Origin of the sequence: Amycolatopsis xylanica (assembly GCF_900107045.1) — a bacterium.
GTDB lineage: Bacteria > Actinomycetota > Actinomycetes > Mycobacteriales > Pseudonocardiaceae > Amycolatopsis > Amycolatopsis xylanica.
In genome coordinates this window covers 1-55,899 of the sequence record NZ_FNON01000017.1, presented here as the reverse complement: position 1 = coordinate 55,899, position 55,899 = coordinate 1, and the positions used below count along the sequence as shown (strand labels likewise).

At 68.5% G+C, this 55,899-nt stretch carries 59 protein-coding genes and 1 pseudogene (1 of these 60 only partly in view); 23 read left to right on the top strand and 37 right to left on the bottom strand.

The genetic code is table 11. The features are described 5' to 3' along the window. The 10 genes from BLV57_RS41990 to BLV57_RS41955 all read right to left on the bottom strand — a co-directional run. A protein-coding gene (locus tag BLV57_RS41990; RefSeq protein WP_091300191.1) for a serine/threonine-protein kinase crosses the window boundary here: on the bottom strand, positions 1-1,179 show its beginning. It extends 1,332 nt beyond the left edge of the window; only the first 1,179 of its 2,511 coding nucleotides appear in the window; the start codon lies at positions 1,177-1,179; its stop codon lies off the left edge, out of view. 25 nt (positions 1,180-1,204) lie between these two features. Beyond that, positions 1,205-2,149 (bottom strand): glutamate ABC transporter substrate-binding protein, encoded by a 945-nt coding sequence (locus BLV57_RS41985; protein WP_091300188.1) that lies wholly within the window; start codon positions 2,147-2,149, stop codon positions 1,205-1,207. Then, positions 2,146-3,513, bottom strand: coding sequence for a hypothetical protein (locus tag BLV57_RS41980; protein WP_091300186.1), 1,368 nt, complete (start codon positions 3,511-3,513; stop codon positions 2,146-2,148). Before BLV57_RS41980 ends, BLV57_RS41985 begins: the two co-directional genes overlap by 4 nt. A gap of 77 nt (positions 3,514-3,590) precedes the next feature. Next, positions 3,591-4,232 (bottom strand): response regulator, encoded by a 642-nt coding sequence (locus tag BLV57_RS41975; protein ID WP_091300183.1) that lies wholly within the window; start codon positions 4,230-4,232, stop codon positions 3,591-3,593. Then, on the bottom strand, positions 4,229-5,320 hold the full coding sequence (locus tag BLV57_RS41970; protein ID WP_091300180.1) for a sensor histidine kinase: 1,092 nt from the start codon (positions 5,318-5,320) through the stop codon (positions 4,229-4,231). The genes BLV57_RS41975 and BLV57_RS41970 overlap by 4 nt, the downstream gene beginning before the upstream one ends. Positions 5,321-5,331: 11 nt before the next feature. Next, a complete protein-coding gene (locus BLV57_RS43580) occupies positions 5,332-5,508 on the bottom strand; it encodes a hypothetical protein (RefSeq protein WP_176969052.1) in 177 nt (58 codons plus the stop codon). Between the two features lie 86 nt (positions 5,509-5,594). Further along, positions 5,595-5,795: a heavy-metal-associated domain-containing protein gene (locus tag BLV57_RS41965; protein WP_091300260.1), complete on the bottom strand. Its 201-nt coding sequence runs from the start codon at positions 5,793-5,795 to the stop codon at positions 5,595-5,597. Between the two features lie 62 nt (positions 5,796-5,857). Then, entirely contained in the window at positions 5,858-6,061 is a 204-nt protein-coding gene (locus BLV57_RS41960) for a cold-shock protein (protein ID WP_091300178.1), read from the bottom strand. Between the two features lie 212 nt (positions 6,062-6,273). Further along, a complete protein-coding gene (locus tag BLV57_RS44315) occupies positions 6,274-6,396 on the bottom strand; it encodes a hypothetical protein (protein WP_281244484.1) in 123 nt (40 codons plus the stop codon). Between the two features lie 238 nt (positions 6,397-6,634). After that, entirely contained in the window at positions 6,635-8,296 is a 1,662-nt protein-coding gene (locus BLV57_RS41955) for a thiamine pyrophosphate-dependent enzyme (RefSeq protein ID WP_091300176.1), read from the bottom strand. Positions 8,297-8,401: 105 nt separating this feature from the next. Between BLV57_RS41955 and BLV57_RS41950 the strand changes: the two genes are divergently transcribed. After that, the gene (locus tag BLV57_RS41950; protein WP_176969054.1) at positions 8,402-9,685 is read left to right on the top strand and encodes a hydroxyacid-oxoacid transhydrogenase; all 1,284 of its coding nucleotides are present in this window, start codon (positions 8,402-8,404) and stop codon (positions 9,683-9,685) included. Next, positions 9,679-10,092, top strand: coding sequence for an acyl-CoA thioesterase (locus BLV57_RS41945; RefSeq protein ID WP_091300173.1), 414 nt, complete (start codon positions 9,679-9,681; stop codon positions 10,090-10,092). Before BLV57_RS41950 ends, BLV57_RS41945 begins: the two co-directional genes overlap by 7 nt. Positions 10,093-10,191: 99 nt before the next feature. Here BLV57_RS41945 and BLV57_RS41940 read toward each other — a convergent pair whose 3' ends face one another. From BLV57_RS41940 to BLV57_RS41925, 4 genes are read right to left on the bottom strand one after another with little or no spacing between them, the layout of a single operon-like run. Continuing rightward, positions 10,192-11,535: a pyridoxal phosphate-dependent decarboxylase family protein gene (locus BLV57_RS41940; protein WP_091300170.1), complete on the bottom strand. Its 1,344-nt coding sequence runs from the start codon at positions 11,533-11,535 to the stop codon at positions 10,192-10,194. Continuing rightward, positions 11,536-12,384 carry a fumarylacetoacetate hydrolase family protein gene (locus BLV57_RS41935; RefSeq protein WP_091300168.1) on the bottom strand — a complete coding sequence of 283 codons (849 nt, stop codon included), beginning with the start codon at positions 12,382-12,384 and terminating at the stop codon, positions 11,536-11,538. Then, on the bottom strand, positions 12,377-13,255 hold the full coding sequence (locus tag BLV57_RS41930) for a 3,4-dihydroxyphenylacetate 2,3-dioxygenase (protein WP_091300166.1): 879 nt from the start codon (positions 13,253-13,255) through the stop codon (positions 12,377-12,379). Before BLV57_RS41930 ends, BLV57_RS41935 begins: the two co-directional genes overlap by 8 nt. Continuing rightward, positions 13,248-14,717, bottom strand: coding sequence for an aldehyde dehydrogenase (locus tag BLV57_RS41925; protein ID WP_091300164.1), 1,470 nt, complete (start codon positions 14,715-14,717; stop codon positions 13,248-13,250). Before BLV57_RS41925 ends, BLV57_RS41930 begins: the two co-directional genes overlap by 8 nt. Positions 14,718-14,824: 107 nt before the next feature. Here BLV57_RS41925 and BLV57_RS41920 point away from each other — a divergent pair, with 107 nt between their 5' ends. Then, positions 14,825-16,315, top strand: coding sequence for an aldehyde dehydrogenase (locus BLV57_RS41920; RefSeq protein WP_091300162.1), 1,491 nt, complete (start codon positions 14,825-14,827; stop codon positions 16,313-16,315). Further along, complete coding sequence (locus BLV57_RS41915; RefSeq protein ID WP_091300159.1) at positions 16,312-17,037, top strand: gamma-glutamyl-gamma-aminobutyrate hydrolase family protein; 726 nt, start codon at positions 16,312-16,314, stop codon at positions 17,035-17,037. The genes BLV57_RS41920 and BLV57_RS41915 overlap by 4 nt, the downstream gene beginning before the upstream one ends. On the opposite strand, the gene BLV57_RS41910 is transcribed toward BLV57_RS41915, so the two are convergent. After that, a complete protein-coding gene (locus BLV57_RS41910) occupies positions 17,034-17,603 on the bottom strand; it encodes a MarR family winged helix-turn-helix transcriptional regulator (protein ID WP_218135000.1) in 570 nt (189 codons plus the stop codon). The two genes, BLV57_RS41915 and BLV57_RS41910, sit on opposite strands and share 4 nt — an antisense overlap. 9 nt (positions 17,604-17,612) lie before the next feature. Beyond that, a complete protein-coding gene (locus tag BLV57_RS41905) occupies positions 17,613-18,422 on the bottom strand; it encodes an acetoacetate decarboxylase family protein (RefSeq protein ID WP_218134999.1) in 810 nt (269 codons plus the stop codon). Between the two features lie 50 nt (positions 18,423-18,472). Here BLV57_RS41905 and BLV57_RS41900 point away from each other — a divergent pair, with 50 nt between their 5' ends. Then, positions 18,473-19,687, top strand: coding sequence for a glutamine synthetase family protein (locus BLV57_RS41900; RefSeq protein ID WP_091300158.1), 1,215 nt, complete (start codon positions 18,473-18,475; stop codon positions 19,685-19,687). A gap of 104 nt (positions 19,688-19,791) precedes the next feature. Here the strand turns inward: BLV57_RS41900 and BLV57_RS41895 are convergent, their stop codons facing one another. After that, positions 19,792-21,135 (bottom strand): nucleobase:cation symporter-2 family protein, encoded by a 1,344-nt coding sequence (locus BLV57_RS41895; RefSeq protein WP_091300155.1) that lies wholly within the window; start codon positions 21,133-21,135, stop codon positions 19,792-19,794. A gap of 127 nt (positions 21,136-21,262) precedes the next feature. Here BLV57_RS41895 and BLV57_RS41890 point away from each other — a divergent pair, with 127 nt between their 5' ends. The 5 genes from BLV57_RS41890 to BLV57_RS41870 all read left to right on the top strand — a co-directional run bounded on the left by BLV57_RS41890 (position 21,263) and on the right by BLV57_RS41870 (position 26,406). Further along, positions 21,263-22,078 carry an IclR family transcriptional regulator gene (locus BLV57_RS41890; RefSeq protein ID WP_091300154.1) on the top strand — a complete coding sequence of 272 codons (816 nt, stop codon included), beginning with the start codon at positions 21,263-21,265 and terminating at the stop codon, positions 22,076-22,078. 84 nt (positions 22,079-22,162) lie between these two features. Beyond that, complete coding sequence (locus BLV57_RS41885) at positions 22,163-23,374, top strand: NAD(P)/FAD-dependent oxidoreductase (RefSeq protein ID WP_091300152.1); 1,212 nt, start codon at positions 22,163-22,165, stop codon at positions 23,372-23,374. A gap of 1 nt (position 23,375) precedes the next feature. Then, positions 23,376-24,542 (top strand): 4-hydroxybenzoate 3-monooxygenase, encoded by a 1,167-nt coding sequence (locus BLV57_RS41880; protein WP_091300149.1) that lies wholly within the window; start codon positions 23,376-23,378, stop codon positions 24,540-24,542. A gap of 52 nt (positions 24,543-24,594) precedes the next feature. Beyond that, positions 24,595-25,329: a Clp protease N-terminal domain-containing protein gene (locus tag BLV57_RS41875; protein WP_091300147.1), complete on the top strand. Its 735-nt coding sequence runs from the start codon at positions 24,595-24,597 to the stop codon at positions 25,327-25,329. Between the two features lie 126 nt (positions 25,330-25,455). Then, positions 25,456-26,406: a hypothetical protein gene (locus BLV57_RS41870; RefSeq protein ID WP_245757751.1), complete on the top strand. Its 951-nt coding sequence runs from the start codon at positions 25,456-25,458 to the stop codon at positions 26,404-26,406. Positions 26,407-26,463: 57 nt separating this feature from the next. Here BLV57_RS41870 and gndA read toward each other — a convergent pair whose 3' ends face one another. After that, positions 26,464-27,897, bottom strand: coding sequence for an NADP-dependent phosphogluconate dehydrogenase (gndA, locus tag BLV57_RS41865; protein ID WP_091300145.1), 1,434 nt, complete (start codon positions 27,895-27,897; stop codon positions 26,464-26,466). A 43-nt stretch (positions 27,898-27,940) separates the two neighbouring features. Beyond that, positions 27,941-28,861 carry an MBL fold metallo-hydrolase gene (locus BLV57_RS41860; RefSeq protein WP_091300142.1) on the bottom strand — a complete coding sequence of 307 codons (921 nt, stop codon included), beginning with the start codon at positions 28,859-28,861 and terminating at the stop codon, positions 27,941-27,943. Between the two features lie 148 nt (positions 28,862-29,009). Between BLV57_RS41860 and BLV57_RS41855 the strand changes: the two genes are divergently transcribed. Then, positions 29,010-29,867 carry a helix-turn-helix domain-containing protein gene (locus tag BLV57_RS41855; RefSeq protein WP_091300139.1) on the top strand — a complete coding sequence of 286 codons (858 nt, stop codon included), beginning with the start codon at positions 29,010-29,012 and terminating at the stop codon, positions 29,865-29,867. Between the two features lie 272 nt (positions 29,868-30,139). On the opposite strand, the gene BLV57_RS41845 is transcribed toward BLV57_RS41855, so the two are convergent. After that, on the bottom strand, positions 30,140-30,406 hold the full coding sequence (locus BLV57_RS41845; RefSeq protein WP_245757750.1) for a hypothetical protein: 267 nt from the start codon (positions 30,404-30,406) through the stop codon (positions 30,140-30,142). A 220-nt stretch (positions 30,407-30,626) separates the two neighbouring features. On the opposite strand from BLV57_RS41845, the gene BLV57_RS41840 reads away from it, so the two are divergent. Next, a complete protein-coding gene (locus BLV57_RS41840; RefSeq protein WP_091300136.1) occupies positions 30,627-30,881 on the top strand; it encodes a DUF397 domain-containing protein in 255 nt (84 codons plus the stop codon). Here BLV57_RS41840 and BLV57_RS41835 read toward each other — a convergent pair. The 7 genes from BLV57_RS41835 to BLV57_RS41805 all read right to left on the bottom strand — a co-directional run bounded on the left by BLV57_RS41835 (position 30,874) and on the right by BLV57_RS41805 (position 37,803). Then, positions 30,874-31,659 carry a response regulator transcription factor gene (locus BLV57_RS41835; protein ID WP_091300133.1) on the bottom strand — a complete coding sequence of 262 codons (786 nt, stop codon included), beginning with the start codon at positions 31,657-31,659 and terminating at the stop codon, positions 30,874-30,876. The two genes, BLV57_RS41840 and BLV57_RS41835, sit on opposite strands and share 8 nt — an antisense overlap. An 84-nt stretch (positions 31,660-31,743) precedes the next feature. After that, complete coding sequence (locus tag BLV57_RS41830; protein ID WP_218134998.1) at positions 31,744-33,303, bottom strand: DUF7405 family protein; 1,560 nt, start codon at positions 33,301-33,303, stop codon at positions 31,744-31,746. Positions 33,304-33,475: 172 nt separating this feature from the next. Beyond that, positions 33,476-34,009: a hypothetical protein gene (locus BLV57_RS41825; RefSeq protein WP_091300131.1), complete on the bottom strand. Its 534-nt coding sequence runs from the start codon at positions 34,007-34,009 to the stop codon at positions 33,476-33,478. After that, positions 34,002-35,120, bottom strand: coding sequence for a hypothetical protein (locus BLV57_RS41820; RefSeq protein ID WP_091300129.1), 1,119 nt, complete (start codon positions 35,118-35,120; stop codon positions 34,002-34,004). The genes BLV57_RS41825 and BLV57_RS41820 overlap by 8 nt, the downstream gene beginning before the upstream one ends. Positions 35,121-35,130: 10 nt before the next feature. Further along, positions 35,131-35,544, bottom strand: a complete 414-nt coding sequence (locus BLV57_RS41815) for a FixH family protein (RefSeq protein ID WP_091300127.1) — start codon at positions 35,542-35,544, stop codon at positions 35,131-35,133. After that, the gene (locus BLV57_RS41810; protein ID WP_091300125.1) at positions 35,541-36,869 is read right to left on the bottom strand and encodes a hypothetical protein; all 1,329 of its coding nucleotides are present in this window, start codon (positions 36,867-36,869) and stop codon (positions 35,541-35,543) included. The genes BLV57_RS41815 and BLV57_RS41810 overlap by 4 nt, the downstream gene beginning before the upstream one ends. 85 nt (positions 36,870-36,954) lie before the next feature. After that, entirely contained in the window at positions 36,955-37,803 is an 849-nt protein-coding gene (locus BLV57_RS41805; RefSeq protein ID WP_091300122.1) for an alpha/beta fold hydrolase, read from the bottom strand. A gap of 40 nt (positions 37,804-37,843) precedes the next feature. On the opposite strand from BLV57_RS41805, the gene BLV57_RS41800 reads away from it, so the two are divergent. Next, on the top strand, positions 37,844-38,368 hold the full coding sequence (locus tag BLV57_RS41800) for a CGNR zinc finger domain-containing protein (RefSeq protein WP_091300119.1): 525 nt from the start codon (positions 37,844-37,846) through the stop codon (positions 38,366-38,368). A gap of 284 nt (positions 38,369-38,652) precedes the next feature. On the opposite strand, the gene BLV57_RS41795 is transcribed toward BLV57_RS41800, so the two are convergent. From BLV57_RS41795 to BLV57_RS41785, 3 genes are read right to left on the bottom strand one after another with little or no spacing between them, the layout of a single operon-like run. Continuing rightward, entirely contained in the window at positions 38,653-39,504 is an 852-nt protein-coding gene (locus BLV57_RS41795; RefSeq protein ID WP_091300118.1) for an oxygenase MpaB family protein, read from the bottom strand. A 9-nt stretch (positions 39,505-39,513) separates the two neighbouring features. Continuing rightward, on the bottom strand, positions 39,514-40,065 hold the full coding sequence (locus BLV57_RS41790) for a TetR/AcrR family transcriptional regulator (protein ID WP_091300115.1): 552 nt from the start codon (positions 40,063-40,065) through the stop codon (positions 39,514-39,516). After that, positions 40,062-41,420: an amidase gene (locus tag BLV57_RS41785; protein WP_091300112.1), complete on the bottom strand. Its 1,359-nt coding sequence runs from the start codon at positions 41,418-41,420 to the stop codon at positions 40,062-40,064. The genes BLV57_RS41790 and BLV57_RS41785 overlap by 4 nt, the downstream gene beginning before the upstream one ends. Positions 41,421-41,488: 68 nt before the next feature. Between BLV57_RS41785 and BLV57_RS41780 the strand changes: the two genes are divergently transcribed. Then, a complete protein-coding gene (locus BLV57_RS41780) occupies positions 41,489-42,469 on the top strand; it encodes a D-cysteine desulfhydrase family protein (protein WP_091300238.1) in 981 nt (326 codons plus the stop codon). Between the two features lie 24 nt (positions 42,470-42,493). On the opposite strand, the pseudogene BLV57_RS41775 reads toward BLV57_RS41780, so the two are convergent. Beyond that, positions 42,494-43,060, bottom strand: a pseudogene (locus tag BLV57_RS41775) (DUF998 domain-containing protein); the annotation flags it as partial. A 52-nt stretch (positions 43,061-43,112) separates the two neighbouring features. Next, complete coding sequence (locus BLV57_RS41770) at positions 43,113-43,859, bottom strand: protein phosphatase 2C domain-containing protein (protein WP_091300109.1); 747 nt, start codon at positions 43,857-43,859, stop codon at positions 43,113-43,115. A 65-nt stretch (positions 43,860-43,924) separates the two neighbouring features. Between BLV57_RS41770 and BLV57_RS41765 the strand changes: the two genes are divergently transcribed. Next, complete coding sequence (locus tag BLV57_RS41765) at positions 43,925-44,134, top strand: sigma factor-like helix-turn-helix DNA-binding protein (protein ID WP_004559389.1); 210 nt, start codon at positions 43,925-43,927, stop codon at positions 44,132-44,134. Further along, the gene (locus BLV57_RS41760; RefSeq protein WP_091300106.1) at positions 44,134-44,676 is read left to right on the top strand and encodes a Clp protease N-terminal domain-containing protein; all 543 of its coding nucleotides are present in this window, start codon (positions 44,134-44,136) and stop codon (positions 44,674-44,676) included. The genes BLV57_RS41765 and BLV57_RS41760 overlap by 1 nt, the downstream gene beginning before the upstream one ends. A 51-nt stretch (positions 44,677-44,727) precedes the next feature. On the opposite strand, the gene yczE is transcribed toward BLV57_RS41760, so the two are convergent. After that, positions 44,728-45,348 (bottom strand): membrane protein YczE, encoded by a 621-nt coding sequence (gene yczE / locus BLV57_RS41755; protein WP_091300235.1) that lies wholly within the window; start codon positions 45,346-45,348, stop codon positions 44,728-44,730. Positions 45,349-45,409: 61 nt separating this feature from the next. Here yczE and yczR point away from each other — a divergent pair, with 61 nt between their 5' ends. Both yczR and BLV57_RS41745 read left to right on the top strand, forming a co-directional pair. Beyond that, positions 45,410-46,861, top strand: coding sequence for a MocR-like transcription factor YczR (yczR, locus tag BLV57_RS41750; RefSeq protein WP_091300105.1), 1,452 nt, complete (start codon positions 45,410-45,412; stop codon positions 46,859-46,861). Positions 46,862-47,135: 274 nt separating this feature from the next. Continuing rightward, complete coding sequence (locus tag BLV57_RS41745) at positions 47,136-48,623, top strand: integrase (RefSeq protein WP_143047302.1); 1,488 nt, start codon at positions 47,136-47,138, stop codon at positions 48,621-48,623. Positions 48,624-49,049: 426 nt separating this feature from the next. Here BLV57_RS41745 and BLV57_RS41740 read toward each other — a convergent pair whose 3' ends face one another. Then, entirely contained in the window at positions 49,050-50,021 is a 972-nt protein-coding gene (locus BLV57_RS41740) for a hypothetical protein (RefSeq protein ID WP_245757749.1), read from the bottom strand. Between the two features lie 402 nt (positions 50,022-50,423). On the opposite strand from BLV57_RS41740, the gene BLV57_RS41735 reads away from it, so the two are divergent. Then, positions 50,424-50,942, top strand: coding sequence for an RNA polymerase sigma factor (locus BLV57_RS41735; protein WP_176969053.1), 519 nt, complete (start codon positions 50,424-50,426; stop codon positions 50,940-50,942). Here BLV57_RS41735 and BLV57_RS41730 read toward each other — a convergent pair. Further along, the gene (locus tag BLV57_RS41730; RefSeq protein ID WP_091300098.1) at positions 50,939-52,108 is read right to left on the bottom strand and encodes a pyridoxal phosphate-dependent aminotransferase; all 1,170 of its coding nucleotides are present in this window, start codon (positions 52,106-52,108) and stop codon (positions 50,939-50,941) included. The two genes, BLV57_RS41735 and BLV57_RS41730, sit on opposite strands and share 4 nt — an antisense overlap. A 29-nt stretch (positions 52,109-52,137) precedes the next feature. On the opposite strand from BLV57_RS41730, the gene BLV57_RS41725 reads away from it, so the two are divergent. After that, positions 52,138-53,466: a DUF445 domain-containing protein gene (locus BLV57_RS41725; RefSeq protein WP_425426090.1), complete on the top strand. Its 1,329-nt coding sequence runs from the start codon at positions 52,138-52,140 to the stop codon at positions 53,464-53,466. A gap of 92 nt (positions 53,467-53,558) precedes the next feature. Here the strand turns inward: BLV57_RS41725 and BLV57_RS41720 are convergent, their stop codons facing one another. Then, a complete protein-coding gene (locus BLV57_RS41720; protein ID WP_091300095.1) occupies positions 53,559-54,050 on the bottom strand; it encodes a CGNR zinc finger domain-containing protein in 492 nt (163 codons plus the stop codon). Positions 54,051-54,134: 84 nt separating this feature from the next. On the opposite strand from BLV57_RS41720, the gene BLV57_RS41715 reads away from it, so the two are divergent. The 3 genes from BLV57_RS41715 to BLV57_RS41705 are packed head-to-tail and all read left to right on the top strand — an operon-like array spanning position 54,135 to position 55,522. Next, positions 54,135-54,518, top strand: coding sequence for a VOC family protein (locus BLV57_RS41715; protein ID WP_091300093.1), 384 nt, complete (start codon positions 54,135-54,137; stop codon positions 54,516-54,518). Between the two features lie 10 nt (positions 54,519-54,528). Beyond that, the gene (locus BLV57_RS41710) at positions 54,529-54,894 is read left to right on the top strand and encodes a TFIIB-type zinc ribbon-containing protein (protein ID WP_091300090.1); all 366 of its coding nucleotides are present in this window, start codon (positions 54,529-54,531) and stop codon (positions 54,892-54,894) included. A 4-nt stretch (positions 54,895-54,898) separates the two neighbouring features. Beyond that, on the top strand, positions 54,899-55,522 hold the full coding sequence (locus BLV57_RS41705) for an AAA family ATPase (protein ID WP_091300088.1): 624 nt from the start codon (positions 54,899-54,901) through the stop codon (positions 55,520-55,522). Positions 55,523-55,582: 60 nt separating this feature from the next. Here the strand turns inward: BLV57_RS41705 and BLV57_RS41700 are convergent. Further along, positions 55,583-55,899 (bottom strand): IS30 family transposase (locus tag BLV57_RS41700; RefSeq protein WP_143047215.1); only part of this gene is annotated, 317 nt, incomplete at its 5' end.

The following is a 55,899-nucleotide window of genomic DNA, read 5'->3' as shown; positions in this document are numbered from 1 at the left end:
GTCCATCCGGCGGACCGCGCCGAGGTCGATCAGCTTGAGCTGCTCGTGCGTCTGGATCACGTTGTCGGGCTTGAGGTCGCAGTACAGCAGGTTCTGCGAGTGGAGATAACCCATGGCGGGCAGGATCTCCAGGCCGTACGCGATGACCTGGCCGATCGGCAGCGGCTCCGGGCGCTTCGTCTCGCGGTGGTGCGCGAGCGCGAGCTGGCGCAGGGACTGGCCGCCGACGTACTCCATCACGATGTAGCCGACGGAGTTCCCGGTCTTCGGGTCCGCGTGCTGGACGAAGTTGTGGATCTTGACGATGTTCGGGTGCTCGACCTCGGCGAGGAAGCGGACCTCGTTGACCGCGGCGAGCATGGCGGTCGCGTCGCCGGTGTTGATCAGACCCTTGAGCACCACCCAGCGGTCGCTGACGTTGTGGTCCTGCGCGAGATAGATCCAGCCGAGCCCGCCGTACGCGAGCGCGCCGAGCACCTCGTACTGGCCGCCGACGATCTCGTTCGGCTGCAGCTTCGGCACGAACGAGAACGGCTCGCCACAGTTGGCGCACTCGCCATCCGGCGCACCGGGCTTCCCGTTCTCACCGCGGCCCACCTTCGAGCCGCACGCCCCGCAGAAGCGCTTTTCCTCGGAGACCATCGGGTTTTCGAGCACCGCGGACTCGGGGTCGCGGTACGGCACGCGGGGGACGTCGACCAGCCCGGCGCCGAGCCTGCCGCGCCGTGACGTCCGCGAAGACGTCCGCCGCGAGGTGCCCGGGAACGCGCCCGATCCGGTGCCACCGCCGGTGCCCGCGCCCGTGCCGTGCCCGGTTCCGGTGCTGCGCTCGGGCAGCACACTTTCCGTTCCGGGGTCCGGCAGCGGAATGCCGGGACCGGTCGCCGGTGGCGCCGGCGGCATGATGCTCTGGGTCTCCGGCGTCGGCGCGGACAGCACGCTCGTCGGCTGGGGCTCGTTGGTCGGCTCCCAGTACGGCCTGGCGGCCTGCGTCTGCGGCTGTGCCTGCACCGGCGGCAGGTTCTCCCTGGTCGGCGCGTCCGGCGAGGCCGCGGGACGTACCGGCGCGTGGAAGATCGTGCGCTCGGCGGCCGACTCTTCGAGCCTGCCGGAAACGGGCGCCTCCGGCTCCTCGGCGTCAGGTGCTGCGTGCCGAGGACGGCGCGGCTCCTCCGACACTGCTACCTCCCAATCCGAGAATGCGTCATTTGTACGTGGGCTGCGGCGGGTCCGCGTCCGGCAGCCGTCCGCCGAGCCACCTGGTGTAGCTCTGCTTCCAGACACCGTTGCCGCGCACGTCTTCGAGCACGGCGTTCACGAAGCGGACCATGTCCTCGTTCTCCTTCGGGATGCCGATCCCGTAGTTCTCCGTGGTGAACGGCTCGCCGACGACCTGAACGGTCGGGTCCTGCGCCGCCATGCCCGCGAGGATCACGTCGTCGGTGGACACCGCGTCGACCTGGCCCTGCTGCAGCATCACCAGGCAGTCCGACCAGTTGTCCACCGAGACCGGCACCGGCTTCGCCGGGTCTGTCGCGATCTTCGTCAGCGAGGTCGAGGTCTTGGTCGCGCACACCTTCTTGTTCGCCAGGTCCGGCAGGCTCTTCACCCGCGAGCTCTTGTCCACCAGGATCTTCTGGCCCGCCTTGTAGTACACCGACGAGAAGGCGACGTCCTTGAGCCTGCTGCAGTTGATGCTGTAGGTGCGGACGACGATGTCGACCTGCTTTTCCTTCAGCACGTCTTCCCGCAGCTTCGACGGGATCGCGCGGAAGCGGATCTTGTTCTCGTCGCCGAAGATCGCCTTGGCCACCTGTTTGGCCATGTCGATGTCGAAACCTTCGAGCGCGCCCGAGGTCGGGTTGCGGAACCCGAACAGGAACGTCGTCTGGTCGACGCCCGCGATCAGGTGCCCGCGTTCCTTGATCTTCGCCATCGTGCCGGTGATCGATTTCCCTTGCGGGGCAAGGGAAGCGAGCGGGTCGCCGCATTCGGCCTTCGCCGCGTCCGGTTTCACGTCCGCGCCGCCGACATGGGCGGGCTGCGGCCGGATCGCCTCGGTGACCGGCGCGGGATCGACCGGTGTCCCGGCTGTGCCGCAGGCCGACGCCAGCAGCGCGACGCCGAGAATTCCGAAAAGCCGCTTCACCGGTACTCCCTCAGCCGTTCGCGGATGCCGATGGCCACGCCGCCGGCGGCCACGACCGCGAGCACGCCGAGCCCCGGCGCGAGCAGGGTCAGCCAGCGGTCGCCCGCGCGCGTGCCGTCCAGGAAGTTCTGCCTGCCGACGTTGATGGCCTTGACCAGGTTTTCGTCCAGGCGAAGGAAAGCGGCGGCCGAACCGTCCTCTTTGGATACATCGATCGCCGCTTTCACGGCCTCGTCGTACTGGCCACTGGTGTCGGTCTTGCGGATCTCGCCGTACGCCTTGAACCAGGCCAGCGCGCTCTGGTTCGCGGCCTCGACCTCGGCCTTGGCGGCGGTGAGTCCCTTGGCCTCGCCGAGCAGCCCGCTCTTCTGGTCGGCGCCGACCAGCTGGGCCTGCAGTGAGGCGAAATCCTTCTCGTAGGCCGCGCCGTCACCACGGGCGACCAGCGTGAGCGTCTCGTCGGCGCGGGCCTGCAGCGCGGCGATGCGGGCGCGGACCAGGACGTCCACCTGATGGCTGCCGTCGGCCTCGCCGCCGCGGACCTGCGTGCTCTGCACGATCATCGCGACCGAGCCCCACAGCAGCCCGACCACGATCGCGCCGGTCGCGACCAGCAGGCCGACGTTGATCACCCGATTCGTCTTGCGGGTGAGGTGGATCTGGGTGGCGGCCAGCGCGCCGAGCAGCACGAGCGTCAGCAGCGTGCTCAGCCAGGGGAACGCGTTCGCGTCGTCCTGCGAGTTCGCGAGCCGGTCGGTGTCGATCTGGTACAGCTCCTGCGCGGCAGGCAGCACCTTGGAGCGCATGAGTTCCGAAGCTTCACGCAGGTAGGAGGCGCCCGCCGGGTAACCCTGCTTGTTGTTCGCGCGTGCCGTCTCGACGAGGCCGGTGTAGACCGGCAGCAGCTGGCCGACCAGGTTGACCTGCTGCGCGGCGCCGTCACCGGCGTCGGAGGCGGCCTTCGCGAGCGCGGCGCCCGCCTGTGCGATGTCCAGCTCGTAACGAGCGCGCAGCTCGGCGGGCTCACTGCCGACCGAGAGGAACGCGCTCGCCGCGGTCGCGTCGGCGTCCGAGAGCGACCGGTAGACCTGCTGCGACGCCACGGCCAGCGGCTCGCGGTGGTCGATCAGGTCGTTGATCGTGTCCTTCTTCGCCTGCACGCCGACGGTCGCGATGATGCCGGTGAGCAGCACGAGCAGGCCGAGGCCGACCCCGATCACCGAAAGCCGCCCCGGCGTCGCGCGCGTCGACCGGATGATCCGGCGTACCGCTATCCCGGGAAGAGCCAGCAGGCTCGCGAGCCCGGACTTCGGCTCACGCGGAGGTGCTGGTTGCGCACCCGGCCGCGTTTCAGTGGTGGTCATGGCCCTCCCCAATACATACGGGGATGAAGGTAGCCGAGACGACTAGTCGACAGCCACCTAGCCACGCCCGAACCGCGTCACAGTCCGAGGTCATGGGCGAGCGCGTACCGGACGGCTTCCGCCCGGTTACGCACGCCGATCTTCGCGAAGGTGTTGTTGATGTGAGTCTTCACGGTGGCCTCGCCGATGAACAGCTCCGCGGCGATCTCGCCGTTGCTCAGCCCGCCCGCGACCAGCCCGAGCACCTCGGCCTCACGGCTCGTCAGCCCGTCCGGCAGCTCGACGCGCTTGCGTGCCGGTTTCGAACTCAAGGCGTCGACCAGGCGTTGAGCGACAGCGGCGTCGAACGTCGACTGCCCGGAGGCGGCCGAGCGCAGCGCCGCGCCGATCTCCATGCGGCCCGCGTCCTTGGTCAGATAGCCCTTGGCGCCCGCCTTGAGCGCGCCGACGATCGACTCGTCGTCGGCGTAGGTGGTGAGCACCAGCACCGCCGTGCCCGGATGCTCGCGGGTGATGCGCCTGGTCGCCTCGACGCCGTCCAGCACGGGCATGCGCAGGTCCATCAGCACGACATCGGGCCCGGCCGTGGCGGTCAGCGCGAGCGCCTCCTCGCCGTTGGCCGCCGAGCCGACGACCTCGATGCCGTCGACCATGCCGAGCAGCGCGACCAGTCCCTCGCGCATGACCTGCTGGTCGTCGGCCACGAGCACCTTGATCACGCGCGCACCTCCGCCGAAACCACCCAGTACTTCCCCTCGAAGCCCGAGGTCAGCGTCCCATCCGCGAGCGCGAGCCGCTCGCCCATGCCGGTCAGCCCGAAGCCGGTGCCCGCGACCCCCGAGGCCTCGTTGCGCACGATCAGCCGGACGGTGCCCTCCTCGAACTCCAGCGTCATCGTCACCGGAACACCCGGCGCGTGCTTGGCGGCGTTGGTCAGCGCCTCGCGCGCCGTGCCGACCAGCGACACGGTGGCTGCCGTCGGCAACGGCCTTGCCGCACCGGTCGCCTCGAAGTCGACGACCCCGTGATGGGCGTCGACGAGCGCCTCCAGCGCCTCTATCAGCGACGGAACGTCCCGGCGTAGCGCGGCCACGGCGTTACGCGCCTCGGCGAGCCCGTCCGCCGCGAGCCTGCGCGACCGCCGGATGGTGGCCAGCGCGGAGTCCACATCGGACTTCTCGGCCAGCAGCGCCTCGGCCAGTTCGAGCTGAACCCCCAGTGCGCCAAGGGAATGCGCGAGCACATCGTGGATCTCCCGCGCGATCCTGGTGCGCTCGTCGAGCGCGGCGGCGCGTGCGTGTTCGGCTTGCGCGAGCTTGGTCTGTTCCAGCAGCGCGTGCGCTTGCTCGGCCTGGACCTCGTACTGCCTGCGATTGAGGCCGAGCAGCAACAGCAACAGCATCACGCCGGCGTCGACAAGGCCTTGCCAGCCCTTGTCGAGCACGAGCGCGAGCACGATGTCCGCGGAGCCGACCAGCACGATCGACAACACGCTCAGCCTGGCCATCGTGGCCAGCCTGCCGAGGGTGATGACGCACAGGATGATCGCCGACGAGTCTTCGGCGATCCCCAAGGTCATCGCGGGAATCAGGGTGGACGCCGCGAGCAGGCACTGCGCTGTTCGAGGCCACCGGTGGTCGGTGACGACGAACCCGAGCCAGGCCAGCGTGCTCACGCCGTAGAGCACCCACACCAGCGGCTGGTGTTCCCGCGCGGTGGCCAGGGTGGCGGCGATGAGCAGGGTGCCGAGCAGCTGCACCACCAGCCAGCCTGGCGCGAGGGTGTCCGGGAGAACGGGTCGGCGCATCGGTGTTCCTGCTAGTCGCGAAGCTGGGTGATGAGCTCGATCAGGATGAGCCGGTAGGCGAGAAAGCCCATGAGTACCAGCAGGCCCACCGCCAGCAGTCCGATCCACGCCTTGCCCGTCATCGCGCCCCCTTTGATCTTCTCCTGTGCCTTGTCCGCGGCCAGCTTGAGCAGGTCGTTCTTGTTCATGCCGTGAACGTTAGGAAAGGAGTGGGGTGGAGCGGGACCATCGAGGGGTGGACCTCCGGGTGGAGCCACCCCCGTTCCGGCCGGGCTCAGGCGAGCTGGTAGCCCGCTTTCTCAATGGCGGCGCGGATGTCCGGCTCGGCGACGGGCTCGGCGCTGTCCACTGTGACCTGACCGGTCTTCAGGTCGATCTTGACATCCGAGACGCCGGTGAGTGCGTTCAGCGCGCGGCTGACGGAGCCTGCGCAGCCGCCGCAGGACATGCCCGTGACGGTGTAAGAGCTAGTCATGGCCACGAGCATAAAGAAAAGGCCGCCACCCGCGAACGGGTGACGGCCTTTTCGGGCAAAAATCAGACGACCGTGACCGAGGTGGCCTGCGGCCCCTTGGCGCCCTGGCCGATCTCGAACTCCACGCGGGCGTTCTCTTCGAGGCTACGGAACCCGTTGCCCTGGATCTCCGAGTAGTGCACGAAGACGTCGCCGCCGCCGTTGTCGGGAGTGATGAAGCCGAACCCCTTCTCGGAGTTGAACCACTTCACGGTGCCCTGAGTCATAAAAAGTCTCCATAGGTAAAACAAAAACAAACAAGGAAGCCACAGCGGCGACCAAGGGTCAACCCCGAACGGTTTGCTTCCTCGAAATGAGGAGACACTACGCTCGCGAAGTCTTGCGAGCGTGAACTACCACGAACACAAAAACCGAGACCACGAAAAGTAAACCACAGGTCGCCTGGTCGAGACAACCCGAGTCACCCGAGCGGTGTGGGTCAGTCGCGGGTGTGCGTGGCGCCGTCCGTGGCGAACGGCGAGCGCGAAACCGCGTCGCGGTTCGTGGCCTTGACGGCGATGTCGTGCGTCTCAGCGCTGGCGCTGAACTGCACCGGAGCCACTCCGGAAGCGGAGTGGGCCTTGTCATACCGAGATGTGTCTTCGGCCATATGAGCCCCTAAAGTTCGTGATGATCTTGCCCCCGAGGCCACCCGATCAGCTCCGGTCGGGTTGTCCACGATTGTGCCACGTTCCACCGACGAAAATGGTCGTTCGTGGCCGTAGCGTGTCGATTTCGTCTTCGATACTCGTCGGTATCCGTGCGAATACCGAGCAGCGCCCGAATAACTGCAGCGTTTACTACTCCGTTTGCGGTGCCGGCCTGCTCGCGCCGAGCAGGCCACTGAGCCGGACATCCGGGGTGACCACGTCGGGGTCGGTGCGGATGTCGATGACGCACGGCCGTTGCCGCACCAGCGCACTCGCGATGATGGGCCCGAGCTCGTCCCTGTCGTCCACAGTATAGCCAGCCGCGCCGAGACCGCGGGCCCACGAAGCGAAATCGACCAGTCCGATCGACACGCCGGACAGCCGCCCGTGTGCTCGAGCCTGGTGCATGGCGTACGTGCCGTGCAAGCCGTTTTGGAACACCACCACGATGATCGGCGCGCGGTAGCGGACCGCGGTGTCGATCTCCTGGCCGGTCATCAGGGTGCCGCCGTCGCCGACCATCGCGACCACCGTGCGCCTGGGCTCGGCCAGTTTCGCCGCGACCGCGGCTGGCACCGCGTAGCCCATGGCCGCGTTGCTCGGGCCGAGCTGGCTGCGTGGCGCGGTGAACATCCAGTACCGGTGCATGAACTGGGCGAAGTTGCCGGCGTCGCTGGTCACGATGGTGTCTTCGGGCGCGAGCTTGCGCAGCACGCGGATCACGTCGACCGGGTGCACGCGCGCGTTCTGGCTGGTGTCCGGCGGGGTCATGAAGGTGTGCACGGCCGCGTTGGCCGCCGACGCGCGGCGGGCACGCGGCTTCGCGACGACGCGCAGCTCCTTGAGGAACGGCTCGACCTCGCTGTCGATGCGGAAGGTGAGACCGCGGCGGCGCGTCTCGGCCATCCCGGTGCCGACCATGACCAGCGTCTGGGACGGCGTGGGGTAGCGGTAGCCCTGGGTGGTGACCTCGTCGAGCGAGGCGCCGAGCGCGAGCACGAGGTCGGCTCGCTCGAGCGCGTCGAGCTGCCTGGCCGGGATGCCGAGGCCGAGGTGGCCCGCGTAGCGCGCGTGGTTCTCCGGGAAGGCGTCCTGGCGGCGGAAGGCGTTGTAGACGGAGAAGCCGAGCTCGTCGGCCGCGGCCATCAGCTCCTCGCGGGCGGACCGCGCGCGGCCGCCGACGATCACCACCGGGTAGCGCGCGTCGTCGACGAGCTGGGCGACCGCTTCGGCCGAACGGCCGAGCGCGCCGGTCTGGCGCTGCTTGATGGCGGCGACCGGCTTGGCTGAGTCGAACGGCACCCCCCACGCGTCACTCGGCACGGCGAGCACAGCGGGGCCCGGCCTGCCCATGCGCGCGTTGTTGATCGCTTCGACGAGCAGGCCCGGCACTTCGCTGGGATCGTCGGTACGGCCGGACCACTTGGCGATCGGCTCGAACATCGCGGTGAGATCGGCGGTGGGCAGGCCCACGGTGGACTGCGGGGTGGTGGCAGGCGTCTCGAGGAGGACGATCATGGGCGTTTCGTCTTGAAAGGCCGTTTGTACCCCGATCGCGAGATTCGCCGCGCTCGGACCGCGGCTGGCGAGCAGGAGCGCGGGCTGGTCGGTCAGCTTGCCGTCGGCCTCGGCCATGAAGGCGGCGCCGGTGTCGTGGCGTGCGGAAACGACATTGATCGTGCGCTCGGCTTGCAGGTTGTCGAGCAGTTCGAGGAAGGATTCGCCCATGACCGCGTACACGCGACGGATACCCGCCTCGGTGAGGATGCGTACAGCCGTCTGGGCGACGGACGGTCCGAGTTGATATCTAATAAGTCAAAGCTAAGCGGGAAACGATTACTCCAGTCAAGTGATGTTCTGCTACATCACGCCTGAAGCGACGAAAGTCGCGTAACCACCGGAGGGGAGCCCGAAGCCGTGACCTCAGCGAATGAACGCGAAACCGTTTTCACGTACGGCGCACCGGCGTTGAAGTACGGCGCCGGGTCGAGCGACGAGATCGGTTACGACCTGACGCAGTACGGTGCGAAACGGGTGCTCGTCATCACCGATCCCGGCGTCGCGGCCACCGGCTGGCCTCGGCGGATCGCCGACGGGATCGCGGGCTATGGCCTGGAAGTCGAGGTATTCGACCAGGTTCACGTCGAACCGACCGACATCAGCATGCAGAAGGCGGTCGACTTCGCGCGGGGTACCGGCCCGTGGGACGCCTTCGTGGCGGTCGGCGGCGGGTCGAGCATCGACACCGCCAAGGCCGCGAACCTGTTGACCAGCAACGACGGCGAGCTGCTCGACTACGTCAACAAGCCGGTCGGCGGCGGGCGCGCGCCGTCCGCGCCGCTGAAGCCGCTGGTCGCCGTGCCGACCACGACCGGAACCGGCGCGGAGAGCACCACGGTCTGCGTGCTGGACGTGCTCGCGTTGCGCGTCAAGAGCGGGATCAGTCACCTGCGGCTGCGCCCGACGCTGGCCGTCGTCGACCCGCGCCTGACCGTCAGCCAGCCGCCGGAGGTCACCGCGGCGGCCGGCATGGACATCCTGTGCCACGCGGCGGAGAGCTACACGGCCAAGCCGTACACCGAGTTCGACCGTAAGCGGCCAGAAGAGCGAGTGCCTTACTGCGGCTCGAACCCGCTGGCCGACATGTTCGCCGAGCAGGCGCTGCGGCTGCTGTCCTGGGCGCTGCCCGCGGCCGTCCGCGACGGCTCCGACCTGAAGGCCCGCCAGGACATGGCGCTCGCCGCGACCTTCGCCGGTCTCGGCTTCGGCAACGCGGGCGTCCACATCCCGCACGCCAACGCGTACCCGATCGCCGGTCAGGTAAAGGATTTCCGGCCATCCGGCTACCCGGCCGACGAGGCCATGGTCCCGCACGGCATGGCCGTCTCGCTGACCGCGCCCGCCGCCTTCCGCTTCACCTACGACGCCGCGCCGGAGCGCCACATCCGCGTCGCCAGGCTGCTGGCGCCCGACCTGGAGTGGCCTGGCGACCGGTCCGAGTACCTGCCCGCGGTGCTGATCAACCTGATGCGCGAGATCGGCATCCCTAACGGCATCGGCGGCGTCGGCTACGCGGAGTCCGATGTGGACGAGCTGGTCGAAGGCACCTTGAAACAGCAGCGCCTGCTGGCCACCGCGCCCCGTTCGCCGGGCCGCGACGACCTGGCCGCCATCCTGCGCGACTCGGTGGTGCTCTGGTGAGCTACGCGTACTGGCAGACGGTTCCGTTGCGCTGGAAGGACAACGACGTCTACGGGCACGTCAACAACGTCGTGCACTACTCGATGATGGACACCGTGATCAACACCTGGCTGATCGAGCAGGGCGGCCTGGACATCGAGGCAGGCGAGGTCATCGGCCTCTGCGTCGAGTCGCACTGCAACTACAAGGGCTCGGTGTCCTTCCCGGACAGCCTCCACATCGGACTGCGCGTCGGCCACCTCGGCCGCTCCAGCGTCCGCTACGAGATCGGCATGTACCGCGCCGACCGTGCGGAGGTCATCGCCGAGGGCCATTTCGTCCACGTCTTCGTCGACCGCGCCTCCCGCCGCCCGGTCGAGGTCACCGGCAAACTCCGCGAATCCCTGCAAGCCCTCCTCACCCCCTGACCTGTGAAAAAAAATCCCAATGTGGCTTTCGTCAGCTTTGGTCTGACGAAAGCCACATTGGCGGCCTGAAATCTGACCAATGCCACATTGGGATTTTTTTCAGGGGCGGGTGAGGGATTCGACTCGGGCGTGTAGGTGGGGGATGTAGGCCTCTTGCTCGGGTTTCATCAGGACGCTGCGCAGGATGCGGGTCGTGTCGGCGTCGGGGGTGATGGAGGGGTGGCGGGCGGTCATGGCGGCCGCCGTCACGCGCAGCGTGCTCAGGTAGACGGGGTCGTCGCCGGTCATGCCGTCGTGCATGATCCGATCCGAGACGGGGTCGATGTCGGAAAGGCTTGAGCCGGAAGGGAAATAGGTCACGATGTCGAGCGAAGGCCGCTGGTACAGGGTCAGCGCCGGCGACGACTCGATCAAGTCCGCCCAGCCCCGGGCCGCCCGGATCCCGGCGGCCAGAGGGCGCCCGAGGCCGTCTGGAGTGGGCGGCAGCAGGCGGAAGGTCAGCCACAGCGCGGCGGCCGCGGCGCCCGCCCGTGAGCACTCCAGGCTGATCTCGCCCAGGTGCAACTCGTCCGACGTGAAGTACGTGTACGGCGAGTCGTGCAGGTAGAAGCGGCCGACGGCCGGGTCGCCGAACAGCACCGCGCCGCACCCGTATGGCTGCAGGCCGTGCTTGTGCGGGTCGACCACCACCGAGTCGCACGACGCGATCGCCTGCCAGGGCGCGGCGGCCAGCTCCGCGCCCGCGAGCAGCGTGAAGAACCCGCCGTAGGCCGCGTCGACGTGGATGCGCACGCCGTAGCGCGAGCGCAGGGCCAAGGCCTCGTCGATCGGGTCGATCGCCCCGAGCCCGGTGGTGCCGGTCGTGAGTACGACCGTCCCGACCTTTCCGGTGCGCAGCAAGGATTCCAGCGCGTCCAGGTCCATCCGGCCCTGCCCGTCGACGGGTACCTCGTAACCTTCGACGCCGAGCACCCGCAGCATCCGCGGGTGCGTGTAGTGCGCCTCCGCGCTGTACGCGACGCCCTTGCCCGGGTGCAGCTCGCGCGCGACGAAGAGCGCCTCCAGGTTCGCGATCGTGCCGCTCGTCGTCAGGTGGCCGAGATGCTCGCCGAAGCCGAACATCGTGGCCAGCGCGGCGACGACCTCCTTCTCCATGGCGGACGTCGCGGGCCCGCCGTCGAGCGCGTGGTTGTTCGGGTTGATCTGCATCGCCGCCAGATAGCCGACGACCGCGGCCGGATGCGGCGGCTTCAGCATCTGGCCCGCGTAGCGCGGGTGGCCGTACGGGTAGTTGTCGCCGAGCCGGGTGACCAGCTCGCCGAACGCCTTCCCGAAGTCGGCGTCGTCCACCGCGAGCGCCGGATGTCCCTCGAAGGAGCCAAAAGAGCCCGACCAGTCCTGAATGGACGATACGGCTTGCTCGACCCAGTGACGCAGATCCACTTAAGACCTCCTCGGCGCGCGGATACCGCGGAACTCCCAGTCGCCGCCGAGCGCGGTCGACAGTACTTCTTCCGACGCGGACAGCTGCGCGCCGACGTCGGCCCGGATGCCCAGCGGGCCTTCGACGATGTGGTTGGTGAGCGTGCCGAGCCCCTCGACCTCGACCTCGACCACATCGCCTGGCTGAACCGGTCGCGAGTTGGCAGGCGTGCCGGACAGCAGCACGTCGCCCGGGTTGAGCGTGATCGTCCGCGCGATGTCCGCGACGAGGTAGTGCATATCCCAGGCCATCTCGTCGGTCGAACCGTCCTGCACGACCGTCCCGTTGACGTACGTCCGCAGCCGCTTGCCGCGGAAGTCCCAGTCGGTGACCAGACCGGGCCCGAGCGGGCACAACGTGTCGGAACCCTTGACACGCAACATCGAACCGGCGTCGGTGTCACGGAAATCGTGCAGGCCGTAGTCGTTCGCGATGGTGTACCCGGCGATGTAGTCTCCCGCTTCCGAGACGGAAATGCCACGGCATGTCCGCCCGATCACGATCGCGACTTCACCCTCGTAGTTCAGGTACCTGCACCCACGCGGCCGGACGACCGCGCCGCCATGGGAGTTCAACGCCGACGTCGGCTTCTGGAAGTACGTCGGCGCCGCGGCCAGCGAGGTCTGGAACTCCTCGACCCGGCTGCGGTGGTTCAGGTGCACGGCGATCACCTTGCCCGGCTCGCACGGCGGCAGATGCGCGGCGTCGGCGATCTTCACCCGGCGCCCTTCGGCGCACACCAGCTCCCCACCGTCCACAGTGCACTCGAACACCGCTCCGTCGAGCAGGATCCTGCGGTACTCAGGCATTCCAGCCACCCTCCGGCCGATCGAACCACAGATGCACCTGTCCGGTGCCGATCGAGTTCTCGTATTCGCCGTACATCCGGCCCGGCGCCGTGCAGCGTTCCTCGCCCAGCGCGCCGACCATCATCAGGTAGTGTCCGAAACCGGCCTCCGGCTTGAACCGCCGGAACTCCGGCATCGTCCGTAGCACCTCATCGTGCCTACCCTGCTCGAACCACTCGATGCGCCGCAAATCGGCATCGCGGGCTTCCGGCGTCCGCACGTGGACCGGGTCGCTCGCCTCATGGTCGCGTAGCTCGCGTAGCGGCCAGAACCGATGCGACAGCGCGCCGGACGCGATCAGCAGCACCTTGCGGTCGACGCGCGCGATGCCGTCCGCGAGCGCGCGCCCGAGCCGCAGGTGATCCTCCTCGTCGCCGGTCTGGCAGACGCCGATCGACACCCAGCGCTTGCCCTCGACGCCGAGGTACTTCCACAGGTTGACCGTGGCGTAGTAGATCGGCAGGTACTGGTCGTCGATCGCGGTGATCCAGGTGCCGCGCTTCTCGGCGTGCGCGGCGACGGCCTCGGCGAGCTCGGGGTCGCCGGGGAAGTCGTACGGGATCCGCTTCATCCCGCGCGGCAGCTCCTCCGAGGTGTACAGCCCGGCGCGGTGCGGCTGGGCGGTCACCACGAACTCGACCGTGGTCGCCCAGTGCGAGTCGAGCACGACGACCGTGTCGTAGTCCAGTTGGTCGAAAACCTCCGTGCGCAGCTGCCGGAGACCGCGGACGAGCGTGGTGTCCTGGCCGTTGTTCAGGTCTCGCCGGGTCTCTTCCGGCAGCACGATCGTGGGAACGTGGGAAAGGAGCCCGGCACCGACGATTTCACCCATGTATGAGACCTCCCGGTGCGGTAACAGTGTTTTTCAAGTCGCAGTAGAAGTCGAAGCTCCAGGTACCGCCCTCCCGGCCGATGCCGGACTGGCGGGACCCGCCGAACGGTGCGCGCAGGTCTCGGACGAAGAAGCAGTTCACCCAGACGGTCCCCGCCACCAGTTTCCCACTCACCCGGGCCGCCCGCTCCTCATCGGACGTCACAATCACGGCGGCCAGCCCGAATTTCGTGCCGTTGGCGAGCGCGACGGCCTCGGTTTCGGAGCCGAACGTCTGCAGCGTCAGCACCGGGCCGAACACCTCCTCGGTGACGATCTCGGCGTCCGGCGCGACATCCGTGAGCAGTGTGGGACGGTAGAAGAGCCCGCCGAGGTCGGTGTTCGGGCCGCCGCCGAGCAGCACCCGCGCGCCACCGTCCACCGCGCGCCGCACGAACCCGTCGACACGGGCGAAGTGATCGGGGTGGATCTGCGGCCCGATGTCCGTTTCGGGGTCGCGAGGATCGCCTTGCTTGAGCCGGGAAGCCTTGTCCAGCAAGCGCTTCTGAAACTCGCCGACAACGTTGGCATGGACCAGCAGCCGGGTGCCCGCCAGGCAGACCTGCCCCGCGTTGTCGTACTGCTCGACGGCCAAGTCGGCCGCCAGGTCGAGATCCGCGTCCTCGAACACGATCAGCGGCGACTTCCCGCCGAGTTCGAGACTGAGCGGCGTCAGGTTCGCCGCCGCGGCCGCGGCGATGCCGCGCGCGGTCGGCACCGACCCGGTGAAACTGATCCGCCGCACTCCCGGATGCGCCACCAGCGCGGCGCCCGCCTCGTGACCCAAACCCTGCACCACGTTGAAAACCCCGGGCGGTAGCCCGGCCTCCGCGGTGATGTCGGCGAACAGCGACGCGGTCAGCGGTGTCCACTCCGCGGGCTTGAGCACGACGGTGTTCCCGGCCGCCAGCGCCGGTGCGATCTTCCACGTCGCCAGCATCAGCGGCGCGTTCCACGGCGTGATCAACGCGCACACCCCGGCAGGGTCCCAGCTGACATGATTGCGATGGCCGCGGGTTTCGAAGTCGGGATGATCGAGTTCGTCAAGGAGCCAATCGGCGAAAAATCGAAAGTTATGGGCCACTCGGGGTATGACTCCGCGGCGGTGTGAGCGGATCAGCGCGCCGTTGTCGGCGGTTTCGAGCTGAGCCAGCTCCTCCAGGCGCGCCTCGACGCCGTCCGCGATCGCGTGCAGCAGCTCGGCCCGTTCCTTGCGCGACGTCGCCGCCCAGGCCGGAAAAGCTTGCTGTGCGGCGGAAACCGCCGCGTCGATCTCGGCGGCGCCACCCTGGGAAATCTCGGCCAGCGGCACACCGTCGAGCGGGCTCCGGTCGACGAAGGTGGCGGGGGAGCCGACTCTCTCGCCACCGATCCAATGGCGGGTGTCCACCTCGGGCAGGTTCGGCACGGGACTGGCCTCCATATCGTTTGGCTCCAAATAATCTATCAGATGAATAGGCGCAAGCTATTACCGAAATGCTCCGTTCCGGAGTACCGTTTGCCTCCAAACAAACGCTCCGGAGGGCAGTGATGACTACGCGTACTCATGCCGAGTGGCTGGCGGCGGCTGAACGTGTCGTCCCGGTCACGGAGCACCACATTCGTGGCGCCGCCGAGCCGGGCGGCGGCGCCACTTTCAGCGTCCGGTCACCGCGTGACGGCAAGCCGCTCGCCGCGGTCGCCGACGGGGGAGTGAAAGAGGTCGACCTCGCGGTCGAAGCCGCGCGCTACGCGTTCGACCGCGGCCCGTGGCCACGCCTCGCGCCGATCGAGCGCGGCCGCGCGCTGCTGCGCATCGCCGACGTTATCGAGCGGTACCGCGAAGAGCTGGCGCTGCTGATCAGCCTGGAGATGGGCAAGCCGGTGGTGGAGGCCGACGCCATCGAGCTGCGCGCGGTGATCAACACCTTCCGCTGGTACGGCGAGCTGGCAGGCAAGCTCGCCGACGAGGTCCCGCACACCGCGCCGGACTCGCTCGCGCTGGTCACCCGCGAACCGGTCGGCGTGGTCGCGGCCATCGTGCCGTGGAACTTCCCGCTGACCATGGCCGCGTGGAAGCTCGCGCCCGCGCTGGCCGCCGGCTGCACGGTCGTGCTCAAGCCGTCCGAGCGCTCGCCGCTTTCCGCGCTGCGCATGGCCGAACTGCTCGTCGAGGCCGATCTTCCGCCCGGTGTCCTCAACGTCGTCGCGGGCGACGGCCCGACGGTCGGCCGCGCGCTGGGCAGGCACCACGAGGTCGACGCGCTCGCGTTCACCGGCTCGACGGCGGTCGGCAGGCATTTCCTGCGCTATGGCGCCGATTCCAACCTCAAGCGGGTCTGGCTGGAGCTCGGCGGCAAGTCGCCGAACCTCGTCTTCCCCGACGCGCCGGATCTCGAAGCCGCCGCCGCGACCGCGGCCTGGGGCATCTTCTTCAACCAGGGCGCGATGTGCACGGCGCCGTCGCGGCTGCTGGTCCACCAGGCCATCGCCGGCGAGTTCACCGACGCGGTCGTCCGGCACGCGCGCGCACTGCGCGTCGGCGACCCGCTCGACCCGGCGACGCAGATGGGCCCGCTGGTCACCCTCGAACACCTCGCGATGGTCCGCGCGCACATCGCGTCCGGGCTCGCCGACGGCGCCAGGCTGCGCACCGGCGGCGAGCCACTGCACCACGAACTGGGCGGCTGGTTCCTCGAACCGTCCGTCTTCGACCAGGTCGGCCCGGACATGCGCGTCGCGCGCGACGAGATCTTCGGCCCGGTCCTGTCGGTACTCACCTTCGGCACCGAGGAGGAGGCGGTCGAGTTGGCCAACGCGAGCGAGTACGGGCTGGCGGCGGCGGTGTGGACGGCGAACCTGAGCACCGCGCATCGGGTCAGCCGCGCGCTGCGGGCCGGCACGGTCTGGGTGAACTGCTACGAGGAGGGTGACTTGACCGTCCCGTTCGGCGGGGTCAAGCAGTCCGGCAACGGCCGCGACAAATCGGTGCACGCCTTGGACAAATACACCGAACTCAAGACGACCTGGGTCCAGTTATGAGACCGCTGATCGCGTTGCCCGCTCGGTTCTCGGCGACGGCCTCGGCGTTGCGGTTCCGCGCCGAGGTGGTCGCCCGTTCGCTGGCCGAAGCCGTTTTCGAGGCGGGCGGCGAACCGGTCATGCTGCATCCGCACGCGCCGCGTGGCGTCGCCGACTCGATCGAGATCGCCGAACGGCTGGCGCGCTGCGACGCGCTGCTGCTGCCGGGCGGCGGTGACCTCGCGCCCTATCGCTACGGCGCCGCGGTCACCCACGACGCGGTGTACGACGTGGACGCCGAGCAGGACGCGTTCGACCTCGCGCTCGCCGCGCACGCGCTGAACGTCGGCCTGCCGACGCTGGCCATCTGCCGTGGCATGCAGGTGGTCAACGTGGTGCTCGGCGGCACGCTGCGCCAGGACATCCGCGGGCACAAGCACGTCGTGCAGCTGGCCGCGGTCAAGGCTGGCACGCTGCTCGAGGCCACGGTCGGTACCGACTCGATTCGAGTGTCCTGCTTCCATCACCAATGCCTCGAACGGCTCGGCGACGGCCTCGTCGCCGGCGCGCGCACCTGCGACGGGACGATCGAGTCGGTCGAGCGGCCCGAGGGGCGGGGCTGGTTCCTCGGCGTGCAGTGGCATCCAGAGGACACCGCGCAGTTCGACGCGGCGAGCAAGGCGCTGTTCCGCGCGCTGGTGGCCGCGGCGGCGATCAAGCCCGCTGTGTCCCGCGTCGGTTAGGCGGGTTTGCGACGGCCGCCGCGACGCGGGGGAGTGCCTTCGGCGTGCAGTTCGGCTCGGCGCTGCTCGCCCTCTTCTTCGACCTGCGAGACGATCTTGCGCAGCGCGCCTGCGAGGCGTTTGCACTCGGCCGTCGACAGGCGCGAGGTGACGAACACTTCCTCGAGATTGAACGCCGGGAACAGCGTCTCCATCAGCTCTTCGCCCTCTTCTGTGAGCGAGAGCAGCACGAGACGGCCGTCGGTGGCGTGGCGGGTGCGGACCACGAGTCCACGCGATTCGAGCGTCTTCACCACGCCGGTCAGCGTGCCCTTGGTGATGCCCGCTTCCTCGGCGACGTGCCTGGTCTCCATCTCGCCCCAGATCCAGGAGACCCAGAGCACCACGAACCCGGTCCAGGTGAGGTCGGACGACCGCAGCACCGAGTTCTCGAAGTGCAGGCGGACCGCGGCCGCCGCGCGATGCAGGTTCGCCGCCGCCTGCATCTGTTCCCAGAACAGCGGGATGTCCCCGAGCTTGGCCTGGACGGCGCGCTCGGTCTCGGAGAGCTTGTGGTGCCCGGTCACCCGCAGACCCTAACCCGTGAGGCGCGTGCCGCCATCCCAGGTGACGCCGACTTGCCGGTAGTAGGCGCCGATGGGCTCCCTGATGACCAGCCCGGCGAGCTCTTCGGTCGGCGACTCGAAGAGCGTGAGGTCGGCGTCGGCGGCCCACGGCGTGCCGCCTTCGAAGCTCGCGGCGCCGCTCTCGATGAGCTCGTCGAGCGCCAGGCCACCGTCCTTTTCGATCGACGGGAGCCAGCGGTGGTGTGCCATCGGGTGACCGTTGACGAAACCGTTGGTATCGGCCGGTTCGCGCAGCGTGACCACGGCTTCGGCGAGCCTGCGGTCGCCGGCGGCGAGTGTCGCGCCCAGCTTCGCGCCTGGTTTCAGGCGTGGCGCCGGGCCGTACGGGTGTGGGCGTGTCATGTGGATCGAGCCGAGTTTCTTGGGGTAGCCCTGGTGCAGGCCGCGCGCGATGGCGAAGTCCTTGTCGACCCAGATGTAGACGCACCGGGAGTACGTCCTGCCCTGGTAGGCGCATCGGACGACGGCGAAGCACTCCTTGTACTGCGCGCGGACCGGATCGAGCAGCTCCTCTCGGGAGTCACCGCAGGACTGCCAGTCGGCCCAGATCAGCGCGACGGCGCCGGGGTCATCGGCGGCCGGTTCGAGCGGCGCTGGCAGCAGCTCGGCCACCCGTTCCGGGTCGGTCCGGTATTCGATGGTGAGCAGATCGCCCGAGTAGTGCCAAGGTGGGGAGGGCACCAGCGAGGCCCGGCCGGTGGCCGTCTTCGGGGTGAAGAAACCGCGAACCTCGGCCACGTCGCCTCCATGCTTGTCCATGCGCCGGGTGACAGCATATCGTTTGGGACCAAACATTTGGGAGGGCTCGGGTGGATCTCGGCGGAGCGGACCTGGTCAGAGTGCTGTGGAGCGACCTGCACGGCGTCGCGCGCGGCAAGGAGGTCACGGTCGACGAGTTCCACCGGGCGGTGACGCACGGCCTCGGCTTCTGCCAGGCGCTGCTGCTGACCGACCTGGCCGCGAACCCGCTCGACGCGCCCGAGACCTCCGGCGGCGGCTGGCCGGACGCCGTCGCCCGCCCCGACGTGTCGACGCTGATCGGCTCCGCGGACGTCGCGTGGTGCCTCGCGGACATCTCGGACCCTCACGGCGAGCCGCTCGCGTTCTCCCCGCGCGACATCCTGCGCGCGCAGGTCGCGCGGTACACGGAGTGCGGTCTGTCGCCTGTGGTCGGTCCCGAGCTGGAGTTCTACCTCTGCCGCCGCGACTCCGGCGGCTGGGCGCCCTACGGCGAGCGCGACACGGCCGGCTACATCGTCGGCACCGCGCACGACCCCGAAGGCATGATCTCGCGGCTGCTGCGCCGCTGCCGGGACATGGGCCTTGGCGTCACGGCGGGCAATCACGAGTTCAGCGGTGGCCAGTTCGAAATGAACCTGCGCCACTCCGAGGCCCTGGACGTGGCCGACCGCGCGTTCCTCTGCCGGTACGTGGTCAAGGAGGTCGCGTCCGCACACGGCCTGCTGGCGACGTTCATGGGCAAGCCCTTCAACGAGCGCGCCGGCAACGGCTGCCATCTGCATGTGTCCCTTGTGGACTCTTCGGGCCCGCCGCCGCTCGAAGCCTTTCTCGCCGGGATCCTGGCGCACGCGCCGGCGTTGACCGCCTTGCTCAACCCGACGATCACCGCCTACAAACGCCTCGGCGAGGGCCTGACCCCCGTCGCCGCGAACTGGGGCCCCGACGACCGCACCGCCTACGTCCGCATCCCGCCGGAGAACGACCGGGTCGAAGTCCGCGGCGGCGACGGCTCGGCCAACCTCTACCTGGCGATCGCCGCGGTCCTCGCGGCAGGCCTCGACGGCATCCAGCACGACCTGACACCCCCGCCGCCCGGCTCGGGCGACCCGTTGCCCACCTCCCTCCCCGCGGCCCTGGACGCCCTCGAAGACGACAAGACCCTGGTCGCAGGCCTCGGCCCCCGCTTCGTCGAACTCTTCGCCGCCCTCAAGCGCGCCGAACTCACCCGCTTCGCCCGCACGGTCACCGACTGGGAGTTCCGCGAGTACTCCTGGCTCCTCTAACCCCGGAAAAAATCCCAATGTGGCATTGGTCAGCTTTGGTCTGACGAATGCCACATTGGCGGCCTGAAATCTGGCGAATGCCGCATTGGGATTTTTTTGACCGGCTAGATGGAGACCAGGTCGGGGTCGGGGCGGCGGGAGCCCAGGTGGTTGAAGAGGAGGTTCAGTGTGAAGGCGAGGATCGCGGTGATCGTGATCGGGCTCCCGCAGATCGTCTGCAGCCAGGCCGGGAAGTTCTTGAAGAAGATCGAGTTCCCGAAGCGGTCCAGCGCGACCGCGGGCAGCATGCCGACGCCGATCGACACCGCGACCACGAAAGTGTTGTGGTTGCCCGAAAACTCCACCTTGCGCAGGTTCTGCAGGCCGACAGCCGCCACCATCGCGAACATCACCACGGCCACCGCGCCGATCACCGGCTCCGGCACCGCCGCGATGAACGCGCCGATCTTCGGGACCAGGCCCATCAGCAGCAGCACCCCGCCGGTCACCGCGACCACCCACCGCGACCGCACGCGCGTCATCTGCACCAGCCCGACGTTCTGGGCGAAAGCCGTGTCGGGGAACGAGTTCATCACGCCGCCGAGCACCGCCGACAGGCCGTCGGTCGCGAGGCCGCGCGCGAGGTCGGCGTCGCTCACGGGCTTGCCGGTGATCTCGCCGACCGCCAGCAGGTCGGCCGTCGACTCGGTGTAGGTCACCAGCATGACCACGCACATCGAGAGCACGGCCGCGATCGGGAACGTCGGCGGTCCGAAGTGGAACGGCGACGCGAGCCCGAACCACGAGGCCGACGAGACGCCGTCGAGGTGCACGAGTCCCATCGGGATCGCCACCACCAGGCCGAGCGCCAGCGCGACCAGCGGCCCGATCTGGTTCGCGAACCCGCGCAGGAACCGGGTGAACAGCACCACCAGCGCGATCACGCCCAGCGCCAGCAGGATGTGCGACGGCCGCGCGTAGTCGGGCGACTGGGTGTCGTGCCCGGCGATCATCGACGCGCCCGGCCCGATCAGCGAAACTCCGATCACCACCAGCAGCGTCCCGGACACCAGCGGCGGGAAGAAGCGCACGAGTTTCGCGAACGGCCGCGCGATCAGCAGCCCGAACACGCCGGACGCGAGCATCGCGCCGTACACCGCCGGCATGCCGTACTGGGAGCCGATCAGGATCATCGGGTTCACCACGCTGAACGTGGCGCCCGCGACCACCGGCAGCCGGATGCCGAAGATCTTCCACACGCCGATCGCCTGAATCAGCGTCGCGATGCCCGCGACCAGCAGGTCCGCGTTGACGAGCAGCGCGATCGTCGCCTGGTCCAGCTTCAGCGCGCTGCCCACGATCAGCGGCACGGCCACCGAACCGGCGTACATGATCGACATGTGCTGCAGGCCCAGCAACGTCAGCCGCCCGAACGGCAGCACTTCGTCGACGGGATGTTTCTCGGCCATGACGCCTCCTTGCCCGAAGCCAACGCCTCGCGCGTGACGGTAGCGTGTCGCGCCAGTGCTGATCGTGTTTCCGGAGGTGTCCACCCGGGCAGGATCGTTCGCCCGTTCGGGCGGCTAACCTGGCTCTATGCGGCACAACGCAGCCCGCCCGCCCTCGGTGGCGGAGCGTGTCCTGGATCTTCTCGGCGCCTTCACCTCGGACCGCCCGAAGCTGACGCTGTCCGATTTGTCCCGTCGCGCCGGCCTGCCATTGTCCACCGCCCATCGCATCGTCGCCGAGCTCGTCCGCCGCGGCGCGCTCGAACGCGAGGAGGACGGCCGCTACCGCGTCGGACTCTGGCTGTGGGAGGTCGCGTCGCTCTCGCCGCACGGGATGAGCCTGCGCGAGAGCGCGATGCCGTTCCTCGAAGACCTCTACGAGGCGACGCATCAGAACGTCCAGCTCGCCGTGCTCGACGTTCCCGACGTCGTCTACCTGGAACGGATCTCCGCACGCGGCGCCGTCAACGTCGTGTCGCGCCCCGGCGGGCGGCTCGCCGCCCACGCGACCGGCGTCGGGCTGGTGCTGCTCGCGAACGCGCCGTCGGAGGTCCAGGAATCGGTGCTCGCGGCCCCGCTCAAGCGCTATACCGCCAGGACCATCTCATCGCCCGCGAAGCTGCGGCGTGTCCTCGCGGACGTGCGGCGCGACGGGTACGCGATCAGCGACCGCCAGATCGAGCTGGTGTCGATGTCCGTCGCCGCCCCCGTCTACGGCACAGATGACACAGTCGTCGCCGCGATTTCCCTGGTCGTCCCCGCCGAGGGCACCGACGCACGCAGCCTGGTCCCGGCCGTGCGCGCGGCCGCGCGCGGGATCTCCCGGTCACTCGGCGCGCCCCGCGCCGCCCGGATGCCGGCTTCCGCTGAGCGGAAGTCCAGGCCCGCCGACCGCAGCCCCTGAGCATGCTGTGAGCAACCCCTAGACCACTCGCACGGGCTAGCCGGGATGTGCTCAGATGAGGGCTAAGAACCGAGAGGAGCAACAATGACAACGGTCCTCGTCGCCGGTGCGGGACAGAGTGGGTTCCAAGCCGCCGCTTCGTTGCGGGACAAGGGTTTCGCCGGGCGGGTCGTGCTGATCGGCGACGAACCGGGCGTGCCGTACCAGCGCCCGCCGCTGTCGAAGCAGTACCTGCAGGGGACCGCGGGCGTCGACGCGCTGCACCTGCGACCCCAGGACTTCTTCAACGACAAGGACATCGAGCTCGTCGACGGCCGCGTCGCCGCCATCAACCGCGCCGAGTCGACGGTCACGCTCGAGGACGGCACCTCGCTCGAATACGACCACCTCGTGCTCGCCACCGGCGCACGCAACCGCCCGCTCCCGGTGCCCGGCGCGGACCTCGAAGGCGTGCTCGGCCTGCGCACCCGCGATGACGCCGACTCCCTGCGCGCCGCACTGGAGCAGGCGAAAGACGTCGTCGTCATCGGCGGCGGCTTCATCGGACTGGAGTTCGCCGCGCACGCGGGCCGCCCGGTCACGGTCGTCGAAGCGCAGGACCGGCTCCTCGCGCGCGTCGCGACCCCGGAGATCTCCGCGCACTTCGCCGCGCTCCACGAGCAGGCCGGCGCGACGCTGATCCTCGGTCACGGCGTCACCGCGCTGCACGGCGACGGCAAGGTCGAGTCGGTCGAGCTCACCGACGGCCGCCGCCTGCCGGCCGACCTCGTCGTCATCGGCGTCGGCGTGCTCCCCGAAACCGCGCTCGCCGAAGAAGCGGGCCTCAAGGTCGACAACGGCATCGTCGTCGACGAGCACCTCACCACCAGCGACCCCAAGATCTTCGCGGTCGGCGACTGCGCCAACTTCCCGTGCGTGCACGCCGGCCAGGCGACCCGTCTCGAGTCCGTGCAGAACGCCGTCGACCAGGCCCGCTGGGTCGCCGCGACGATCACGGGCGCCCCCGCGCCGTACGACAGCGTCCCGTGGTTCTGGACCGACCAGCTCGGCAACAAGCTGCAGATCGCCGGTATCGGCACCGGCGCCGACCACCTGCTGGTCACCGGCGACAAGGACGCGGGCAAGTTCTCCATCCTGGCGTTCCGCGAAGACGTGCTGATCGCCGTCGAGTCGGTGAACCGCCCCAGCGACCACGTTTCCGCCCGCCGCCTGCTCGCCGCCACCAAGCCGGTGACGCTCGACGAGCTGCGGGCGGCCGAGTTCGATCTCAAGGGATTGGCCAAATCTAGGAGTTAGTTTGCGTACACAGGTCGGCATCGTCGGAGCGGGCCCCGCCGGGCTCGTGCTCGCTCACCTCTTGCACCTGGAGGGCATCGAGTCGGTGATACTCGAAGCCCGCGGCCGGGACTACATCCGCCAGCGCGTGCGTGCGGGAGTCTGCGAGCATCCGACGGTCGAACTGTTCCGCGAACTCGGTCTCGCGACGCGGATGGACGCGGAAGGCCTTGTGCACGAAGGCCTTTCGCTCCGCTTCGGCGGTGAGGACCACCGCATCCCGCTGACGGAGCTGACCGGCAAGTCCATTGTGGTCTATGGTCAGCAGGAGATCGTCAAGGACCTGATCGACGCACACGAGGCACGCGGCCAGCAGATCCACTACGAGGTCTCCGACGTTTCATTGTCCGAAATAGACACTGAGCGCCCGCGTATTTCCTACCGCGACAGCGACGGCGTCTCGCAGGTGCTGGAGTGCGACGTCATCGCGGGCTGCGACGGCTTCCATGGCATCAGCCGCCCGGCCATTCCCGCGCAACAAGCGTTCGATCGCGAGTACCCGTTCTCCTGGCTGGGCGTACTCGCGCAGACCCGCCCGTCCGACGACGAGCTGATCTACGCCCACCACGAGCGCGGCTTCGCGCTGCACAGCATGCGCTCGCCCGAGATCACCCGCCTCTACCTCCAGGTCCCCAACGGTGACCGCATCGAGTCCTGGTCAGACGACCGCATCTGGTCCGAATTGGACACTCGACTGGCCGCGGACGGCTTCTCCCTGATCGAGGGCCCGATCCTGGACAAGAACATCGCCCCGATGCGCAGTTTCGTGGTCGAGCCCATGCGCCACGGCAGGCTGTTCCTGGCGGGCGACTCGGCCCACATCGTCCCCGCGACGGGCGCCAAGGGTATGAACCTCGCCATCGCCGACGTGCTCGTGCTGTCCCGCGCGGTGAAGGAACTGTTGCTGCACAAGAATCCCGAGCCCGCGTCGGCCTACTCGGAGACTTGCCTGCGCCGAGTCTGGCGAGCCGAGCACTTCTCCTGGTTCATGACGACCATGCTCCACATCGACCCTGCGGCCGACCCGTTCCAGCGCCGTCTCCAGGTCTCCCAGCTCCAGTACACGGTCAGCTCCCACGCGGCCGCGACCAGCCTGGCCGAGAACTACGTCGGTCTGCCCTTCGGGTGACCTGGTCAACCCGGGGTTGACGCACGGCCGATCGTCAACCTACAGTTGACGCATGACTTCACCAGTCCGATTGGACGAACTCATCACCTACATCAAGAAACAGCACTCCGACGGCGACGCGCTCGCCCAGCTTTCCGACGCGGTGCTGGTCGCCGACAACCTCGGCGAGGTCGCGGATCACCTGATCGGCCACTTCGTCGACCAGGCCAGGCGTTCCGGAGCCTCCTGGACCGACATCGGCCGCAGCATGGGCGTCTCGAAGCAGGCGGCCCAGAAACGCTTCGTCCCCAAGGAACCCAGCCTTGAAGAGCTGGCCAACACCTTCGGCCGCTTCACCGACCGCGCCCGCAAGGTCGTCATCGGCGCCCAAGCCGCGGCCCGCAACGCCTCCAACAACCACATCGGCGCCGAACACCTGCTCTTCGGCCTGCTCGGCGAGACGGAAGGCCTCGCCGCCAAGGCGATCGCCGAGTTCGGCCTGCCCATCCAAGAAGCGATCCCGAAGGTCATGGACTCCTTCGACCCGCCCTCCGACACGATCGCCGACCAGCTCCCGTTCGACGCCCACGGCAAGAAGGTCATGGAGCTGACGCTGCGCGAAGGACTGCGCCTCGGCCACAATTACATTGGCACGGAACACATCCTGTTCGCGATCCTGGAACTGGGCGAGGGTCGGGCTTATGACCTGCTGACCGCGTGGGGCGTGACCAAGGAGGCGGTCGAGCCATGGATCTTGCAACTGCTGACCGCGATCGTCGAAGGTCGCAAGGCCACCGGACAAGGCTAGTGCTCCTCGCGGTTCTGGTAGCCGTGGCGGTGGTTTTGCTGGTCTAGTTATCCACACCTGGATACCCCTGTGGATAACTTGGCTTCGCGGCCCGGTTTCGTCGGAGCCAGGTGCCACGATCGCGGAATGAAACGTGGATCGTGGGGAGAAGACCACGAGCTTCTCCTGGCACAGAGCGAAGACGGCGTCATCCGGACCCGTGACTTGAAGGACCTGGGCGTTTCTTCAAGCACGATCACCCGGCAATGCGAGGCCGGTGGGTCTTGGCGGTGGCTCTTACCCAAGATCGTGAGCCTGTACAGAGCACCGCCGAGCCGCCGGCAGCAGCTCGTGGCAGCCAAGCTCTACGGCGGGGAACGCGCTGTCGTGACCGGATACGAGGCGTGCCGTGGGCTCGGCTTGATGAACGCTCCCGCCACGCGCACCATTCACTTGCTGATCCCCAACGATCAACAGCTGCGAGAGCAAGAACTCCTGTTGATCGAACGAACCCGGAGGCTTCCGAAAGTCGTTGTCACGGAAGGGATCCCCATCGCGGTGGCTACTCGGGCGGTGCTCGACGCCGCGCGTCGAGTAAAGGCGCGGGATCCCGTCCGGGCGCTGCTCGCCGAGGCGGTGCAGCGTGGCTTCACTACCGTGGAGCTGCTGCTCGAGGAACTCGCCCAAGGCGGGCAGAGGGGGAGCGCGATCCCACGCCAGGTTCTCAAGGAATTGAGTGAGGGCGCGCGGTCCGTGGCGGAGATCGACGCGCATCGCGTATGGAAGCGAAGTGGGCTACCGGCGCCGCTATGGAATCGCCCGCTGGTCAATTCAGCAGGTGAGCACATCGCGACACCTGACGGATGGTTTGACGAGGTAGGACTCGCGTGGGAAATCGACTCTGTCGGCTTTCACGCGGATCCAACGGGCTATGCCCGAACAGTGCGGCGTAACTCGCGGTATGCCGCAGCGGGAATCTTGGTGCTTCAGACCCTTCCGGCGCAGCTGAGAGCTGCGCCGGACCAAGTGATCGCCGAACTTCGGGCCGCCTACCGCGCTGCGGCTGCCACACCTCGTCCTTCGGTCCTCGTGGTGTGAGCGAGTGGTAACTCTGCTCCGTTAGATGCAGCAGAGTTACCACTCGCTCGGCCAAAACTAAGCAGAAACCTCTGGCCGGCCAGGCTCGGCCCAAGCCGTGTGGAACGAGCCTTCCCGGTCAACCCGCCGGTAGGTGTGCGCACCGAAGAAGTCCCGCTGCCCCTGCACCAGAGCCGCCGGCAGCCGGTCCGCCCGCAGCCCGTCGTAGTAGGCCAGCGCCGTCGAGAACCCAGGCGTCGGGATACCCAAAGACACCGCCGTGGAAATCACCGAACGCCAAGCATCCTGCGCCTCTTCGACAGCCTTCCGGAAGCCGCCCGAAGTCAGCAGCGTCGGCAAACCGGGCTCGGCCTCGTATGCCGACGTGATGTCGTTCAGGAACTTCGCCCGGATGATGCATCCGCCACGCCAGATCGCCGCGACGCGGCCGAGGTCGATGTCCCAGCCGTACTCCGCGCCGCCGGCCTGGATCTGGTTGAAGCCCTGCGCGTAAGCCACGACCTTCGAGGCGTACAGCGCCTGCTCGACCTTGTCCGCGAAGCCGGAGACGTCCGCGAGGGGCGCGCGCGTCGGGCCGCCCAGGTCGCGGGCCGCCGAGCGCAGCTCCGAAGACCCCGAGAGGGACCGGGCGAACACGGCTTCGGCGATGCCGGAGATCGGCACGCCCAGGTCGAGTCCGATTTGGACGGTCCAGCGCCCGGTGCCCTTCTGCTCGGCCTGGTCGGCGACGATGTCGACGAACGGCTTGCCGGTCGAGGCGTCCACATGCGCCAGAACGTCGGCCGTGATCTCGATCAGGTAGGAGTCGAGGCGGCCGGTGTTCCAGGTGCGGAAGACCTCGGCGATCTCGGCCGGGGAGTAACCGGCGGCGCCGCGGAGCAGGTCGAAAGACTCCGCGATGAGCTGCATGTCGGCGTACTCGATGCCGTTGTGCACCATTTTCACGAAATGTCCGGCGCCGTCGGCGCCGACGTGGGTGCAGCAGGGGGAGCCGTCGACCTTGGCCGAGATGTCCTCGAACAGGGGGCCGAGTGACTGATAGGACTCGGGGGACCCGCCCGGCATGATCGACGGGCCGTGGAGCGCGCCCTCCTCACCACCGGAAACGCCGGTGCCGACGAAGTGCAGGCCCTGCTCGCGCAGCGCGGCCTCGCGGCGGCGGGTGTCGGCGAAGTGGGCGTTGCCCGCGTCGACGATGACGTCGCCCGGCTCCAGCAGGGGCGCGAACTCGTCGATGACCGCGTCGGTGGGCGCGCCTGCCTTGACCATGATGACGACCTGGCGGGGCCGCTCCAAGGCGTCGACGAACTCCTGCGCCGAGTAGGCCGGGATGAAGTCGCCCTCGTCGCCGAACTGGTCGACCAGCGCGCGCGTCCGCTCCTCCGAGCGGTTGTGCAGTGCGACGGTGTGCCCGTGCCGCGCCAGGTTGCGGGCCAGGTTGCGGCCCATGACCGCCAGTCCCGTGACCCCGATGCTCGCCTTCTTGCTCATCTAAGCCCTTCCGGTCGCGTTCATCTGAATCGAAGCGTAGTGCTCACGAGAAGCAGCGGATCTCTCCACCGTGGTACTTCACCATGTCGACGACCGCCTCGCGCAGGTCGATCTCGGCGCCCCACTCGGCCCCGTCCAGCTCGGCGTACGCGCGGTGCAGGTTCGCGGGCAGCCGCTCGGCCTCCGAAAGCGCAGCGAACTCGCCCAGGTCGGTCTGGGTCGCCGTCTCGAACGGGGTCAGACCGGCCGACTTGCCCTGCTCGGCCCGCTCCTGGACGAACGCCAGGTAGGCGTCGAGCCGGTCGAGCACCTCCAGGCCGCAGACCGGCCCGTGGCCGGGGACGATCGTTAGTGGTTCGAGTGAGCGCACCACGTCCAGGACGGCCCGCGAGCCCGCGATCGAGCCCATCACCGCGAACGGGCTCCCGCCGTTGAAGACGACGTCACCCGCGAACAGCACACGCTGCTCGGGCAGCCAGACGAGTACGTCGTTCGTGGTGTGCGCGGCGTGGCCGGGGTGGATTAGGTCGATCCGGACATCTCCGGCATGCAGGGTCAGCCGCTCGTCGAACACCACCTCGGGCGGGCGCAGCTCCAGGTGCCCCCAGTCGTTGCCGGTGAACACGCCCTCGTACTTGTTCAGACCAGTCGCGAGTATCGCCTCGCGGGTCTTGCGATGCCCGACGATCGTCGCTTCGGGCACCAGGAAGTTGCCATTGGTGTGGTCGCCGTGGTGATGCGTGTTCACCAGCGTGCGCACCGCTGATCCGGTGGTCGACGTGACCGAGTCCACCAGCGCGCGGGTGCGGCGCTCGGTGGCGCAGGTGTCGATGAGCACGCTGTGGTCACCCGCGTCGATGAATCCGCAATTGTTGATCCACCACGAACCATCCGGTTGGACGTAGCCATATACGCCGTTGGCGACTTGCTGGACGGAGGCGGCTGACGGTGAGAGATCCTGCACGCGTCTACTATGCCCGCCAAGCCGGTAAACTGGGCCGGATGGCGTCCAGAGATCTTTCCTGGAGCGCTGCGCGGTGTCATCATCGAACTCCGCAGAGTGCGAGTGAAGGAGTTCTGGACCGGATGAGTGTTCTGGGAGAGCACGGCTGATGGCCAGCACCGTCACTTCGCGGCGTAAGCAGCTCGGTAACGAGCTCCGTCATGCCCGTAATGCGGCGAAGCTGACTCAGCAGCAGGTTGCCGAGTTCCTGGGCTGCACCCAGGGCAAGGTCAACAAGATCGAGTCGGGCGCCGTCGGGGTGAAGCTCGGGGACGTGCGATCGATGCTCAACGCGTTCGGCATCAACGGCGACGAAGCCGAAACCCTGATGAACCTGGCGCGCGCGGCCGCGGGCCAGCGCGGGCACTGGTCCGGCTACCGCTCGGTGGTGCCGCACTGGTTCCGCACGTTCACCGACCTCGAGCCGGCCGCGGCGGAGATCCTCACCTGGCACGGTGAGCGCATCCCCGGCCCACTGCAGTCCGAGCACTACATGCTCAAGCAGTTCACCGAAGCGGGCGCGACGGACGTGACGTCCTTGGTCCGCAACAGGTTGGACCGCAAGGCGGTGTTCGACCAGCAGCAGCCGCCGTATTACCGGTTCATCATCAGCGAGGCCGCACTGCGCCGGGCGCCGGGTGGACTGGCGCCCGCGGTCATGCTCGACCAGGTCGAGCACCTGCTGCTGCTGGACCGGCGCCCGCGCGTGTACGTGCACGTGCTGCCGTTCGACGCGAAACTCGCTTCGGTCCCGAACGACTTCACCATCATGCGGTTCCCTGACCGCACCCGGGATTTCGTCTACATCGAGCACTCCGCGGGCGGTCTGTACCTCGACGACTCCAAGGACTTCCAGATCTTCGTCGACTCGTGGGACCGCCTGCGGGGTGCCGCGATGGAACGCGGGGAGACCCGCCAGTTCCTGGCTGAGCTGGCGGAGCACTACCGCGCCCAGATGAACGCCTAAGCGCGGTGTAGCTCCAGCTGCTCGACGATCGGCCGCGCGCTCCACTCGGGTGCGGGACCGTTTCCGGCCGCCACCAGTTCACGACGCGGGCCGGGCAGCTCGGGCTCTTCGGCCCACGGTGTTACATGTTGACGTAGTGGTGCCTGGATCAAGCTGAAGCCGAAGCGGTCACGCAGTGCGCGGCCGATGTTCCTTCGTCCCCCGGATGTGGTCTCGCTCACGGACGGCGCCTCGCGGCGCGGCGTCTGTGTGAGTCGGACTGCCATGACTTTTCACGCCCCCAGTTCACGGCGCAGCAGCGCCTGGTCAGTTGCGACGCCGACGCCCATGCAGCGTTCGCAGGGCATCCCCATGCCCAGCTTCAGCCATTCGATATCGGTGAGCGGCAGTTCGGACCCGCAGCGTGCGAGCGCGAAACCGCTCGAGACGGCATCGTCGTCAAGATCAAAAAGGTGTGCTGACCTGCGGCTCTCCCCAGCGAGCCCCGCAGTAAGTCTACCGACGGCGAGCATGGCCGGTCGGTCGTTCGCCTTGATCACCAGTGGGTCCTCCCCCAAGAGGCCTGCGAAGTGGTGGTCACGGCCTGCCGGGAAAAGTCGAACATGTTGAACAGTGTGGTTGCGAATTTCAAACTACTTCACCCTGGCCGCTGAGATTAATCCTACTCCTGGAATAATCTGGGTGTCGAGGGCATGCTGAGTTGATCACCCGCTTGGCCCTGCGACTGTGCTCTTCACTGGAAGCCCGGAGGTACGACCCATGACGGATTATCCGTCTGTACCGGATTACGATCCGAACACGGCCGTGCGCTTCTTCGACGACGACGGCTGGGCCAAGTCGTTCGCTAGCGAGCCGAACGGCGGTAACTGCGTCGAGGTCAACGTGGGTGGCGACGGCATCGTCGGCCTGCGTGACACGAAGCTGACGTCGAGCCCGGTTTTCATGTTCGACGCAGGCGAGTGGAACGCGTTCCTCATCGCCGTCAAGGCAGGTCAGTTCGACCTGCCTAAATGAGCCGCAGGTCGTGCGCCGCGACGAACGCGGCCGTGCGGCTGTGCACCCTCAGCTTCCGGAACAGGTTGCCCTGCAGGTTTTCCACCGTGCGCGAGGAGATTCCCAGCTCGCTCGCGGTCTGCCTGGTGGTCCGGCCGGAGCTGATGGACACCAGGATGTCGCGCTCGCGCGGGGTCAGCTCGACCTGCCAGTGCAACGCCTGCGTCGAGGCGGGCGCGAGCCCGAGGCGTACCGCGCACGCCGCGGCCTGCGCCTGGTTGTGCACGCGGAGCTTGGCGTAGATCCGCTGCTTGTGGTTCTGCACGGTGTGCCTGCTGATCCCGAGCGTCGCCGCGATGCGCTCCGGCGGACACGCGACGCTGAGCAGGCGCAGTACCTCCAGCTCGCGGTGGGTCAGCGCGCTGCCGTCCCGCCTGGTCTGGACCGGTGGCGCGGCGGTCTTGACCACTTCGAGCAGCGCGCGCAGCCCGTCCGCGTACGGTACGAGCGCGCTGATTCCCGCGCCGTAGAACGACGCGGGCAGCTCCTCGTGCACCCCGACCATCCGCACCGGCGGCCCGGCGCGGACGAGCAGCGCGATCAGCTGGCCGTCGGCCCACTGCGGGGCGTCGGCCTCGAAGACGGCGACCGACGGAGTGCGCCGCTCGCACAGCTGGATCAGCTCCCAGCCGGTCGGCGCCGCACCGGCGAACACCAAACCCGGCTCGCGCGCGATGCGCTCGGCCAGAAACTCGCGGAGCAGCGCGTTCCGATGCTGCAGGACAACGGTCTCGGTCATCGTGCCACCTGACGAAGTGCCCCACTCAGTGGTTATGGTCCCACGGCGCGGGTACTCCGGATCAGGACCAATCGGGCGCGGGGATTAGGTCAGTTCGACCAACGGGAAGCCGCGGTGACGGCGTGGCGGGACAAGGAAGTTCTGCCTGCGTGTCGCGGTGATGAACCGCTCGAGGCCGTGGTCCTCCTCTTCGAGGTCGAGCTCTTCGAGCAGGTCGACGGAGGCCTGACTCCGCCGCAGCTCGGCGAAGAAGTCCGCGCTGGGGAAGAAACCGGAGAACTGGAGCTTCGGGGTGTTGCGGCCGGTCGTGGTGTCCATCGCGTCGAAACCGGGGCCGTCGATGCGCAGATGGATGGGCCTGCCGTCGGCCGTGCGGCCGGAGCGGTGCAGTTGCGAGAGGTGGCCCATCCGGCCGAACCGCTCCGCGCTGGTGCGCGCGTAGTCCGCGCCGCGGAAGACGTTCGGCAGGAACGCGCCCCGCGCGAGCAGGTCGCGCGGCCCGCCGCCGTCACGGAACGGATCGCGGGGATCTTCCTTCACCTGCGACGGCGACTCGAGCATGTACTGGAGCCGTTCGTCGAAGTTCTCGCGGTGGTCGACCTCTTCCTCCGGCTCGCGGCCGTCGACGTAGAACTGTTGCAGGTCAAGCAAGACGTGTGAAAGGTGCTGGATCGAGCCGGTGTCGAAGTAGTCGCCAGGCTTGGCGTTGCTGAGCCTGATGCCGTGCCCGCCGAGGAAGGTCACGTCCTGCGCGGGCGAGCTCGCGTCGACCTGCTGGTCGGCGAAACCCATCCACATCGGGGAGAACGGGTTGACGAACGAGGCGAACGGCAACTGGAAGAACGCGGCGACGAACCGGGGCAATCCGATCTGGACGAACATCGCGCGCGTCGACGTGACCGTCATCCCGGCGTCGAACCGCGGCGAAGCGAGCGAACGGCCTACCAGGCGGCCGCTGCCACCGAGCCAGGCGACGACGTCGGCCACGTACGACGGGTCGTCGCCGCGGACGGTGAACAGCAGGTCGTTGCTCTCCATCCGGACCGGGACGTGGAACTCGGGGCGGCGCAGTTCGAGTTCGTGCGACCCGGGCGCGACATCGGTCGGCCCCGGCACCGCGCGCTTGAGCACCGGCTGGTTCCCGGCGAGCGTGCGCGGCATCGCGGCGGCCACGAGCGCGGCTGGCAGCCGGTTGAAATAGTTGTCGCTGTACGCGACGTGGGTGAACACACCGCCTGGCGCGTAAGGATAGTTGGCCTCGATGGTCCGCAACGCCGTTTCCATCCGGCCGCAGTCGGCCTTGGACGGTGCCCTGGTGAGCCTGGCGGTCACGAACGTGGTGTGGACCGGCGGCATCGCGACCGCGACCCCGTCGATGGTCTTGGCTGGCGGCATGAACGGCGCGAGATCGAACTGCACGTCGGGGAACGCGGCCTCGGCCCACGCGGTGCGCACCGGGACACGGGCGAGACCGCCCAGCATGTCCAGCGTGCCGAGCGCGGCCATCGCACCGGCGAAGGTCCCGCCGCGGCGTAGCGCGGTTCGCCGGGTGACGGGCTTGGTGAGAACGGGAACGATGCTGAACCCCTGCTCGCGGTCGTGGTCGCGGGCGAGCGGGCAGCGTGAACGGGCGGCTTTGTGCACGACAACCTCCGGCAGGGAAGATCGTGGGGGCGCGACCAAAATCCCACGATCCGCAATCGGGCACCATGAGGCGAAAAACCTAGGTATGAGGCGTTTTTCCTAGGTGTCGTGCCACAAAAGGAAGGACGCCTCCCTCACCGGTGGTGAGGAAGACGCCCTTCGTTCGCCCCGCTCAGGACGTCTGTTCCGACGGTTTACGCGTGCGCCGCCAGGCGACGACGATCAGCGCGATCAAAGCGAACAGCGGAATCGTGCTGATCGCCCAGCTCAGGCCCATCGGCGGCCCTGGCTGTTCCATCACCGGCAACGGCTTGAGCGTGCCCTTGCCCTGGCCTTGCGGCCCGTCGACCACGAACTGGAACGTCCAGTCGCCGGGCAGGTTGAGGCTTTCCACATCCAAGCCCCAGACATCGCGCTTGCGCGGGTGCCGGGAGAGCGGCGACGGCCTGCCCGCCTTCTCCGCGCCGGGCTTGACGACCGACAGCGTGCCGGACTTGCCCTCGATCCCGCCGTCGGGGATGAACGTGAAGTCGAGCGACTGCATCGCGCGCAGTGGCCAGGTGCTGAACCCGATGGTCAGCGCGTACGGCCCGGCCTGGACCTGCTCGGTGTGGACGATGTTCACCGGCTCGTAGGCCGACGCCGGCAGCGCCGTGCCGAGCAGCAATCCGATGACGCCGAGGAGCGCCATGACCGTCTTACGCATCGCTGTTCTCCTTCGCTGGCGCGAGCTGCCGCAGCATCACGCCGAACCGCCAGCCCAGGAATCCGCTGAGCGCACCGAAAACCCCGCCCGCGACGATCGTCGCGATCATCGATGAGGCAGGCGGCAGGTGCGCGCCGTAGATCCAAGCCCGTTGCACCGGCTGCAGACCGGTCACGATCAGGCCGCCGATCGTGCCGCCGAGCGCGGCCAGCGCGCGGCCGGTGCCGAAGCGGCGCACCAGCTCGACCGCGACGGCCACCAGTATCAGGCTCATCGGCATCATCGCGGGCATGTCCGGCACGTTGTCGACGTTGTCGCGCAACGGCAGCCCGACCATGCTCGCGTAGGTTTCCGCGGCCCACGGCGAGAACCACCAGAACACCGCCTGGATCGCGGCCAGCGACAGCGCGACACCGAGCGCGCCGCCGGGCCTGCCGATCACCTCGGCGCCCATGATCACGGTCAGCACCGAGAAGAACGCGGTGCCGACGACGACCGTGTTGACGATGCCCGCGTCGATCTCGGACAGGCCGATCACGGTCACCATGCTGAACCCGGTCAGCACGGCCAGGCTGCCGATCGTGCCGAACTTGCCCCAGCGCTCACCGCGGGCGACCGCGAACACCATCACCGCGCCGACCATGGTCACGGTGATCGAGAGCAGCAGGCCGATGTGCGGCGGCGACGAGATGACCGCGTCGAAGCCGTACAGGCTGTGCCACCACTGGTCCCACAGGCCGTAGAGCAGGAACATCGCCGCCCCGGTGCCGGACACCAGGTAGCCGACCGGCGCCGCGAAGGTCCGGCCGAACACCCCGACCGCGCGGCCGCCGACCATGGGGTCGACCTGCTTGCCCTTCCGCGTCGCCGCCGTCGTCCTGAGCACCACGATCAGGCTGGCGATGCCCGCCACCGCGCTGCCCGAGTACAGGAACAGGTGCGGCAGGGTGAAGAACGTGTCCGGCCCGACGTCGTCGTGCCACTGGATGTCCCAGGTCAAACCCGTCAGCGAGAGCAAAGTCCCGGCGAGCACGAAACTCGCCGCAGCCAACCCCCTCGCGCCGCTCTTGGTTGCGGGGACCGAGATGGCCCCCGACGCCGTCAGATCCACTACCCCTCCTTTATTTGACCAGCAAAGGAAAAACAGCCTGCTCGGTCCCATCGGGACCACTCAGTGACACGGTGATCTCCCACTGCCCTGACATCGGCAGCACCGTTTCGGCGGCCCGGTACCGGCCAGGTCCCTCGGGACCAGCGGTGACCGGGGACAGCGCGTGCCCCATCTGCGGCATCACCGGTTCGACGGTGACGCTGTCGAGCCGGGCCGGTTTCCCCGACTGGTCGGTGACTTCCACGCCGAACGAATTGGTGCCCAGCTTCGGCGCGTCGACCGAAAGCTGAACGGTGTGCTGCCCGGTGGCCGACTTGAGCACGGTCGGCCCGCCGCTCGTGGACGGCCACACCAGCCAGGTCAGCACGCCCAGTACGAGCACGGCCACCGCCGCGATCAGCAGTCTCGGTTTCTGTCTCGTCATCCCTGCGGCCCCCTGGTCGGCGGAACGTCGATGACCGCCGGAACGGTCAGCACGGAATACCCGCGCTCGGCTTGGATCCAGACGAAGTACTTGCCGGGCAATGGAAACGTGTACGTGAACGGCACGTCAGGCCCGAATGCCGCGACCGTCTCATCAGGACGGTCGGGCAGCCCGGGCGTCGCCGGGGTCATGGCGTGGACGTGCGCCCAGACCGGCGCCTTGGCGAGGTCACCGTCGATCGGCCCGGCGACGATCATGTGGCCCAGCATGCCCAGCCACGGCTGGAGATCCTTCTTCGGGAACCGCGCGGTGATCGTGCTGGGCGTGCCCGCCGGGCTGATCACCTGCCGCAGGCTCGCTTCGGCCACGGGCGGTGCGGGGTCGGTGTTGTCCTGGGGCAGGGTGATCGCCGAGCGGAGGAGCTGCACGCCGCCACCGCGTCGCGCGATCTCCGCGGACACGGCGTAGCTCCCGGCTTCGGGGGCCTTCAGATGCGCGCGGTACTCGCCGGGCGCGACACGGATCGGGTGCAGATGCCAGAGCCGCCCTGACGGCGAGACGACCACGAAGTGGACCAATGCGTTGTCGTGCACCAGCAGATCGTCAGCGGGGCGGCCGGTGGAGCCATCGGAGAACCGCAGGCGCAGATCGCGCTCCTGCCGGTCCACCACCAGGTTCACCGGCGGCCTCGAATAGTCCACTGAGGACACCTGTGGATCCGGCCCGAACGTCGGGTCGAATTTCGTGCCGGGCGCTGGCGGCGGCGGGATCGTCGACGACAGCAGCGCCGACGTCACCGCGACCGTCAGCGCGACGAGCATGCCCGCCGCCGGGACCATTCCCGAGCGGCCCCTCACGGCCATGACGAGCGCGACGAACAGCAGGAAGCCCGCGACGACGAAACCGCCGTACGCCGCCAGTTCCCAGGCCGGGGTGATCTTCGCGGGCACCACGAAGGGGATCTTGGCGAGCTGCTTGCCGTCGCCGACCTGCAGTTCCCACGGTCCCGCCCGGTCGACCCGCAAGGTGCCGCCGTGATAGCCGGGCTTGGCGTCGAGCGCCACGGTGGTCTCGCTGAAGACCGCGCCCTCGACGGCCGCCTTGACGGTGAGCGTGCCGGGCGGGGTGCCCTGGTGCGTGACGATGTCGACGCGCAACGGCGCCGGCGGAGTGTCCACCCGGCGGATGACCACCGTGAGCTCGCGCTCGCCGAGCGTCTGTGCGACTTGGATGTCGGCGCCGTTCTGCACACCGTCGGCGTGCGCCGTCCCGGTCAGCAGTACGGCCAGCAGCAGTACCAGCGCCGGAATCCTCTTGGCCCCCATGGCACTGAACTTAGCGAGCGGGGGAAGATCAAATCGTCACGGCGCAGGGTGAGCTCGTCTCCCCTGTGCGGGGGACATAAAACCCTTAGGCACCAGGGGAGAGGAACTTATGAAGGTAGGGGAGAACGCGCTCGGGTGCCTCTTCGGGCAGGAAATGCCCGCACTCTTCGATGGCGGCCCCCTGCACGTCATCAGCGTATTTCCGCCACAGCTCAAGTGTTGGCAGCTTGCCAAGTAACCCTTCGTTGCCCCAAAGGGCGAGCACCGGCATGCGAAGTCGCTTGCCCGCCCCGAAATCCGCGTCATCGGCCGCCGCGTCGTCGGGAAAGGACGCCCGATAGTCGTCGAATCCGGCCCTAAGGGCACCGGGTTGCTCGAAAGCCTTGACGTAGACCTCGGTGTCGACCATGTGCCGTTGAAAGGTCCACTTCTCGAAGAAGTAGCCGAGATACGCGCCGACATCCTTGCCTGCCAGCAGTTCGGGGAGATCGGGCTGCAGGTGGAAAAGCCAGTGCCAGTACCCGCTGGCGACCTCGGCGTCGAGCAGCCGCCACATCTCCCGCGTCGGCGCGATGTCGAGCACGGCGAGCCGCTCGACCTGCTCGGGCCGGTCGAGCGCCCAGCGATGCCCGACCCGCCCGCCGCGGTCATGGCCGATCACGCTGGCCGTCTCGAAGCCGAGTTGGGTCACGAGTTCTGAGACATCCTGGGCCATCGTGCGCTTGTCGAAGCCGTGCTTCGGCTTGTCGGTGAGGCCGTATCCGCGCAGGTCAGGCGTGATGACCGTATGGGTTTCCGCGAGCGGCCCGGTCACCTTGTGCCAGCAATGGCCGGTCTGCGGCCAGCCGTGCAGCAGCACGACGGCAGGCCCATCGCCCGCGATTCGGTAGTGCATCCGGATGCCGTTGACGTTCGTCATCTCTAACCGGTTCATGCGGTTAGTATAACCATCTCCATGGGTTAGAATGGAACCCATGGATTGGGTCTTCGACGGCGGCCGCGTGTCCCTCGACTTCGTCAACACACTCCGCGACCGCTACGCCGACGGCCGTGAGCTGCTGGTTTCCCCGGCGGCGCTCTCGGAATGGCTCGGCCTGACCGGCCTCGCCTCGGTCCCGGCCACCTCGGACGACCTGACCTTCGCCCTGGTCCTGCGCGAGTCGATCGACCGCACCGCCCGCTCCGAGGGCTCAGCCGCCGACATCCGCCTGCTCAACGAGACGGCCGCCGCGGTGCCACTCCCGGTTCCCCAGCTCGGCTCGTCCGGTCGCTACCTGCTCGACGTGCCCGACCCGGTCCCGGCGGCCTTCGCGGCACTGGCCGTCGACGCGATCGAGCTGGTCGCTTCGGCTCCGCTCATCCGCGTCTGCGCGGCCGACGACTGCGGCGTCCGCTTCCTCGACGCCTCCCCGAAACGCAACCGCCAGTGGTGTTCCATGGCCAAATGCGGCAACCGCGCCAAGGCCCGCGCCCACTACGCCCGCACCAAGGGCTCGTGAGTGTTCCGGCCGGTTAGAACCGGCCATATTTGGTGATCTACGCGGGTTGTGCTCGTCGGCATCTGCACGAACGGGGCTTTTGTTGCGCTCGCGGTGACAAAAGCCCCGTTCGTAGCATGCACGGCGAGGGCCGGGCTGCCGGAGTTTGTGCTGGAGGTGACAAGGGTGGCCCTTGTCACCTCCAGCGTGACAAGGGCCACCCTTGTTTCGCCAGCGCACCAGGCAGCGCCGCGAATTCCGCCGTAGGTGACCAAATACGGGGCGGCCAGAACCGACCGCACCACTCACGACCCCTTGACCAGCCTCGCGTGCAGCTTGGGGTGCGCACGCAGCCAGACGTTCAACTGCCCGATCCACCGCATATGCACGGTCCGCACCGGCGCCGGAACAACCCCGAAGACCCGCATGACCCGGCAGAACCGCGCGAACCGCACCGCGTCCCGAGCAGTCCACTGTAGACCGAGCCGGTCGCGGAACCCGGCAGGCAATGCCCCGCGGATGACGAACATCTGAGCCGTGTGCTGCCACCGTTGCAAGTACTTCCAAGCGAACCCCGGAATCCACCCTGGCTTCTTCACCGTACGGATGGTCTCCAGCAACGTCTCGATCGTGCCGTTCGACTCGAACCCGGCGACCATCGCGTCGTAGTACCGCTCGAAGGCGGCCCAATCCGGCGGCAGATCCCGCTCGCGAACGCCGAGCATCCGCCCGACATCGCACATCTGCGCGTAGTACTCGTCCAGCTCCGGCCCGCTCAGCCCGCGGCCGAAAAACCGTTGCGCGTCAACGGGAACCTTGACCAGCGTCGCATGCACCCACGCATACGCCTCCGGGTTCAGCGCCGAATACCGACGCCCCGAAGCGTCCACGCCCGCGAACTTCCGATGCAGCTCTCGAAGCCGCGAGGCCTCGTACCGCGCCCCAGCGGGCCCGCCGTAGATGTACACCGAAAGCGAGGCGCCCGTCTGCATCAGGCGCGTCCACGGATCCTCGGTGTAGTCGGAGTGATCGCGCACCCCGGCCGCCACCACCGGATGTGCGACCTGCAGCAACAGCACCTGCCCGGCGAGCAGCGCCGCGCGGAAGTCGCCGAAGTACTTCCACGCTGCCGTGCCACGCGAGATCGGCGGTGCCATGACCCGAGATTAACCGCCGGAGCCTCGGATGAGCATCATCAGTGACTCACCCGGAGGAGTTCCCGGCGCACCGGTCGCCAGGCGCCGCAGCTGTAGACCCGCGATCAGCGCGACCACCGGGCCTGCGAGCCGTTCGGGATCGGCGACGCCGAGTGCGCCCAAGATCGTCGCGGCCAGCGCGTCGTACGCCGTGAAGCAGCGTTCGGACGCGTCGCGCAGCGACGGGTCGCGGGCGGCCTGCAGGTAGAGCTCGTGCGGGGCGATCTCGTCGGTGCCGAACGGGAGTTGCTCGATGACCTGCTCGACCAGCGCCGCCGCCTGCTCCAGCGTCAGGTCGTCGGCGCGGTGCGCGTCGACGACGGCGGCGAGCTTGGCCGTTTCCTCCTCCGCGAACAGCAGCATCGCCTGGCGTAGCAGCTCGGTCTGACTCGGGAAGTGATACGTCAGCGTGCCCAGCGAGACACCGGCGTCGGCGACGATGCGGCGGTTGCTCAGTCCCGCCACACCGCGCTCGCCGATCACCTTCAGCGCCGCGCGCAGGATGTTCTCACGAGTGGTCACGGCCTGCGGTCCTGCCAGCGTTCGACGGATTCCAGTTGCGCGGCAAGGGAAATCAGCCGTTCTTCGGAATGGGACGGGCCGAGCAGCTGCGCGCCGAGCGGCAGCCCGCCGGTCAACCCGGCCGGCACGTTCACGCCAGGCCAGCCGAGCACGTTCCACGGCCAGCAGTAGGGGCACGCCGCGATCATCGTCTGGTCGGTCTGCCAGCCGCTGAGCCCGTCGAAGGTGCCGATCTTGGGCGGGGGAGTCGCGGTCGTCGGGGTCAGCACGACGTCGACGTCCCCGAACACCGACCCGATTCGCTTGCGCAGCAACGGTTCCGCCGCGCGGGCGAGCTTCAGCGCCGGGCCCGCGAGTTTCGCGCCGTGCCGCGCGTTGGACCGGGTGCGTGGGTCGAGCAGGTCCGGTGACGGCACGCGCAGGCCCCAGTCGCGGACGCCGACCAGCGAGCGCGGCAGGAACGTCACGCCGATCATCCCGTACGACGGCTCGACCTCGACGATCTCGTGGCCGAGTCCGGCGAACACCTCGGCCAGCCGTTCGACCGCCGCGCGCACCACCGGATCAAGCCTGGTTTTCGTCGCGGTGAAGGGGATCCGCGTCGACAGCCCGATGCGCAGCTTGCCGGGTTCGCGATCAGCGGCCGACTGGAACGTCCGGCCGGTGCCCGCGGCGACGTCCAGCAGCAGCGCGGCGTCGGCGACCGTCCTGGCCAGCGGCCCGATCACGGTCAGGCCGTGGAACAGCTCGCTGTCCGTCTCGATCCGCCCGCGCTGGGTCTTGATGCCGACCAGGTTGTTCCACGCGGCCGGGATGCGCACCGAGCCAGCGCCGTCCGACCCGAGCGCCGCCGCGACCAGGCCGGACGCGACCGCGGCCGCCGAACCACCCGACGAGCCGCCTGGCGTGTGCGCCGGGTTCCACGGGTTGCGGGTGGCGCCGAACGCGGGTCCCTCGGTGAACGGCCACTGCCCGAACTCCGGGGTGTTGGTCTTGCCGACGATCACCGCCCCGGCGTCCTTCAGCCTGCGTACCACCAGCGAGTCCGTTGTGGCGCAAGGGAAATCGCCCTCGCAGCCGAACGCGGTCGGCAGGCCTTCGATGTCGACGTCGTCCTTGATCGCGATCGGCACCCCGAGCAGCGGCGCGCGTTCACCGGCGGCGAGCCTGCGGTCGGCCTCGGCCGCCTCGCGTTCGGCCGCCTCGGGCCGCAGCGCGCGGAACGCGTTCAGCTCACTGCCCTTGATCCGGTCGAAGGCCGCGCCGGTGAGCGCCGCCGACGTCGTCACGCCGTCTGCCAGCAGCTTCGCTTGGCCTGCCAGGCCGGCGAACGCCGCGTCGGTCTCGATGTCCATCGGGCCTCCGTCTCGTTCGTTCGAACGAACAGTGGTCTTCACGGTACCCGATGGGCAGACTCGCTGGCATGTCCTTCGATCTGGAACGGTTCCCCCGTGTGTCACTCGGCCACTGGCCCACCCCGTTGGAAGAGGCGCCGAGGCTGGCCGAAGCGCTGGGACTCAAGCGTGTCCTCATCAAGCGTGACGACGTCAACCCGCTCGGCGTCGGCGGCAACAAGCTGCGCAAACTCGAGTTCCTGCTGGGCAAGGCGCTGGCCGACGGCGTCGACACGGTGATCACCTTCGGCGCGCTGCAGACCAACCACGGCAGGCTGACGGCCGCCGCCTGCGCCAAGCTCGGACTGCGCTGCGAACTCGTGCTCACCGCCAAGGTGCCGATGGACGGCGACGCCTACGAGCGCTCCGGCAACATCACGCTGGACCGCCTGTTCGGCGCGAACGTGCACGTCTGCGCCGACATCGAGGAGTCGGGCAAGGTCTACGACCGGCTCGTCGCCGAGGCGACCGGCAAGGTGGCGACGTTCCCGGTCGGCGGCTCGAGCCCGGTCGGTGTGCTCGGCTACGTCGCCGCAGCCGAGGAAATCCGCGCCCAGCTCGCGGAGCGGGGGATCGAGAAGGCTCGGATCGTGGTCCCGCATGGCAGCGCGGGCACCGCTGCCGGGATCGTGCTCGGCTGGCCGTGGGACGTCGACGTCGCCTGCGTCGGGCATCCCGCAGACGAGTCCCGCGAGACCCTGGAGCAGCTGGCGGGGGAGACCGCGGAGCTGCTCGGCGTGCCGAAGCCGTCGCTGGACCGGGTCCGGATCGGCGACCAGGCGCTCGGCCCCGGTTACGGCGTGCCGACCGAGAAGGTATGGCAGGCGCTAGGGCTTTTCGGCCGGACCGAAGGCGTGGTGCTGGACCCCGTCTACACCGGCAAGGCGGCCGCGATGCTGGTCGAATGGGCCGCCGCCGATGAGTCCGACGAGCCGGTCGTCTTCCTGCACACCGGCGGGCTGCCCGGCCTCTTCGGCTACGCGCCTCAGGCCAGCGCGGCTTTCAGCTGACGCGATCCGCAGCAGCCCGAACATCAGCACGACGTCCGAGATGAGCGCGAGACGCTGCACGATGCCGACCGGCAACGGGTCAGGGAACCCGAAGAGCGTGAGGAAGTACGAGACCGCGAACAGCACGAGCGTCCCGACGCACAAGGCGGTCAGCCGCTTGGCGAGCGGGTGGACCGCGCGCAGCGTGTGCCCGATGGCCGGCACGCTCAGGAACGCGACCATGCAGGCGTAAAGGTGGATCTGGCCGCTGATCGGCCGTGGTGATTCCGGATAGCTCGCCGGGAACACCGCGGCCGTCGCCAGGCCGAGTGACCAGGTCAGGAACAGGATCTTGGTGGTGCGGCTCAGCGGGATCCGCGCGGCGTGCAACGAGCCCAGCACGGCCATCGACCCGACCGAGAGCGCGAGCACGCTGGCGCCGAGCATGCCCTGGCCGCGGTCGGTGTTGATGTAGCTGGACAGCGTGTCGAGCAGCGGATCATGCGAGCTGATCAGGTGCAGCACGGTGATCGTGAACAGGCCCCAGCCGATCGCCACGTACGCCGTGATCAGCCACGGCCGGGTAGCCGGGTCCCCCAGTGGTCTCGCCATGGCCCCAGGCTGCCGTCGATCGGCCGAGCCGGAATCGGGGAGATCCCCGGATTCAACCCTGGAATCGCACGACCGCCAACGCCTGATCGTCGTGGATCTTCGACCGGGGCCAGCGCTCGCACTCCGCGTCTTCGCGCTCGGCCGCGCGGACCGTCTCGAGCACTTCGTGCGGTTTCATCGCGGCGACATCGGCCCAGCTGAGCAGCTGGTATTCATCGACACCCGCGGAAACGCCGTCGCTCGCGAGCATGACCACGTCGACGTCCTCGCGCCGCCAGCTGCGCCGAACCGCCTGATAAGCGGCTTTCGGATCCGCCTCGGCGACCCAAAATCCGCCTTCGACGTTGCGAAGCTGGTAGACGTCCTTGCTGGTGCGCAGCTTTTTGTTGCTACGCAAGGACGCGAGCCGGTCATCGACGATGGCCTCGATCCCGTTCCGTCCACAAGCGACGATCGGGCTGTCGGCCAGCACCAGCGCGTCGATCCGGTCCTCGGTCCACCTGGCGATGGCGACCGTGCTGGACGGCGAATCGCGCGGCTTGAGCCCGTTGTCCCGCGCGACGTTTTCGATGGCCCGCGCCAGCGCGTCGGCCAGGTCACTGTCCACTGTGACCGTTCGGCCGAGCTCCTCGATCAGCAACCCGGCGTACCAGCCGCCGGTGGGCAGATCGGGGCGCGGCTGGGTCGCGCCGTCGAGCAGGATGACCGCGTGCGGCAGCACCAGCACGTGATCCTCGGTCGGCCGGAGCCTGCCGTCCAAGCCGACGCCGGGGTGTTCGGCGACTTCTACTTCAGGCATGCGCCGATGCTAGCCGTTCGTCAACCTCGGTTGACATCGGCGGCGTGTCAACCTACATTGACATCATGACTGAAGCGACGGATCTGGCCGCGCGGGCAGGTGACCGCGACCCACGAGTGGGGTTGCGTGCGGTCGCCGCGCTGCGACGGCTGTTGGAGCAACTGGAGGCCGTGCAGGTCCGCAGCGCGCGGGTGCACGGCTGGTCATGGCAGGAGATCGCCGCCGAGCTGGGGGTCAGCAGGCAGGCCGTGCACAAGAAGTACGGGAGGCATTGATGTTCGAACGATTCACCACCGGCGCCCGTGAGGCCGTGGTCGACGCCCAGCGCGTCGCGGTCGAAAGCGGCGCCAAGCAGATCGACCCGATGCATCTGCTCGCCGTGGTGGCCGTCACGCCGTCCGGCCGGACCTTGCTCGGGGGCCTGGGGGTCGTCCCCGAGGACCTCGCGAGCGAGGTGAACCGTATCCGCAGGCGCGGTGGCATGAGCGACGCGGACGCGGAGGCGTTGAGCGAGTTCGGCATCGACGTCGAGCAGATCATCGCCAAGGTGGAACAAATGCACGGCCCCGGCGCGCTTTCCCCGCCACACGGGCGTCTCACCCGGCGCGACCGGCGGTCCAGGCTCCCCTTTGCGCGGGAGTCCAAGAAGACGCTGGAGAAAACGCTGCACGAGGCGTTGGCCATGGGGGACAAGCACATCGGCGAGGAACACATGCTGCTCGCGCTGGCCGCGCTGCCCGGACCCGCCTCGGATGTGCTGGCGCAGCGCGACGTCACCTACCTCGCCTTGCGTCAAGCCCTGACCAAGGCTTCCTAGGCCGGGGGGATTTAGCGGGCTTTATCCCGGGCCGGGATAAAGCCCGCTAAATCACGAGTCCTTGTACGCCACGTAAGGCAGCATCGCCTGCGTCAGCGGCCCAATGCTCAGCGCGTACAAAACCGTTCCCACGCCCACGGTCCCGCCCAGCAGCCAGCCGGTCGCGAGCACGATCACCTCGATGCCCGTGCGCACCAGCCGCACCGACCACCCGGTCCGCGCGTGCAACCCGGTCATCAGGCCGTCCCGAGGTCCGGGCCCCAGCCGCGCGCCGACGTAGACGGCCGTCGCGACGGCGTTGAACACGACACCGCCGACGAGCAGCAGCACCTGCCAGCCGAAGGCGTGCTGGTCCGGCAGGAACGCGCGCACCAGGTCGACGGTCACCGAGATGATCACGATGTTCGAGATCGTGCCGATGCCCGGCTTCTGCCGCAGCGGGATCCACAGCAGCAGCACGACGATCGACGCCAGGCCCGCGATGGTGCCGAAGCTCAGGCCGGTCAGCTTGGTGAGGCCCTCGTGCAGCACGTCCCACGGGTCGAGCCCGAGGCCGGCACGGGTGAGCATCGCCATGCTGGTGCCGTACAGCGCGAGCCCGCCCACGAGCTGCGCCGAACGGCGCAGTGGCGAGGCGGTGATGGACACGGGACGGAGATCTAACTGAGCCACGCTGTCCACTATCAGGCTAACTGGCCTTGCACACCATAGCCAATTGGTAATAATTGGCCTTATGAACCCGCTGATCCCGCCAGGTGGTCGCATATCGGCCACAAGATTGGCCGTGATGCTCGGCACCTGGCGGCAGGGTGGCTCACGCCAGGGCGCCTCGGACCTCGCCGCCGCCATCGAAATGCAGGTGCTCGACGGCCAGCTCCCCCTCGGCACCCGCCTGCCGCCCGAGCGCGAGCTGGCCGACGCGCTCGGTTCCAGCCGCACTCTCATCGGCGCCGCGCTGGACCGCCTCCGCGAAGACGGCCTGGTCGCCAGCCGCCGTGGCGCGGGCTCCTGGATCACCTCGCCCCGTCAGCAGGGCATCACCCCCGCCCTCCCCGAATCCGACACCCTCATCGACCTCGCCCGCGCGGCCCCACCGGCGGTCGCCGGCATCGTGCCCGCCGTCGACGCGGCCAGGGTGGCGCTGATCGACCACCTCGGCGAGCACGGCTACAGCGACGGCCTGCCCGTGCTCCGCGAGCGCATCGCCGAGCGCTACGCCGCCCGCGGCCTGCCGACTTCGCCGTCCCAGATCATGATCACCAACGGCGCCCACCACGGTTTCGTGCTCGCACTGCGCATGCTCGCGGGCCCCGGCGACCGCATCCTCGTCGAGCAGCCCACCTACCCGAACGCACTCGACGCCATCCGCTCCGCCCACGCCATCGCCGTCCCCGTCGCACTCGACGCCGGCGGCACCCAGGGCTGGGACATCGCGGGCATCGAAGCCGCGCTCCGGCAGGCCGCGCCCCGCTTCGCCTACGTCATCGCCGACTTCCAGAACCCGACCGGCCTCCGCCTCGACGCCGAAGGCCGCCACCGCCTCGCCGCCGCACTGACCCGAACCCGAACCCCGGTCGTGGTCGACGAAACCCTCGTCGAACTCGACCTCGACGGCGACCCACTCGAAGGTCCACCGCCATTAGCGTCCTTCGCGGGCGACCTGGCCATCAGCATCGGCTCGGCCTCGAAGTCCCACTGGGGCGGCCTGCGCCTCGGCTGGATCCGCGCGTCGGAAGACCTGCTCGGCAGGTTGGTCGCCTCCCGCTACTCGGTCGACCTCGGCTCCCCGATCTTCGAGCAGCTCATCCTCGCCGAACTCCTCACCGACCCCGAACCCTCCCTGCGCAAACGCCGCGAAGACGTCCGCGCCCTCCGCGAGGCCCTGATCGGCGCGGTCCGCTGGTACTGCCCCGATTGGACATTCACCGAGCCACCGGGCGGCCTTTCCCTGTGGTGCCGCCTGCCCGAGCCGGTGAGCACCCGCCTCGCGGTCGCCGCGGTCAACCACGGCGTCCAAATCGCACCCGCCTCCCGTTTCGGCGTCCACGGTGGACTCGAACGCTGGCTCCGCCTGCCCTTCGCCCAACCGGCCGACGTCCTTTTCGAGGCCGTGCGACGGCTGAGCGCGGCCGCGGTTTCCGTTGGCGGATCAGCGAAATCCGGCCTGGACTTGCCCATCACCTAAGCCAGCACCATAGGGCACTTAAAGTATTCGCGCAGTCGCTCAAAGTAGCTATAGAGTGGCAAAAAAGAGGAGGGGTAGCGGCCCGATGGGCGGCTCCCCTCCCCAAGATTCAGCGACTAGCGCACCTCAAGGATAACAGCCCGTGTCCGAACCGTCATCTCCAATGTCGGCACGCCTGTCCAGCGACCCGTACGCGGGGCACGTGCTGGCCAGACTGCTCGACTTCTTCCAAGACACCACGCCATGGCCGCGCGGGCTATGGGAAGTCGGCAGTGTGCTCGCACTCGAAGAAGCGGCCGAGTGCGGCGACTGGGTCCGGATGAAGGTGCTTTCGCAGGCGTCGGTGGCCTGGTATCTGCACGACCTGGAACGGCGGCTTGGTCCTGACCGTGGTCTCGGGGATACCAAGCTACGCAAGGAACTCACTGGGCTGTTGCGGTCGAAGCTGCCTCCGGATGGGCGTGACCGCCGTCGGCTGGTCCAGCTTCTGCCCGCGATCAAGCGGGGTTATTTGTCGAGATGGACGGAGAGCGTCGATTCCGCTTGCCCGCCGTCGCCTGAGCGCCTTGCACGGGCCTTGGCGACTCACCTGCTCGACAGCGGGCACAGTTCGGGGCGGCTCAACAGGTGGGTTCGCCGGCTGCGCGCGTGCTCTGATGCGACTTTGGGTGACCTGCTAGAAGCCGCCTGCGGATTTGCCGAGCAGCAGGACGAAACCTTCGAAGTGCTCGTGCCATTTCTCGCGCTGCCCGGTTATCAAGGACTGGCCTCACATTTGCCGGAATGGCTCTCGCCGCAACGCGCCGCGGAATGGTTCACCAATCGCGGAATCACTGATCCGCCAAGGCACAACGGCGCTTTCGTCTATGAGTTCACGGTCAAGGACACACTGGCCGCGGCCAGGGAGGCCGGCGCGTTGGTCCGTCGTTTGGATGGCAGGCGTTCGTACGCGCGCAGCGGCCGGAAGCGCTTGACGCCGGTCGGTCGCGTGTGGATCGACGGGCATCAGGGATCTCTGCCACTCGGCTCGGTGGATCGCGGAGTCAGCGTGCTCTCGCTCGTCAACGAGAAGAGCATGTATTCGATCAGGCAAAGTGATCGGCTCGATGAAGCCTTGGAACTGGCCGCGCCGCTCAACACCGGTTCCGCGGCCACCGCGGTGGCCGGCGGCTGGGCGGCGATCGAGTCGCTGTTGTTCCATCCTGGCGACCAATCGGATGTCGAGGAAGGGCGAGCCGTCGTCGCCGATCGGCTGGCGGCCATCGTGGCTTGCTCGTGGCCCCGTGCCGAACTCACGACGTTGTCGCATCGCCACAAACCCGCTGAACCCGATGATCTCGTGACCCGGCTCGGCGAATGCGGTTGTCAGGCCGACCGCGTCAGGGTGATCGCCGACGCACTGCTGACCGGCGCTCCATTGGCGCTGAGTTCGCCGCACGAGGTGGCGGCGGCGAAGCGGATGAGGGAGGTGCTCCGTGATCCACATCGACAGCTCGGCTGCGTCCGCACGGCCCTTCGCGGTGTTTTCCGGAGGCTGTATCGGCAGCGCAACATCGTCGTGCACGGAGGCAGCACCGCTGCTATCGCACTCGAGCCCGCATTGCGGACGTCGGCCCCGCTGATCGGCGCCGGGCTGGACCGCCTTGTCCACTCTCAGCTGATCGACGGCTTGGCGCCGTTGGATCTGGCCGCGCGCGCCGAGAACTCCCTCGCGCTGGTCGGGGATCCGCTGGGCCCCGACCCGACCAGCCTGCTCACGTGAGTCCGCCGACCAGCCGGGGCAACAAAAAACGGCCGGTGCGCCGGATGAAGATCCGCAGCTCCAGGGAGGTACTACGGCGTTGAATCATCCAGCGCACCGGCCGCGCGCCGGCGGTCTGCCAGGCAAAGCCCCTCGATATGCCCGGCAGGTGCCGACGCTCAGGTGCGGATCGGGGTGGAGTTCGTGCTCGGCGCGGTGAGTACGAACATCCGAAGCGCACCCGATGGTGGTCCTGGCACCGCGGGGGCATCGCGGTGCCAGGACCAGTGCCCGAAGCGGCCAGGCGCGGTCGGCCGATCGGGAAGTCTGGTGTGTGCACGCATGGGAAAGCCCCTGTCAAACGCATGGGAAAACGTTCAGACAAATGGGAAAGCGGCGAAGTTGATCTTGTTTTGGACGCGGCTCTCCCTGGAAAGGGGGCAGGCGTCAGTCAGGTGACGTGGTCGGCAGAGCTGCTTCTCTGCCCGCACCGTCGACCTCGTGGTCGAGACTGGTGCCGATCAGCCGGAGCTGAGTGGTGTTCGTGTCGGAGGTCAGCACGGCCAGCTGGTGGCGCGCGCCGCCCGCGGAGTCGTGGCCCGCGGTGAAGGTGCCGGTCGGGGTCAGTGGAGCGCTGGGCGCGTCCGGGAGCTGGCCGCCGCCGCTCGAACCGCCCGCCTTCACGCCCGCCTGCTGGTCGCTCTTGGCCGTCTTCTCGGCCGACTGACGCGATTGGACGGTGTGCGCCGCCGGATTGACCACTGTGGACACCCGGGCCGCGGTGGCGGGATCCGGGGTGGCGGGCGGGTTTTCCGGGGCAGCGGCCGCCGTGGCGGCCGTTTCAAAGGCCGGGCGGGTGGCGGTGACCGAGACGGTCGCGCTGCTGCCGCTGTGCGTCGGCTGGTCGTTGCCGAGTATCGGGAGGATGCCCTTGCCGACGCCGTTCAGCGGCAACGGCTCGGGGCAGTCGGGGTCGACCTGGCGGCCGGGGGTGAGCACGTCGTCGACGACGTTGGTCACGGTGCCGACGGTGTCGGTGACCACGTTGAGCACGGTGCCCAGCAGGCCGCCGAGCAAGCCGCCGCCACCGCTGGGCTGGGTGGCAGGCGTCTTTTTGCGCGGAGTCGGCGCCGACGCGGGCTCGGGGGTCTGGCTCTGGACCGAGAGTGTCTCGGCGGGAGCCGGTTCTTCTGTGGACAGTGCCGCGGGCTTGGCCGTCGGGACCTTGGCCACCTCGACGTCCGGGGTGGTGGTCACGACCGTTTCCGAGGCGGCGCTGGTGGTCTCTGGCGCTTCTTCGGCCGAAGCGGAGGTGCTGAGCACCGCGCCGAGCAACCAGGCGGCGGCGGTCAGGCCGCCCGCCATCAGGATCGAGGGCAGCATGCGGCCGGAGCGGGACACGGAATTCGTGCCACTCACCGCCACCACCACCGTCCGGGCCTGGAACTCAGGCGATCATCGCCCGAGTCGATCTTGCTTGGGGTCTCGTCTGGCCAGGTCGCAGTTCCCCCGGGGCTGCACTCTTTCTAGCATCGCAGGCGAGTGTTTCACCTCGATCGCGTTCGATCCACCCCGTAAGGCGGAACGGACGTACCGGCTCCGGTGGCGCAGGGCGAGAAGTTGATCACTCTGGGTTGGCCCCGGTGGGCGGGACTGCGGCCATTCGTGCCTGAGGGTAATTACTCAAATGGCGCTTGACCTGAGTTTTCGTGGATCTTCGCGCCCCTGCGTGCCGTCTCAGTCGCGGAAAGTGGCCAGAGCGGCTGGTCCTTCCGGACGGCGGAGGGCGGTTCTCGCATGCTGAATCGAGATCTTGGGCGGTTGGTCCGTTTGGCTGCGGAGGGCGACCAAACGGCGTGGAACGCGTTGGTCCGAAGCCTCTCCGTAGTCGTCCGCAACGCCGCGCACGCGTCCGCTTCGTGTGACGCCGACGTGCGGGATGCCTGTCAGGACGCGTGGCTCGCGCTCGTCGGTAAACGGTGTTCGCTGGAGCATCCGGAACGGCTGCCCGGCTGGCTCGCGACGGCCGCCAGGCGGTGCGCCCACCGTCGGGTGATGAAGCGCCGGTCGGACGTCCCACTGGCGTGTCGGACCGAGTACGCCGCGGCCTCGCCCGAGCAGCTGGTCTTGCTCACTGAGCGTGACAAAATGCTCTGGAAAGCTGTCGCGCGCCTGCCGCGCCGCTCGCGGGCGCTGATGTGGCTGCTCGCTCATCATCCCGAGCTCAGTCAGCGCGAAATCGCCGCTGAGCTGGGGATACGTCCAGGCAGCGTCGGCCCGCTCCGCCGAAGATGCCTGGATCGTCTCCGTCACCAGCTGATCACGGAAGGTTTCGACTAGCCGAGTTTGTGCAGCCGTTCGATCGCTTCGTCGAGCACCGAGTCCTCTTTGCAGAAGGCGAAACGCAACAGGTGTTTCCACTCGTCCGGGTGATCCGTGAACACCTTTACGGGGACCGCGGCGACCCCGACGCGTTCGGGCAGCTGATACGCCAGCTCCGCCGCGTCGGTGAAGCCGAGCGGCCGGACGTCCGCGCAGACGAAGTACGTGCCTTCGGTCTTCCGCACCGCGAAACCGGCCTCGGCGAGCCCTGCGGAGAGCCGGTCGCGCTTGGCCATCAGGCTGCCACGCAGGATCTCGACCCAGTCCAGTTCCTCGTCGAGCGCGTACGCCACGGCGGGCTGCAGCGGACCGCCGGAGACGAAGGTGATGAACTGCTTCGCCGCCTTGACCGCGGCGACCAGCTCGGGCGACGAGCAGACCCAGCCGATCTTCCAGCCGGTGCAGTTGAACGACTTGCCCGCGCTCGAGATCGAGACCGTGCGGTCGCGCATCCCGGGGAACCCGGCGAGCGGGAAGTGCTCGGCCTCGTCGAAGGTCAGGTGTTCGTAGACCTCGTCGGTGATCGCGATCAGGTCGTGCTCGACGCAGAGCTTCGCGAGACCTTCCAGCTCCGCGCGCGTGAACACGGTGCCGGTCGGGTTGTGCGGCGAGTTGACGAGGATCGCGCGCGTCGCGGGCGTGATCGCCGCGCGGACCGTTTCGAGATCCAGCGCGAACCGGCCGTCGGCGCCTTCCGCGAGCGAGACCACGCGACGCGTCGCGCCCGCCATGGCGACCGCGGCGGTGTACGAGTCGTAGTACGGCTCGATGACGATGACCTCGTCGCCGGTCTCGGTCAGCGCGATCAGCGTCGCGGCGATCGCCTCGGTGGCGCCCGCGGTGACGAGGATCTCGCCGTTGGGGTCGTACTCGATCCCGTAGCGCTCGGCGCGGTGCTTGGCGATGGCCTCGCGCAGCTCCTGGCGCCCCGGCCCCGGCGGGTACTGGTTCGCGCCGCCGAACAGGGCCTTTTGGGCTGCTTTGAGCATTTTCTCGGGGCCGTCGGTGTCAGGGAAACCCTGGCCGAGGTTGACGGCTTCGTGCCGGACGGCCAGCGCGGTCATCTCCGCGAAGATCGTCGAACTGAACGGCTGGAGGCGGGGTACTAGAGCAGGTTCGCGCACGATCGGCAATCCTCACGGACAATGGCGGCGTGGAGCAACTGACCAACGGTAAGGCCGAGCCCGCGCAGCTCACGGGCGGCACCGCGCGCTTGGCGGATCCTCCCGGCGGAAGTGCCGCCGAGGAGGAGAAACGGCGTGCGCTGCGCAAGATGAAGCTCGTCGCGCTGTCGTTCCTCATCGGCGCGTCGGTGATCTTCCTGGTGACCAGCTGGGGACTCGCCCAAGGCTGGCCGAACTGGGTCGAGTACGTGCGTGCGGCCGCCGAAGCCGGCATGGTCGGCGCGCTGGCCGACTGGTTCGCCGTGACGGCGTTGTTCCGCCATCCGCTCGGCATCAAGATCCCGCACACCGCGATCATCCCGCACAAGAAGGACGTGCTGGGCAACAGTCTCGGCGACTTCGTCGGCGCGAACTTCCTGTCCGAGTCGGTGGTGCGCGACAAGCTGAAGCGGGTCGGCGTCGCGCGGCGGCTCGGCGAATGGCTCGCGCAGCCGGACAACGCCGAGCGCGCGTCGCACGAGATCGCCAACGCCATGCGTGCCGCCGTGAAGGTGCTGCGCGACGAGGACGTGCAGGCGATCCTCGAGCAGACGATCGTGCGGCGCGTCGTCGGCCCGCCGTGGGGCCCGCCGCTGGGCAAGGTGCTCGCCGGGATCTTCGCGGACGGCTCACACCACAAGCTCGTGGACCTGATGTGCGACCGCGCGTACGAGTGGGTCCGCGACAACCACTCGACCATGCTGCGGGTCGTCTCCGACCGCGCGCCGACGTGGTCGCCGAAGTTCGTCGACGAGATGCTGGCCGACAAGGTCTACGGCGAGGTCCTGTCGTTCGCGTGGGCGGTGAAGACCGACGTCAACCACCCGATGCGGCTGACGCTGGACAAGTTCCTCGGCGAGTTCGCGCAGGATCTGCAGACCGACCCGGACGTGATGGCGCGGGCCGAGCAGGTGAAGTCGCAGGTCATCCAGCACGGCGAGGTGCAGAAGCTGATCGGCACCGCGTGGGCGTCGATGAAGGAGATGCTGCTGGCCGCGGCCGAGGACCCGTCGAGCGAGCTGCGCAAGCGCATGCGCGAGGGGCTGCGGTCGGTCGGGCAGCGGCTGATCGACGACGACAGCATGCGGACCAAGGTGGACGGCTGGCTCGAGGGCGCGGCGGCCTATCTGGTCACGCACTACTCGCGGGAGATCACCACGATCATCACCGACACCGTGGAGCGCTGGGACGCCGAAGAGACGTCGCGGAAGATCGAGCTTCAGGTCGGCCGGGACCTTCAGTTCATCCGGATCAACGGCACGGTGGTCGGCGCGCTGGCCGGTTTGGCCATCTATTCGGTGGCCCACCTGCTGTTCTGAGCCCTATAGCACACGGTTCGGCCGCGCTGCGGAGTTGTCCACAGGAAGTTGAGTTATCCCTAGGGTTGTCCACAGCATTTGACCGTGTTGGCCTAGTGACTGTCCACAGGTTGTGGTTCGGCCTGTGGTTCGGCGCCTCGGGCCCGCCAGGCGCGGGCCTTTTCGCGGTTGCCGCAGACGCGCATCGAGCACCAGGTGCGCGAGCGGTTGCGTGAGTTGTCGAAGAAGGCCCAGAGGCAGTCGTCGGCCGGGCAGATCTTGACGCGTTCCCACTCGCCGAGCACCGCCAGCCGGGTGGCGGCGGCGAGCACCGCGGCCACGACGTCTTCGGCCGCGAGGCGCGGGCCTGATCGGCCGAGTTCGGCATGCAGTGGCACGCGGAGTTCGCGCGGGCTCAGCCTCGGATCGCCGACGGCCGCGCGGAGCGCGTGACGGGCTTCGCGCGCCTCGGCGAGCGGGCCGGGGCGCAGGTCGCGCTTGGCGGCCCAGGCGTGCCAGGTGGCCGCCGCGGCCAGCTCGTCGGTGTTCTCCTCGACGTTCACCGTGTTGAGGAACTCGACCACGAGTGAAGCGTCGTCGTTCATGGAAACCAGTGTAAGCCGGACACCGGTTGCGTCCCGTCGAGCTAACTCCCATACTGAGTTGACCGGTTACGAGGAGGAGATTCGATGTCCGCGGTCCCCGCGTTCGGCGGCTTTGTCTACGACTGTCCCGACCCGGCGGCACTCGCCGAGTTCTACCGCGCGCTGCTCGACTGGCCCGCGCCCAAGGCGGCCGTGGACGGTCACTGGGTCACGCTGACCAACCCGGCCGGTGGCTCGCGGCTGGAGTTCCAGCGGGTCGACGGCTACCGCGCGCCGGAGTGGCCGTCGCAGGACAAACCGCAGCAGGCGCACCTCGATCTCGATGTCACGGACATGGAGGCCGCGCACGAGCGCGTGCTCGCGCTGGGCGCCAAGCTGCTCGACGACGAGCCGAAGACATTCCGGGTCTACGCGGATCCCGCTGGGCATCCGTTCTGCCTCTGCGCATGCGGCGTCGATTATGCGTAGCCTGTGATGTGTGATTTGTCCGAAGTGTCAAAACGTCATGCGCACCGTCTCCAAGAGCGGTGTCGCCATCGAGCAGTGCGAAGGATGCCGCGGCATCTTCCTCGACCGCGGTGAGCTGGAGCAGATCGCCGGCGCGGAGGCCTCGTACTACGGGAACCAGCCTCCGGCCTATCAGCCGCCGCCCACGCAGCACTACCAGCAGCCCGGTGGCTACTACGCGGATTCGCCGAAGGGTTACCGGGGCGGCCACGGCTACCCGGACTCGCCCAAGGGCTACCGCGGCGGGCATGGCTACCCCGACTCCCCGAAGGGCTACCGGGGCGGGCACGGCGGGCACAAGCGCCGCAAGAGCTTCCTCGAGGAGCTGTTCGACTAGACACGTGCTCGATCTCAAAATCTGTCCCGCCTGCGGCGACCGGGCCGAGTACCCGGTCGCCGAAGGGTCGGAGCTGCGGTGCGCGGTCTGCGGTCACCGCTGGCCGTTCCGGCGGTTGCCCCTGTTCGCGCTGACCGGCCCGAGCGGCGCAGGCAAGTCGACGGTCGGTCCGCGCCTGGCCGCGCGTCTCTCCGACGAGGTCGTGCTGCTGGAGCAGGACGTGCTGTGGGTCGGCGGGCTGCGCAACGACGTCGACGGGCACCCCCGCTTCCGCTCGGTCTGGCTGCGGATGGCCGCGATGATCCACCAGAGCGGCCGCCCGGTCGTGCTCTGCGGAACCGTCCTGCCCGCCGAGCTCGAGTCCCGGCCGGAGCGCGTGTTCTTCTCGGACATCCACTACCTCGCGCTGATCAGCGACCCCGACGCCTTGCGCACCCGCCTGCGCGCACGACCCGCCTGGCGCGGCTGGAACGACGAGTCCCGCATCGACGAGATGCTCGAGTTCAACGACTGGATCCACCGCGAAGGTGCCCGCACCACCCCGCCGATGGACCTCTTCAACACCACCCACGTCCCACTCGACGACTCGGTCGACCACGCCGAATCCTGGATCCGCAAGCACCTCTGACCCCGTCGAAAGCCCGAAAGCCACTTTCGTCAGGTGCCATAGCCCGAAAGCCAGGTGGTTTCAACTGGTTGTTGCAAGTAGTGCTTTGTCTAGTGCTTGTGCTGGTGTGAGCAGGCCGAGTGTAGGGCGTGGTCGGGTGTTGAGGCGGAGGGCGACGGTGTCGCAGTGGGTTTGGGTGAGGTGGCGCAGGTCTGAGCTTTTGGGCCAGTACTGGCGTAGCAGGCCGTTGGTGTTTTCGTTGCTGCCGCGTTCCCAGGGGCTGTGTGGGTTGCAGAAGTAGACCTGCAGGCCGGTGTCGAGGGTGAACTGGGCGTGCTGGGCCATCTCGTTGCCTTGGTCCCAGGTCAGTGATCGTTTCAGTGCGGCGGGCAGGGTGG

Bases quoted from the DNA above. Each gene is read 5' to 3' on its own strand.
- BLV57_RS41980 (WP_091300186.1), bottom strand. From the start codon at position 3,513: ATGACCACCACTGAAACGCGGCCGGGTGCGCAACCAGCACCTCCGCGT.
- BLV57_RS41970 (WP_091300180.1), bottom strand. From the start codon at position 5,320: ATGCGCCGACCCGTTCTCCCGGACACCCTCGCGCCAGGCTGGCTGGTG.
- BLV57_RS43580 (WP_176969052.1), bottom strand. From the start codon at position 5,508: ATGAACAAGAACGACCTGCTCAAGCTGGCCGCGGACAAGGCACAGGAG.
- BLV57_RS41965 (WP_091300260.1), bottom strand. From the start codon at position 5,795: ATGACTAGCTCTTACACCGTCACGGGCATGTCCTGCGGCGGCTGCGCA.
- BLV57_RS41960 (WP_091300178.1), bottom strand. From the start codon at position 6,061: ATGACTCAGGGCACCGTGAAGTGGTTCAACTCCGAGAAGGGGTTCGGC.
- BLV57_RS41935 (WP_091300168.1), bottom strand. From the start codon at position 12,384: ATGCCTGAGTACCGCAGGATCCTGCTCGACGGAGCGGTGTTCGAGTGC.
- BLV57_RS41930 (WP_091300166.1), bottom strand. From the start codon at position 13,255: ATGGGTGAAATCGTCGGTGCCGGGCTCCTTTCCCACGTTCCCACGATC.
- BLV57_RS41925 (WP_091300164.1), bottom strand. From the start codon at position 14,717: ATGGAGGCCAGTCCCGTGCCGAACCTGCCCGAGGTGGACACCCGCCAT.
- BLV57_RS41920 (WP_091300162.1), top strand. From the start codon at position 14,825: ATGACTACGCGTACTCATGCCGAGTGGCTGGCGGCGGCTGAACGTGTC.
- BLV57_RS41915 (WP_091300159.1), top strand. From the start codon at position 16,312: ATGAGACCGCTGATCGCGTTGCCCGCTCGGTTCTCGGCGACGGCCTCG.
- BLV57_RS41905 (WP_218134999.1), bottom strand. From the start codon at position 18,422: ATGGACAAGCATGGAGGCGACGTGGCCGAGGTTCGCGGTTTCTTCACC.
- BLV57_RS41895 (WP_091300155.1), bottom strand. From the start codon at position 21,135: ATGGCCGAGAAACATCCCGTCGACGAAGTGCTGCCGTTCGGGCGGCTG.
- BLV57_RS41890 (WP_091300154.1), top strand. From the start codon at position 21,263: ATGCGGCACAACGCAGCCCGCCCGCCCTCGGTGGCGGAGCGTGTCCTG.
- BLV57_RS41885 (WP_091300152.1), top strand. From the start codon at position 22,163: ATGACAACGGTCCTCGTCGCCGGTGCGGGACAGAGTGGGTTCCAAGCC.
- BLV57_RS41875 (WP_091300147.1), top strand. From the start codon at position 24,595: ATGACTTCACCAGTCCGATTGGACGAACTCATCACCTACATCAAGAAA.
- BLV57_RS41870 (WP_245757751.1), top strand. From the start codon at position 25,456: ATGAAACGTGGATCGTGGGGAGAAGACCACGAGCTTCTCCTGGCACAG.
- gndA (WP_091300145.1), bottom strand. From the start codon at position 27,897: ATGAGCAAGAAGGCGAGCATCGGGGTCACGGGACTGGCGGTCATGGGC.
- BLV57_RS41855 (WP_091300139.1), top strand. From the start codon at position 29,010: ATGGCCAGCACCGTCACTTCGCGGCGTAAGCAGCTCGGTAACGAGCTC.
- BLV57_RS41840 (WP_091300136.1), top strand. From the start codon at position 30,627: ATGACGGATTATCCGTCTGTACCGGATTACGATCCGAACACGGCCGTG.
- BLV57_RS41835 (WP_091300133.1), bottom strand. From the start codon at position 31,659: ATGACCGAGACCGTTGTCCTGCAGCATCGGAACGCGCTGCTCCGCGAG.
- BLV57_RS41825 (WP_091300131.1), bottom strand. From the start codon at position 34,009: ATGCGTAAGACGGTCATGGCGCTCCTCGGCGTCATCGGATTGCTGCTC.
- BLV57_RS41815 (WP_091300127.1), bottom strand. From the start codon at position 35,544: ATGACGAGACAGAAACCGAGACTGCTGATCGCGGCGGTGGCCGTGCTC.
- BLV57_RS41810 (WP_091300125.1), bottom strand. From the start codon at position 36,869: ATGGGGGCCAAGAGGATTCCGGCGCTGGTACTGCTGCTGGCCGTACTG.
- BLV57_RS41805 (WP_091300122.1), bottom strand. From the start codon at position 37,803: ATGAACCGGTTAGAGATGACGAACGTCAACGGCATCCGGATGCACTAC.
- BLV57_RS41800 (WP_091300119.1), top strand. From the start codon at position 37,844: ATGGATTGGGTCTTCGACGGCGGCCGCGTGTCCCTCGACTTCGTCAAC.
- BLV57_RS41795 (WP_091300118.1), bottom strand. From the start codon at position 39,504: ATGGCACCGCCGATCTCGCGTGGCACGGCAGCGTGGAAGTACTTCGGC.
- BLV57_RS41785 (WP_091300112.1), bottom strand. From the start codon at position 41,420: ATGGACATCGAGACCGACGCGGCGTTCGCCGGCCTGGCAGGCCAAGCG.
- BLV57_RS41780 (WP_091300238.1), top strand. From the start codon at position 41,489: ATGTCCTTCGATCTGGAACGGTTCCCCCGTGTGTCACTCGGCCACTGG.
- BLV57_RS41770 (WP_091300109.1), bottom strand. From the start codon at position 43,859: ATGCCTGAAGTAGAAGTCGCCGAACACCCCGGCGTCGGCTTGGACGGC.
- BLV57_RS41765 (WP_004559389.1), top strand. From the start codon at position 43,925: ATGACTGAAGCGACGGATCTGGCCGCGCGGGCAGGTGACCGCGACCCA.
- BLV57_RS41760 (WP_091300106.1), top strand. From the start codon at position 44,134: ATGTTCGAACGATTCACCACCGGCGCCCGTGAGGCCGTGGTCGACGCC.
- yczR (WP_091300105.1), top strand. From the start codon at position 45,410: ATGAACCCGCTGATCCCGCCAGGTGGTCGCATATCGGCCACAAGATTG.
- BLV57_RS41720 (WP_091300095.1), bottom strand. From the start codon at position 54,050: ATGAACGACGACGCTTCACTCGTGGTCGAGTTCCTCAACACGGTGAAC.
- BLV57_RS41715 (WP_091300093.1), top strand. From the start codon at position 54,135: ATGTCCGCGGTCCCCGCGTTCGGCGGCTTTGTCTACGACTGTCCCGAC.